This window comes from Geobacter psychrophilus, from assembly GCF_056821595.1.
Window position 1 is genome coordinate 1,100,469 of sequence record NZ_JBXDTU010000004.1, and the last position, 57,671, is coordinate 1,158,139.

A 57,671-nucleotide genomic window follows, 5' to 3' on the forward strand; every position below is an offset into this window, starting at 1 on the left:
TCAAGTGCAGCATCATTCTGTTTTTGCAGATTCAGATCAAGTTCATCAATTATTTTTGTGATAAGTTTTCTGCTCTTGATGGTAGTATTCAACCCCTTTAAGGATTCTTCAACACCAGGGGTAGAGCCTCCCCCCCTGACAAGCTCGTTGAGAACGTTTTTTGACACGAATATGGTGCTTTTTGCAGCATATTTTTTCGGGAGTAGGAAACTCAATATTACAGCGATTGTCATGATAGCCAGAGCGGTGACAGCAAAGAGACGCTTGTTCGTTATGATAAGAAAAAGATATTTTCTATAATCAAATTCGTTCTGCATTAAAACATCCCTTCCTTGACAATTACATAATCACCCGGCTTAAGTTTTATGTTCTGGCTCAGGTCGGCGTCATTCACCAGGTCTTTCGCCTTTACCTCTATGGAGGTATCTTTACCGTTTTCCTTCCTGTATATCACCGTGCTGTTTTGTTTGGCAAATCGAGTAAAACCACCACACTCCAGAATAGCCTCCATAACGGTCATTCCGTCACGATATTCGATCGAACGCGGCGCTGTAACCGCTCCCAATACATATATATTGCTGTCAGGAAGCTGGGGGATGAATACGGCATCATTGGACTCGATGAGAATGTCCTCGCCGACCTCGCCATTGATAAAAAGCTTGGTAAAGTCTTCTTTAACCTTCTTTCCATTTCGCAGGACGTATGCTTTTTTAAAATCCGGAATCCGGCTGGATGCGCCGGCCGCCCCCCCGCCAGCTCCGGCTCCGCGGGAAGTGGCGGCAGCTGAGGAGCCACCAGCTCCCACGGCAGGGGAAGGCGTTGTACCGATTGTGCAGAGCAGTTGAAGCAGGGTTGTGCGCCGGTTGAGATCAACTACACCCGGCTGTACGCCACTGCCGAAAATATAGACCCGGCTGTTTGTAATTTCACGAACCGTAACGGTGACTATCGGATTTTTAACAAGTTCCTTGAGTCGTTCGGCAAGATCCAACTGCAGCGCCTTGGGCGTAAATCCACTTGCAACGACTTCACCCAGCCCCGGAATTGTTATTTTCCCATCCGGGCGCACCCTGACAGTGCTGTTCAAATCTCTCACACCCCAGACAGCGATATCAAGTCCATCGCCTTCACCGATGACATAATCACCGGCAGTCGAAGTTAGAGGCATCAGCAAAAGCAGAGCTAGAACCAAAAATATTTGTTTCATATGCATCGATCTCTCCAAACCTCGAATGTGATACTAATTTGCCAGTATCAAGTTGTGTAACCGATATCAGTTATCGCCCGCCAAATCCAAAGAGGACGACTTTGATGGTTTCAAGAAATATAAGTGTATCCAGAAATGGCCCAATGTTTTTTATGTAGTAAAGATCGTAACGTAATTTCTCTACAGCGTCCTCAACTGAAGATCCATAGGGATAGCGGACTTGGGCCCAGCCAGTCAAGCCTGGTTTGATAAAATGTCGTTTCGAATAATAAGGAATGACCAATTTCAGTTTTTCCACAAATTCAGGACGTTCCGGACGCGGACCAACAAAACTCATTTCTCCCTTTAACACATTGATCAGCTGAGGAATTTCATCGATCCGTGACCCCCTGAAAAACTTGCCTAGTGCTGTTATGCGCGGATCATTCTTTTCAGCCCAGACTGCTCCGGTTCCCTTTTCTGCATCCTGCCCCATGGTCCTGAATTTATAGAGGTTGAACAGTTTTTCTCTGTTGCCAACTCGCTCCTGCCTGAAAAATACCGGCCCGGGAGAATCAAATTTGATCGCCAGAGCAATCAGCGGAAAAAAAGGAAGCATAATCAGCAAACCTGAACAAGATAAGACAATATCGACAGTTCGTTTGCAAATACTGAGAATGGTTGTCTTATTAAAACCATTGGAAAAGATGAACCAACTGGGCGTAATCGATTCCAGCATGAGTTTGCCCAGGGCAAGCTCATAAAAAGAAGGGGCATCCATGATTTGAAAACCGTTCAATTTGCAGCGGAGAACATCCCTGAGAGGGAAAACACCTCTTCTTTCGGAGAGCGCCACTACAATGACATCCGCCTGAGCTCGAATTGCAATATCCCGCAGGTTATCACAATTCCCGAGAATAGCTTCTTGAGGGACCTCTGCTTGAGCAGTTTCCGTAGCATTGTCTCGTGAGTCGATGTTACATGAGGCATACCCCGCCAATGTGAAGTTGCGCTTGCTGGAACAGATTATCCCGCCGATCTGGGAAGCCAGAGAACCGGTTCCGAGCACAAGTATTCGCTGAGTGAATCGAGGTATATTTTTTCCAACCAGATAGAGAACGTGCCAGCAGAATTGGAAAAGCACCATAACACAGAGAGATAACAATAATATACCGCGTCCCAGCATGACATCCGGATCGAGGTAATATACCACCGAAAGCAGGAAAAACGATGTTACTGCACCGAATATGATATTGACGGCAATTTCACGCTTTTTTACATTTTTACCTGGATCGTAGACTTCCATCAAGTGTGACGAGAACAGTACAACAACAACAAATATCGCCATCGTGTAAATCGTGGTAGCATCAAGAACCAGCCGGTGCCCTTCAGAGGGGCTGAATCTCAACACAGCTGCTGCCAATAATGCCGCAATTGCAAGAAAGGCATCCAGCACTATGAGAATGGTTGCATTAAACTTCATATTTCCACTCGATTATCTTGACAGTTCAACGACAAGTGACTCTGCTGTTTTCTTTTCTGGGAAATCACCCAACGTCACAGCTTTTTTCAGAAATTTAAGTGCATTAATTTTATCACCAGACTCTTTGTAGGCAAGTGCAAGATGAAAAGCTACTGCAGGGTTGTTCGGCAGAAGATTGAAGGCTTTTTCCAATACTTTTCGGGCTTCTTCCCCTCGATTATTTTTCAGCAAAGCAAAACCAAGTGTGTCCAGCACTCCGGCATTGCCCGGATCTTTCTTGAATGCTGAAATGGCCAGTCGAAGGGCCTCTTCTTTGGTTCCGTGCCCGGAAGCGCACAGATATGCCAGATTGTTCAGAGCAGGTACGTAAGCATCGTATTTTTCCAACACAGTTCTATATTTGCTGATCGCTTCTTTCGTTTTCCCGGTCTGCTCAAGAAGTGCCCCTTGGGCAAAGAGCGCTGGCACATAATCCGGTTTCTTTCGACAGGCATCGTCATAAGCAGTCATTGCACGAGTATAGTCCTTGGTTGCCTCGTATAAATTGCCCACATAGACTAATGCCGGAGCATTATTTATGTCTGTCCTGATGCCTTTTTTCACCTCGTTAATGGCCCGGGAATAATCCTTTTGGCTTTCGTAAATTGACCCAAGCACCATATAGCCACGAGCCGAACTCGGGTACTTTTCTATGGTTTTCTGGGCCAGTTCAACGGCTTTGGCAGTATTTTTCATAGCAATATAGGTGCTGATTTTTAACGCCACTCCGGCCTCGGGATTTAATGCTTCCAACTCATCGTAGACCCTTAGCGCCTCCTTGTATTTCTTTGCATCAACGAGCAAACGACCCTTCTTCTCGAGGACTGCAACATTTCGCGAATCGATTTTCAACCCATCATCCAATATCTTGAGCGCATTGGCTGTTTCGTTTTTTTTAATGTAATAATCAGCTTTAGCAATAAATGCAGCAGTCTGTTTCGTTTCTACGGCCTTCTGATAGTACACGAGCGCTTCGCTCTCATTGGCCACTATTTCATTCAAACCGGCAATACCCAGCATGGCACCTAAGTTCTGTGGATCATTGCGTAGCAATGCTGCGTACTCCCCGATCGCTTTTTCGTATTTCCCGTTTGCGGCAAAATATGTAGCTAAATTCTGGTAGGAGGCTGGAAAGACCGGGTCCATCTCTTTGGCTTTTTGAATACTCTTAAGACCTTCTTCCTGTTTATTCTGGGTGAAATATACCGCAGCGATGCCATTAAGAAGGAACGCATCACTTTTTTTACCGGTCAAACCTGATTTAAGAATTGACAGCGCCTTATCGCCCTTTCCTGATCTGAGATGGTACGAAGCCAGCATAAATCTGCTACTTACAGCATCGGGAGCGTATTTTACCGCAGTTGCAAGCTCAGACTCACCTTCGACATTCTTTCCTTTACTAAAGTAATACATTCCTTTTTTCATGTAGGAGTCTACAATTTTAGGATCGATATTTGTTGCTCGGTTGAACTCGCGTATGCCTTCTTCAAACAAGCCCTTAGACATGTATGCGTTTCCCAGTAAATTATGAGCAACAGCATCCTGATCGTCAGATTGCAGCACTTTTTTGATTTCAGCTATCGCATCATCTACTCGCTTCTGTGCGAGCAGAATCATACCTGTCATCAAACTCGCCTGACGAGACCCAGGGGCATTATCAAGAATACTGCGAAACTGGCTCAGGGCGCTTTCTAGTTCTCCGCGATTAAAAAAACACAGGCCAAGGAAATGGTAAGCCTCTAGAGATGGTGCTATTTTAATAGAGTTCTGCAAATAATTCATTGCTGCAGCGTAGTTTTTCCTCTGATAGCTCACTAATCCTTTTAATCGCTGTCCGTCTGCACGTTTCGGAAAGCGCTTTATCAAATCATCGGCTAAATTGTCAGCTTTATCCAATTCGTCCAACTCAAGATAAATGATACCTGCTTTGTAGGCAGCAAGTGTTTCAGAAGCATTATTTGCTAAAATTGTCTTATAAATTTCAATGGCCTTATTACGATTACCAGCCTTTGTTTCCATTGCGGCCAGCATATAAAAAGGTCGTGGATTTTTGGGATCAGTCTTAATTAGCTCATCCAAGAGAATAACTGCTTTCTGCTGTTTTCCGGCAGATATATACACTGAGGCAAGTTCTAGTTTTAATTTAGGTCGAAAGGGATCTGTCTCAATAGCTTGCAGCAGATAACTTTCTGCTATATCGTGTTGATTATTAATTGCACTGGCAACACCAAGAATTTCAAGACCATCTGCACTGCCAGGATGCTTGGCAAGATATTCCTCGCCAAGCTTGAACGCAGCATCTGCTTTTTTGGTAGTATTATAGACGGCTGCCAGCTCTAACAATACTTCGTCGCGCGAAGGATTCTGCTTAAGTACCTTGTTAAACTCCTTTTCTGCCTGTTCCAGTTTTCCCATTTTCGCGTAGGATTTTGCCAACTGAAAGCGGGCATCCTGATAGTTTTCATCCTTCTCCAGAGCACTCTTAAACAGCACTACCGCTCCGCCCGGGTTTGCAGCCTGTAACTGTTTGAGTCCTTCCGTATACAACTCTTCTTTAGTCTTGCCTCCGCAAGCAGAAACAGTAATCAGAATTATCAATGCAATAAATATATTATACATAGCGACTTCACTCCGAAGCAAAGCAAAAGCTTTTATTATATGGTAAACTATATTAAAAAAAGTTACCCGTTTCTACAATGATTTACAATATTTGTAAAGAACTAACTTCTGGTTAAATACTTAAAATTGTAACTAGTTATGCCTCTTCAGCTTATCCATGAGCAACTTCTTCAGCTGGACTGTCGGCTTTAGACAGTCAACAACTAAGCGATTAATATTGTTGATAATTGTTTTTTTACAACACATCATGTACTCGCTATTCGATCCAAATGTTTTTTTCATTAGTCACAGCCATTTTTTTCATATTTGCAATCTTCAGATAAGATCCGAGACAGTTATAATTTTACCGGACCTTGAGACATTTACAAGATTTCAAACAGCAAAAGGCGATCTCAACGAGATCGCCTTTTGCTGTTGTGAATGAGGATTGAACCAATTAATATTTAAATAAGTTTTATCGCCTGTTGAGCAAATTGGAGTATCACTGAAGGCACAATACCAGGAATCAGTGAACCGAATACAGAGATAGCAACACACAGTGCCATTGGGGCTGTGACCTGCATCCAGTCAAACTCTTCTGTAGAATCTTTCATATACATAAACACCATGACGCGCAGATAATAATAAACCGATGCCGCACTATTAAGAACACCGATAATAGCAAGCCAAACATAGCCCTTCTGAATTGCCCCGGAGAACAGGTAGAATTTACCTATAAAACCAGCCGTGGGGGGCATACCGGCCAGTGAGAATAGAAAAATTGTCATGGCAGCTGCCAATACAGGGTGCTTAACTCCGAAACCGGCGAAATCCTGAACATTGCCGTTGGTCTCACCCTTTTTGCCAATCAGAATGATAATTGCAAACGCACCAATATTCATAAAGGCATAGGACAACATGTAGAACAGAACACCTGCCGAACCGGTTCCGTTTCCGGCGGCAAAACCAACCAAAGCATAACCGGCATGAGCAATAGAAGAATAAGCGAGCATGCGTTTGATATTGTCCTGACGCAATGCAGTGATATTACCAACCGTCATGGTTACAACGGCAAGAACCCAGAGCACTTGACTCCACTCAACCTGAAGTGTCGGCAACGCGACAAGAAAGATTCTCATTGCGGCTGCAAATCCAGCGGCCTTGGGACCGGCCGACATGAAAGCCGTCATGGGGGTTGGAGCACCCTCGTACACATCAGGTGTCCACATATGGAATGGCGCGGCAGCAACCTTGAATGCGAATCCGGTCAGCATGAGCAGCATACCGGCTACAAGCATGATATTGGACGAAGGCAGGGTCATTTGACCTACAGCCACGGCAATCTTTGCAATGCGGGTTGTACCGGTAGCACCGTACGTCAACGCCATACCATAGAGCAGGAAACCAGTGGAGAAAGCCCCCAGCAGAAAGTATTTGAGTCCGGCTTCGTTCGATTTGATATTGGCCCTGTTGAATCCGGCAAGGACATACAGGGATACTGACATGACTTCAAGACCCAGAAAAATCGTCATGAGGTCGGTGCCAGATGCCATCAGCATCATGCCAACCACGGTAAAAAGGATCATTGGATACAACTCACCGTGATTGCAACCTTCCCTTTCCATATACTGATCTGATATCAGAATAGCCAGTCCAGCAGCGATCAGAAATATCATCTTGAAGAATGTAGCGAAATTATCGAGTACAACCGAGCCACTGAAACTCTCGATATACCCTCCCCAACCTGCTCCCACAAGCACCCCAGCCGCTACGACCCCGATGAAGCTGATGTAGCCCAGGTAGGACTTCTGACCATTAGGTGCAAACACATTGATCAGCAGCAGTGCCATTGCCAATACTGAGAGAAATATCTCCGGCAGGATCGGCGTGATGTTGAAGGCTGGTAAAGTAATCATGTCCATCTAATATATCCTCCGGTCGGATTGACTCGTTTCTTACTTAGCGTCGTGCGGGTTTACAGCCGGTGCAGCTTGAGGGTCAGTAGCCTGCTGAGAGGCAGGATTTCCGGCTGGAGCCGACATTTCGTTCCCTGTGGGACCAGCAGGCATGCCTTGAGCGGCTGCCGGTTTTTTCGGCACATTCATCGATGCAGGTCGAACCTGAGAGACAAGCTTTTTGACAGCCGGTTCCATTTTATCGATGAACGGCTTAGGGTAAATACCCATAACAAATATCATGATAACAAGCGGCACCATGATGCCGATCTCACGTGCATTCAGATCCAGCAGTTTCTGGTTTTTAGGATTATCCAGCTCACCGAACATAACCCGCTGAAACATCCAGAGCATATAAACAGCCGACAGAATAACACCGCTGGATGCTATGATTGTCCACCAGCGCAGCTCGCTTTCAAAAGCGCCAATCAGAACCAAAAACTCACCGACAAATCCGTTGGTACCCGGAAGGCCGATAGACGAGAACGTTACAATCATAAAGATCGTCGCGAAAACCGGCATCTGCTTGGAAAGCCCGCCAAAGTCTGTAATCAGACGGGTATGGCGACGTTCGTAGATAAATCCCACGATAAGGAACAGTGCGCCGGTGGAAACTCCATGGTTGATCATCTGCAACATGCCGCCGGTAATGCCTTCAACATTGAATGCAAAAACACCGAGCATGACGAAACCGAGATGAGCAACCGACGAATATGCGACCAGTTTTTTTACATCTTCCTGAACCATTGCAACTAGCGCGGCATAGATAATGCCGATAACTGCAAGGGTTGCGATGTGTGGTGCAAACTTATGGGCAGCTTCAGGGAAGAGCGGTATAGCAAAACGGACATAACCGTAGGTACCCATTTTCAGCAGGATTGCGGCCAGGATGACAGAACCGGCTGTAGGAGCTTCTGTATGAGCATCCGGCAACCAGGTGTGCAGGGGAAACATCGGAACCTTGATAGCAAAAGCAAGTGCGAAAGCCAGGAACAGCCAAACCTGAGTTCCTAAAGGCAACTGAAGATTAAAGAACTGAAGTAGGCCAAAGTTTGTGAAGCCGGCTTCCAAGCCTTTGAAATAGAGGAAGATCAGAGCTACCAGCATCAGCAACGAACCGACCATGGTATAAATGAAGAACTTGACTGCTGCATAAATCCTGTTCTTCCCACCCCAGATACCGATCATGAAATACATCGGGATCAGCATTACTTCCCAGAAAATATAAAACAGGAACATATCCAGAGATATGAATGCCCCGAGCATGCCGGTTTCAAGCAGGAGCAGCAAGATCATGTACTCTTTGACTTTTTCTTCCACTGCAGTATAGGTCGACAGAACGGCAATCGGCATGATGAAGGTTGTCAGCATGACCAGCCACAAACTGATTCCGTCGATACCGATGTTGTAGCGCATTACAAATGGACCGGCAGCAATCCAGGGGATATTCTCCGTAAACTGAAACTCCGCATTGCTCTGAAAGCCTAACATGATCGGCAGCGATACGAGGAAGGTTGCCACAGTGACAGCAACAGTCACCCCGCGCAGCATACTCTTGCTGTCTTTGGGAATGAACAGCAACAGTAGGACACCCAATATCGGCAGGAATGTCGTCAGGCTCAGTAGGTGGTTACTCATGAATTCGTGCTCCTTTATACAAAGTGCGAATAATTGGTTACTTGAATACGTAGTAGCCCAGCATCACAACAACGCCAAACGCCATTGACCAGGCATAATTGTGAACCATTCCGGACTGCATGTAGCGGAATATACCGCTGAATCCCATGACAACACTGGCTACTCCGTTAACAACACCATCAATAACCAGTACGTCAAAACCCTTCCAGAGGAATTGGCCAAACGACTTGCATGGATTTACAAATACGTAGTCGTACAGTTCATCAACATACCATTTGTTGTAGACAACACGATGCAGTGCCGGAAAGGTCGCAACGAATTTGCCGGGCAGCTCGGTATTTTTAACGTACATGGTGAAAGCAATGCCAATTCCGATAATAGCGATCAATACTGAAAGCCCCATCAAACCCCATTCAACAGCATGGCTTGGGTGTGCACCTTGATGAGCATATTTAGCACCATACTCTGTAGCCAATTCGAAAACAGGCTCCAGCCAGTGTTCGAAGTAGTTTGGCAACATTCCAAGGATTTTGGGCATACCGATGTATCCGCCTACAGCAGCCAGGAAGCCAAGAACCATGAGAGGAATGGTGATAACCAGAGGCGACTCATGTAGATATTCCTTGACCTTGCTATTGATGCGGCATTCGCCGTAAAATGTCATGAATACCAACCTGAACATGTAAAAAGCGGTAAAACATGCTGCTATTGCGCCAATACACCACAACACAATATTCAAGTCACCGTGTAATGGATTGGCAAAAGCCATCCAGAGGATCTCGTCTTTGGAGAAGAAACCTGATAAGCCGGGAATACCTGCGATTGCAATTGTTGAAATTAAAAAGGTCCAGAAGGTGATCGGCATAGCCTTCCTGAGGCCACCCATGTTGCGCATATCCTGGGCATCATCGTGAAGATGACCTTTATGCAGTGCATAATGCATGGCATGAATAACTGAACCGGACCCGAGGAACAGGCAGGCTTTAAAGAACGCATGGGTCATCAGATGGAAGATACCAGCTGTAAAAGCTCCTACGCCCATCGCCAGGAACATGAAGCCAAGCTGGGAAACTGTAGAATATGCCAGTACACGTTTGATATCGTTCTGAGCGGTACCGATAGTAGCCGCAAAGATAGCTGTAGCGGCACCGACAACGGCAATCACCATCATAGTTTCAGGCGATTTGATGAAAACGAAACTCATCCTGCCGATCATATAGACACCGGCGGTAACCATGGTGGCTGCGTGAATCAGAGCAGAAACGGGTGTCGGACCTTCCATGGCATCCGGCAGCCAGGTGAACAGCGGTAGCTGTGCGGACTTACCAGTTGCACCAACAAAGAAGCACAGGCCAACTACAGTAACCACGCCACCATACGGAAGGAGGTGCGATGCAGCTTTAATCTCAACAAAATTTATGGTCCAGATATTGTGGTTACTGCCGAACCACCAGTAAAGGGTAAAAAGTCCAAGTAAGAAACCGAAATCGCCGACGCGGTTCATGACAAATGCCTTCTTGGCTGCGTCTCCGGCAGATTTTTTGTGGAAATAGTAACCAATCAACAGGTACGAACACAGGCCAACACCTTCCCAACCGATAAACATGACCAGCATGTTGCTGCCAAGCACCAGCAGCAACATGGACATGCAAAACAGATTCAAATACGCAAAGAAGCGGTAAAAACCTTCTTCACCATGCATGTAACCGATTGAATAGAGGTGAATCAACGAACCGACTCCGGTAACAACCATGATCATAATGCAGGAGAGCGGATCAAGAAGGAAGGCCATATCAGCCTTGAAACTGCCGCAGTGAATCCAAGGGAAAACTACTTTCTCAAAGACACGTTGCTCTGGTGAAAGGCCGATCATCTCAAGGAGAATCATGCAAGACACAATGAATGACGAAAATATCGCCAAGGTGCCGATTGCACCGATGACCGCTTCATTCTTGATCTTTTTCCCGAAAAACCCGTTGATCAGGAAACCGACGAGCGGGAAAAATGGGATCAACCAAACGTAGTCAAACATGTAGGACTCCTTTATAAATCATTAAACGTTGTTTGCCTTGATTACTGGTGGTTACCATTTCATCAGATTCATATCATCAACATCGATAGACTCTTTGTTATTGTAGAATGCAATCATCAGAGCCAGTCCAACAGCAGCTTCTGCAGCAGCCACGGTCATGACAAATACGACGAACACTTGTCCATCCAGGTTGCCTAGATGCCGAGACAGCGCAACAAATGTGAGATTAACCGCATTGAGCATCAACTCAATACACATGAAAATTACAATGGCATTCTTGCGGGTGAGTACGCCAATCGTTCCGATGGAGAAGAGGATTGCACTAACGATAAGATAACCGTTCAGATTTTCCATGAATATGTCCCTCAGTCTAGATTTTTTTCTTGGCTAGCATAACTGCACCGACAATAGCAACAAGCAACAGGATGGATGTAACTTCAAATGGAAGCAGGAAGTTTGTGAATATTTCCCGGCCGATCAACTCGGTATGTCCCAGTTGTTTGAAGATATCACCTGTTAGCGGGCCGTTAGGAAGTGCGACTCTACTCTTGAACAAGATCAGTGCAGTATTGAGAAGCATGAAAAAACCCATAATGCAGCCCAGTATCACACTGTGCGCAGTGTTTTTTGAAGCGTTGACCCTGATATTAAGCAGCATGATAGTGAACACAATCAAAACCATGATGGCACCTGCATATACCATCACCTGTACGGCCGCTAAAAAAGGTGCATCTAACATGACATAATAGGTAGCCAGACAGAAAAATGTCAGTATCAAAGACAAGGCACTGTTAATCGGATTCTTACAGCTGATTACCAGTATCGCCGACACAATGGCCACCAGCGAGATAATTAAGAAAAAGAGGGTTTCCATGCACTGCTCCTTTATTTCTTTTCTAAGAGACGTTCCTTGGAGTAGACAAAGTCCTCTCGTCGGTAATTGGCCAACTCAAACTCACTCGACATCCTGATGGCATCCACAGGACAAGCCTCAACACAGTAGCCGCAGAAAATGCAGCGCAACATGTCAATCTCATAAACAGCCGCAAACTTGTCGTGATTGGCATCCTCACCAGCTTCAACAGTGATGCACTTGGCCGGGCAAACCGTAGGGCACAGATAACATGCCACGCATTTTGCCTTGTTGTGGGACACATTGAGAGCGTGCAGACCTCTGAAGCGGGCTGCGACCTTGGGCCGTTCATCCGGATATTGCAGGGTGATCGGCTTTTTGAACATATGTCCCAGCGTGATTTTAAGGCCGTTGATGATCGGCACAAACGTCTTGATCGGATTCATGTTTCCGTCCTTGTTCTTGGAGTGCTTGGTCAATACCCTACTTAATAATATAATTCCAGATGCCTGTAGCAACTATGTTTAAAAGTGCCAGCGGGATAAAGACTTTCCAGCCGAGATGCATCAGTTGATCATATCGATATCTGGGTACAGTTGCACGGAGCCACATGCAGAAGAATATCAGGAAGTAGACCTTGGCCACGAAATAGACCGGTCCTAACAGCGGGATGGCTGTTGCCAATGGGCCATTCCAGCCACCCAGGAACAGGGTGGTGGTCAGGGCGCACACTGTGACCATATTGGCATATTCAGCCATGAAAAACATGGCATATTTCATACTTGAATACTCGGTACAGAATCCTGAGACCAGTTCTGTTTCAGCTTCAGGGAGGTCGAAGGGTGTACGATTTATTTCAGCAATAGAACAGATGAAAAACATGATAAATGCAATCGGCTGTTTGAATGCGTACCAATCGAAACCACCGAAACCAGACTGCAGTTTCACAATTTCATTCATGGAAAGAGTGCCGGAAAGCATAAACACTGCAACAATGGAAAGTCCGGCTGCCAGTTCATATGAAATCATCTGGGCGGAGGCACGCAGCCCCCCCATAAGTGAATACTTGCTGTTTGATGCCCATCCAGCCAGGACAATTCCGTATACACCCAGAGAAGACATCGCCAGGATATAGAGAACACCGACATTGACGTCATAGACCCTACCGGCTGCTGTATCAAAATAAGCCGCGATTTGAAGAGGAATTTTGTATCCGGCAACCTCGATCACTCCACCGAATGGAATGACCGCAAAAGTTATGAATGCCGGAACAAGGGCTATCAACGGTGCAATCAGGAAGGCAAAGGTGCTTGCCTGCGAAGGAATAATCTCTTCTTTAAAAAAGAGTTTCACACCGTCAGCAATTGGCTGAAGCAGACCATGCCATCCGGTTCGCATCGGTCCCAGACGTACCTGCATATGACCAATGATCTTACGTTCTGCGTACGTTGCGTATGCCACAGTCAGTAGCACAAAGACAAACGCTACCAGGACCTTGGCAACCATGGCGATGTAGTACATCATCGGCAGTCCTAAAATCACGATATCCATCTGACCCTCTTTCCTTAGTTTATAAATTATCCGAAAAAGTTACGTACGACTTAACTACTTGGACAAGGACACCCAGGTAACCGGAGCTCCGCTCCAGACCTGATTGACCGGATTTTCCCCAAAATGATAGGGGGCAAAAACAACACCTTGCGGCATGCGCATAGTAATCCGAGCCTTAAGTTTCATAGAGCCACTGGCCGACGAAACGGTCAGCAGATCGTTTTCCGCAAACTTCAATGCTGCTGCATCACTACGAGATATCTCAACATAACCTTCCGGGCATACATGCATCGGACCTTCACCAAACTGTGACAACGTACCGTTGTGATACAGGGCGCTGCCAGTTACAAAGGCCAGTTTGCCAGGTTCAGCCTTGATTGTAGATGGTTGTGGCACGACAAAAGCATGCTTGAGACTGACTGGGGCAAACATGCCTTCCTCAGCCAGAGAGGCATAACTCATACTTGCGTAACCTGGAGCAGAATCAGCTATTTCAGCAAAAACCGCTGACGGAGCAGCCGGAGCGGAACCGCCAAGTTTTGCTAATAAAGCTCCAAATATTTCAAAATCAGTCCGGCATTGACCGATTTTTCTGATCGCAGGTTTGAAATATTGAACACGGCGGTCGGTTGCGGTAAACGTACCTTCCTTCTCCGCAAAAGAACAAGCCGGCAGGACCACATCTGCCATTGCTGCGGTCTCAGTCATGAACAACTCTGTAACAATCAGGAACTCAGCCTTGTCCAGTGCTGTTTTGATTTTTGCGTGATCTGGATAGGATACAAGCGGATTTTCGCCGGCAATGAATAATGTTTTAATTGATCCGCTTACACAGCCATCAATAATTTGTGTCGCATCCAGACCACCATCGATAGCGTAGAAACCCATGTCAACGGCACCCTGACTATTGTTCTTCTCCGACAAGCAGAGGACACCGCTGCCCTCTTTACCCATTTTCCCGGCCACTATTGCCAGATTGGCGACAGCATTGGCCAAAGAAGCATCATGACCTGGATATGACTGGCCGATGGGGAACAGAATAAGTGCCTTCTCTGCTCTGGCATAGGAACTGGCTAACAACTTGATATCAACGGCACTCAATCCACACTGATCTGCTATTGCTTCAGGTGTAAAACCTGCTAATGATTTTTCAAAAGCAGCATAACCGGGAACATCCAATGCGGAACCATCGGCAAGCTTATTATCGAGAATAACTTTAGCCATAGCATTGAGAATGGCGACTTCACTTCCAGGTGTATGCACGAGAGTCCGGGCATTAGGAAGTTTGGAGAGTTTGCCCTGTTTATCCGACAGGATCTTCAGCGTGACCTCTTTATTCTTGACCGCCATGTTGATTTCAAAACCAACTACGGGGTGGGTCTCGTAGGCATCTGTTTTTATTACCAGCAACAAATCGCTTTTCTGGATGTCAAGAATTGTGGCTGGAGATGCTGTAGCTCCAAAGCTACCCGCAAAACCATCTGTAAGAGCAGCGTGAGCATATCCGGCGGAGTGGTCATAATTGTTTGATCCAGCCGACACCATCATTTTTTTGAACAATACAAGTTCTTCATTTGTCAGACGAGGTGTTGCTATGGCAGCAGCAGAGGAACCTGCAGCTTTCAAGCGGCTTGATACGACCTCCAGTGCCTCATCCCAGCTGACTTCCTCAAACCTTCCGTTTTTCCGAACAAGGGGCTTTGTAAGACGTTTGTCGCTGTTGATGAACTGGTAACCAAAACGACCCCGTACGCAGAGCTGACCATTGTGAAAACCCTGATTTTCATCATAAATCGTGGTTAACACTTTATTATCCTTAACTCCCAGGGTTAGATTACAACCGGTGCCACAGTAACCGCAGATAGACTTCTGCTTGGTCAGCGACCAGAAACGTGCTTTGAACTTGAATGGTCGTGCCAGCAATGACCCAACCGGACAGACCGATACGCAGGAACCGCAGAACTCGCAATTGAGAGCTTCATCAAATTCACACCCGATCTTTGTCTCTATACCGCGGCTGATGAATGTTAATGCTCCAAAACCGACAATTTCATCACATATACGGGCACACTTGCCACACAATACACAACGGTTCATGTCCCGTTCGATCAAGGGATTATTGTAATCAATTTCATGGTGAAATTTTTCGTCGGTAAAACGGTTGCCATCCACTTTGTACTCATAGGTCAAGTTCTGAAGATCACAGTCACCCGCCTTGTCGCAAACCGGACAATCTATCGGATGATTGAGCAGTAGCAGCTCGAGAACCATCTTGCGTGCCTTGACAATATCCGGGGTTGCGGTCCGAATGATCATCCCCTCGGTCACCGGTGTAGTGCAGGCTGGAATCTGGCGACCCTTCATCTGCTCGACCTCAACCAAGCACATACGGCAGGCGCCAAATGGCTTTAACTTCTTGTCGTGGCACAGAATCGGTATCTTGATTCCATTTATCCGGGCAGCATCATAAATCGTAGAATCTTTAGGAGCCGTTACCTGTTTGTCGTCTATTGTCAGATTAAGCATCTCAACCTCTGTCAGTGTGTTTGACCTTGCGTTCGCGGAGTGATGAAAATTGGTTTATTCCAGGGCCATGAAGCGGCAGGCATCGTAACAGGATTTGCACTTGGTGCACTTTTCCTTGTCCAAGACGGCTAGCTGACCTTTTTCCCAGATGATCGCGTCAACCGGGCATGCCTTCTTACAGGCTCCGCACTTAACACACTTGTCCTCAACCACTTGCCACAGGAGCAATTCCTTGCAACAGTTGGACGGGCAACGCTTGTCGTTGATGTGCGCCTCATATTCATCTCGGAAATAGTTGATGGTGGAGAGAATCGGGTTGGGTGCTGTCTGTCCAAGACCGCACAGCGATGCTTTTTTAATGGCGAGCCCCAAATCCTGAAGAGTTGCAATGTCAGTAATCTCGCCACGGCCTTCAGTTATGCGCTCGAGTATATCGAGCATAACCTTGAGGCCTATTCGACAAGGAACACATTTGCCACACGACTCCATTCTCGTGAAGTTAAGAAAGAATCGAGACACGTCGACCATACAGGTGGTCTCATCCATGACAACGAGTCCACCGGAGCCCATCATGGCACCGGCTTTAATCAGGGAGTCATAATCAACCGGGGTATCAAGGATTTCGGCAGGAATACACCCACCAGATGGCCCACCAGCCTGAACTGCTTTGAATTTTCGATTATTGGCAATTCCGCCACAGACATCGTAAATAACCTCACGAATCTTCATTCCGGCCGGAACCTCTACCAGGCCTGTATGTTTAACCTTGCCGGTAACCGCAAAGATCTTGGTACCTTTGGTAGTCTCAGTACCAAGAGATGCATACCACTCGCCCCCCTTATTGATGATGTGGCGAACGTTACCAAAGGTTTCAACGTTATTGATATTGGTCGGATGTCCCCATAGTCCGCGCACGGCAGGGAATGGTGGACGGGGCCTACTCATTCCGCGATGACCCTCAATGGAAGCCATCAATGCGGTCTCTTCACCGCACACAAAGGCACCGGCGCCCATCTTGATGCGCATGTCGAAATTGATACCCCAGCCCTGTATGTTCTGGCCGAGATAGCCTTTTTCGTAGCACACATCGATGGCATGCTGCAGACGTTGAACGGCAAGCGGATATTCGGCACGTACATACACATAGCCAAAATCGCAGCCGATGGCATACGCAGCAATCATCATCCCTTCGATAATACAGTAGGGATCACCCTCAAGTAGCGAGCGGTCCATGAATGCACCCGGATCGCCTTCGTCCGCGTTGCAAATCAGATACTTGTGATCACCGGGCGAAGCCTTGCAGAAGGACCATTTCATGCCGGTAGGGAAACCACCGCCCCCACGACCACGCAGACCGGACTTCTTCACCTCATCAATGACATCTTCAGGCTTCATGGTCTGAACACATTTCTCAATTGCTTTGAAACCGTCTTCTTCTTTATAGGCATCAATACTATCCGGATCTATCTGACCACAGCCTGTCATAACAACACGCATCTGGGCATCGACAAACTGGTTATAGTACGGCTTGGCCTTACGTTTTTCCATTACCGTCTTGTTGACGATATGTTCTTCAATGATTTTCTCGACTTCTTCCGGCTTAACGAAGTCATAGGTGACACGTCCCAGATCCGGCATTATTATGTCAACCAGAACGTCGTTGGCACAAAGTCCGCGGCAACCGGTCTTGATCACATCACAGCGCTTGCCGACGACGGCGTTCAGGCCCTTTTCCGCAAGATGCTTGACAAAAGCCGCCTCGACCTCTTTGGCGCCCATCGAAACACCGCCAGTTCCCTGGCAGATCAGAATTTTTATTGCTTCGTTTTCGCTCATGACTGAGTTGTCCCCTACTGGAAAGTTTCGAGCTACGGGCTATTTCATTGGTCTCTGGTTGTAGTCGTTAACAATTTCATCAACCTTCTGCACCGTCATGGCACCGTAGGTCGAATCATTAACCATTGCCAGCGGCGCCATTCCACACGCACCCAAACAGGCGACCTTCTCAAAGGTATAGCGCAGATCAGCTGTGGTTTCAGCGTGACCAATATGGAGCTTGTCAAAAAATGTTTCAACAATACGGGGAGCACCCTGCACATGACAAGCGGTTCCGACACAGACCCTGATGATAAACCGGCCACGCGGCTTGAGATGAAACTGAGCGTAGAAGGTAAGTACGCCATAAATCTGGCTGGGATATACATTCAAACGTTCCGCGATCAGATCAGCCACGACACGGGGAATATACCCGTACTCGTCCTGAGCGCCCTGAAGGACCGGCATCAGGTTCCCGGGCATATCTATGTACTTGTCGATGATTTTATTGGCAAGCGAGAGGTCGATTTCCGGTTCCTGCTCTGCAGCCTGTTGAGCAACTGCTTCACTCATTCGCGCCTTCTCCTTTTACGTTGTCCTGATAAGCAGGATAAGTAAGTTAGCATAGCTTTTTTCAGTAAAAAAAGCGGAATGCAATTTATAACTTACTATGATTCGGGAGTTACCTGTCAATCTCACCCAGAACGATATCCAGTGTTCCGATTACGGCCACCAAGTCGGCAATCATGGTCCCAACTGACATCTGGTCCATGGCCTGAAGGTTGACAAAAGAAGGCGGACGGATTCTCATCCGGTATGGCTTGCTGCTGCCATCACTGACGATATAATAGCCTAACTCACCCTTTGGGGCTTCGACACCCTGGTATACCTCGCCCTCTGGCACGGGGTATCCTTCCGAAGCGATCTTGAAGTGGTGGATCAGTCCCTCGATGGAGTTATAGACATTCTCTTTGGGCGGGTAACAGACCTGCGGACAGTCTGCCAACACAGGACCCGGCTTAAGACGGTCAAGTGCCTGATTGATAATCTTGCAGGCTTCACGCATCTCAACCAGTCGCACCTTGTAGCGGTCAAAGGTATCGCAGTTTTCTCCAACCGGCACTTTGAACTGATAGTTCTCATAGCCGCTGTAGGAATTATCACGACGCATATCCCAATCAACACCGGAACCACGCAGTGCCGGCCCGGTAAGTCCGATATCAATTGCATTCTCAGCAGAGATCACACCATTGCCGATGGTACGCTTGAGCCAGATCGGGTTGGTCGTCAGGAGCCCTTCGTAGGTATCCAGATAAGCAGGCATGGATTGAGCAAAATCGCGCACCTTCTTCTCAAACTCGGGCGGTACGTCCATGGAAAGACCACCGGCACGGAAGAAGTTGGAGGTCATGCGGGCACCGGAGATCAACTCATAGGTTTCCATGACAACTTCGCGCTCGCGGAATGCATACAGAAAGACTGTCATCGCGCCAATATCCAATGCATGACAGGCCAGCCAGACAAGATGGGATTCGAGGCGAGTCATTTCAGCCATGATCACCCGGATCGTCTGTGCCCGTTCGGGAACCTCAATATCCAGAAGTTTTTCGACAGCCAGAATATACCCGAGGTTATTGCTCATGGGTGCCAGATAATCGAGACGATCGGTCAGCGGCAGTACCTGATGATAGGTGCGGTACTCAGAGAGCTTTTCAACCCCGCGGTGCAGGTAGCCGATGTCGGGAGTGATCTTGGTAATCACCTCGCCGTCCAACTCGAGAACAAGCCTGAGAACCCCATGGGTACTGGGATGCTGCGGCCCCATGTTCAATGTCATTTTTTCCGTAGTAGCCATGTATCGCCTCTTCTATGATCGAAATACGGTTTTATAATCAACTGAATCTACGACAAACGCCCTTTATATGGCTCACGGTCCGGTCCCTGAAGCGGGTAGTCCTTGCGAAGCGGGTGCCCTACCCAGTCATCTGTCATGAGGATCCGACGCAGATCAGGATGGTTGTCAAAGACAATACCAAAAAGGTCAAACACCTCGCGCTCAAGCCAGTTGGCGGTTGCCCAGACCTGAGTGGCACTCTGGATATGCCCGTCTGCCTCGGCCAGCGGCGCCTTGATGCGCAATCGATCTTTGTTGTCAATGGAGAACAACTGATACACCATCATGAAGCGGTCATCATTTTTGCCCAGATAGTCAACCGCGGTCACATCGGTTAGCAGGTTGAACTGAAGCGACTGCTTAAGGAATAACAGGATATTCAGGATATCTTCCTTCCTGACCGTTACCGTCACCTCACCGCGAAACTCAACTATGTCGATAATTGAGGAGGCGAATTTTTCCTTCAGCTTGATTACTGCTCGATTGTTTTCTGCCATGGCATCCAACCCTTTTTTGGGATTTGATTATGTTAGCTTGATTTCAGTATCTAATATTATGCGGCAGCCGAATCGTACCTGTCGCCCAGGCCGATGGCAGAACCGAACGTATTCTTTTCCTTCATGATCTTGTCCTGCAGCTTCATAAGACCAAACAGCAAGGCCTCTGGACGCGGCGGACAGCCTGGAATATATACATCCACCGGCAGAGCCTCATCAATTCCCTGAACAACGCTGTAGGTATCAAAAACACCACCCGAACAGGCACAGGCTCCCATGGCAATAACCCATTTCGGCTCCGGCATCTGCTCATATACCGTCTTAATAACCGGCAGCATCTTTTTTGTAACTGTTCCAGCAATAATGATGCAATCAGACTGGCGTGGAGAGGCGCGAAAGATAATGCCAAAGCGGTCCAGATCGTGATGAGAAGCGCCCGTTGCCATCATCTCAATAGCGCAGCAGGCCAAGCCGAAGGTCATCGGCCATATGGACGACTTCCTGGACCAATTGACAAGTGCGTCCAGTGACGTGGTTATGATGTTTTCGCCGAGCGGATTGTTTACTCCCATTCCAGTGCTCCTTTTTTCCAGACATAAATATAACCGACAAAGAGGATCACGATAAACAGCCCCATCTCAACCAAACCGAATACCCCGAGTTTTTTATAGAGGATCGCCCAAGGATAGAGAAACACTGCCTCGATATCGAACAGAATAAACAGCATGGCAATCAGATAAAATTTGATGGAGAAACGCTCGCGCGCTGTTCCCACCGGCTCGCACCCGCATTCGTACGGAGACATTTTCAGCTTTGAAAACTTTTTCGGACCGATGAGCGATGACATCACCAGCGACACGAGGCCAAAACCGATCGCCACGATCCCCAGAAGTAGTATTGGTAGGTAAGCACCGAGCATTGAAAGCCCTCCTCGCACTGACTTTAAAAGTATACTGTATACAAAATCGAAGCAAAAATAGGTTATTTGCCACCCTTTGTCAAGCAGATTTTTCCCTTTATTTTGATATAACTAAAAATGATCTCAGAGAGCACAACCTGCTAAATTATAAATAAAATTAACTCATTACACTTGACACGACTGCATACAGTATGCTACCCAAAACACAAAATATATTACAGCTCACCTACCAAATTCCAGAGGGTACCTTCATGAACCACGATCGTTCCAGCAGCCTTTTCCAGCAAGCCAAACAATCCATCCCAGGCGGGGTTAACAGCCCGGTCAGGGCCTTCAAATCTGTAGGCGCTGACCCGTTATTCATAAAAAAGGCGGCTGGCGACCGGATTATTGACGAAGACGGCAATAGCTTCGTTGATTACGTCGGATCATGGGGACCAATGATTGTCGGGCATTGCCATCCGAATGTCATTGCAGCGGTTCAGAGCACCATGGAAAGCGGCGCCAGCTTTGGAGCGCCGACCGAGCGCGAGACGATCCTGGCCAACATGGTAATAGATGCGGTTCCTTCCATCGAAATGGTTCGCATGGTCAGTTCCGGCACGGAAGCCACCATGAGCGCGATCCGTCTGGCGCGCGGCTATACCGGCCGGGATAAAATCCTGAAATTCTCCGGCTGCTACCACGGTCACGCCGACTCCCTGCTGGTCAAGGCCGGCTCCGGGGCCGCCACTTTCGGGGTGCCTGACTCCCCCGGCGTCCCTGCCGAAGTTGCAAAGCTTACACTGACAGCTGAATACAACTCGCTTGAATCCGTCAAAAAACTCATTGCAGACAATAAGGACTCCATCGCCTGTATCATTGTGGAACCGGTCGCCGGCAACATGGGAACCGTACCTCCGCGTGAAGGTTTCCTGGAGGGACTGCGTGACATCTGCTCTAACGAAGGCATCATATTGATCTTCGACGAGGTCATGTCCGGCTTCCGGGTTGCCTACGGCGGTGCTCAAGCGCTTTTCGGCGTTACACCCGACATGACCACTCTGGGCAAAATAATCGGCGGCGGCCTGCCGGTCGGCGCATTCGGCGGAAAACGCGAAATTATGGAGAAACTTTCACCAGCCGGCGGTGTCTATCAAGCCGGCACACTCTCCGGCAACCCCCTGGCCATGTCGGCCGGCATCGCCACCCTGAACATCCTCAAGCAGCCCGGCTTCTATCAGAGGTTGGAGGAAAAGAGCAAGTTGATAGCGGATGGGATCGCAACAGCAGCCAAAGAGGCCGGTTACCCCATCTATTCCACCCGGGTCGGCAGCATGTTCTGTGCCTTCTTCAGTAAAAACGCTGTGTATGACTGGCCGAGCGCTTCTCAATGTGACACGAAGGCATTTGCAAAATACTTCCTGGCCATGCTGGACGAGGGTATCTACCTGGCGCCCAGTCAGTTCGAAACCGCTTTTGTCTCGGCAGCCCACACTGATGAAGACATCAATAAAACGATAGCAGCTGCGGCAAAATGTTTCAGATTGATCGCGTGATAAATCTTATTTCATTTGACACTATATTGTCTGCCGTGTTATGGAATACCGGTTTTGTGCAACATGTATACGTGAACCGTCATGAGTAATGACAAAAAAGAGCTGTTCCGAAATCTGGCCATGGTGTCCAGCATGGGCATTTCGGTTGTCCTGGCCATAGGTATCGGTGTCTGGTTCGGACTGACGTTGGATCGCTGGTTTGGCACCAAGCCATGGTTCTTTTATATTTTTTTATTGATTGGCATCGCGGCCGGATTCAAGAATGTCTATGTCATTACCGGCAGGGAGATCCGCAGGGATGATAGCAGCGATCAACGAAGATAATCTCTTCGCTGTCATCATCAAGGGCAGCCTTGGGCTGCTGGCGGTTCTTGCCATCGCGGCCTTTGCCCTGTTTTCCGGCAAAGCTGCACTGGGCATTCTTGCAGGCGGCAGCATCGCGATTATAAACTTCATCTGGCTGAGAAACGCACTGCAGCGCGTACTGGGGTTGCTGCCGGCAAATGCCACCCGCTATGCACTGATGCGTTACCTGGCGCGCATGACCATAACCGGATGCGCGCTGTATTTCGTCATCACTTCAGACCTGTTTTCTCTTGCGGGTGTCCTGGTTGGTTTATCGATTATCGTAGCAAACATATTCGCACTTTCATTTTATCGTGTCCTAGGCACAGGAGGTTAGCTCCATGGTTCACCCGTTACTGTTTCTCGAATTTTTCCGCAAACTGCTGGCACCGCTGCATATCACGGGCGCCAGCGCTGACGCCATTGCGTACACCTGGCTGGTTATTCTGCTGCTGCTGGTTGTTTCCGTTCTGGCAACGTCGGCCCTTAAGTCGATCCCCAGCGGACTGCAGAATTTTATGGAGGTGGTTGTCGGCGGCATCGAAAACATGATCGTCGAAACCATGGGTGAGCATGGCCGCCCCTTCTTTCCTCTGATTGCAACCCTGGCAATATTCGTGCTGGTGTCCAACCTGATCGGCCTGATCCCCGGGTTCTTTCCGCCGACCGCCAATATCAACACCACGGCAGCCTGCGCCGTCATCGTATTCCTCTCCACTCATGTGGTTGGAATCAAGCACCACGGGCTAGGCTATATCAAACACTTCCTCGGACCGATCGCCTGGCTGGCTCCGATCATGTTCTTTATTGAAGTCATCGGTCACGTTTCCCGCCCGGTATCTCTGACACTGCGTCTGTTCGGCAACATGAACGGCCACGAACTTGTTTTGATGATCTTCTTCGGCCTGGCGCCGTTCCTGGTACCGCTGCCGATGATGCTGATGGGGGTACTGGTTTCCTTTATCCAGGCCTTCGTTTTCATGCTTCTGGCAATGATCTACATCCAGGGTTCGCTAGAGCACGCACACTAGAAAGTGAGATATAATTCCCTGTATCCTTTGGCAGAGAATTATTTCGTTAATGCACGTATCCCGCTCGCGGAGATAACTAAAGATTTTTAAATCCTATACTGTTTAGGATATCAACCAAAGTAAGAGAGGAGAAGTAAAGATGAGCTTTTTCACGATGTGCGTTCTGGCAGCAGGTATTGGTATGGCATTGGGTACACTGGGTACCGGCATTGGCCAGGGTCTGGCAGTTAAAAGCGCTGTTGAAGGCGTTTCCCGTAACCCAGGCGCTTCCGGCAAGATCCTGACCACCATGATGATCGGTCTGGCCATGATCGAGTCACTGGCAATCTACGCCCTGGTTGTCTGCCTGATTATCCTGTTCGCCAACCCCTACAAGGATATCGCCCTTAAACTGGCAGAAACCGTTGCCAAGTAATTTCTGAGTAAACGCAGGTTATGAAAAAAGGGCATCCTTTGCGGGATGCCCTTTTTTGTTGCCGATCATGCATTAAGAAGGAAACTCACTACTCATCGTCTTTCAATTTTCCTTCCACCACATTGGACATACCACTCTCGACAAAGGAACCAGTCGAAAGGCGTATAAGAGTCCTGACTGCATAGACATAGGCCGTACCACGCTCCAGCCCCATATCCGAATACTGATTGACTGTCAATGGTTCTCTATTCAGCGGCCAAAAGGGAAAGCCCTCTCCCTTCAACGCTCTATACAGGTTGTAGCCGGCAAAGGTACCCTCAGGATGCGGCAGCCCGACAAATTCCAGGTTGATTTGTGTCGGATGACTGCTGGCCTGCAAAACGGGCGGCAGGGGTGGTGGCAACACACCCGCAGTAACCGGGGCAGACGCAGCGCCTGCAATATCTTCTCTGGTAAAGGCGGTCACAATATAGGAGTACTCTCTGCCGAGGCGCACATCACCATCCAGCAGCATTATCAGACTGCCGTTGCGCTGAGTGCCTGTCGGGAGGAGGTCGAGATTCAGCTTTCGGAACAGAGTAAAATCATCCGTGCAGGCACTGCAACCGGGCAGCTGACCTGCAACGGCATCCCGCTTCAGAATCGTGACCCCGGCCAGACCTGACAGGGTACGGCCCGCCCGGTCCTTGGACGGAGGTGCAAACGAAAGCTTCAGGGAGTTACCACTCTGCTGCACAGCAATAGCTGAGGGAGCAGCCGGTACCAGCATTTCGGGATAAACCAGGGGCCCTTTTTTGCCGCAGGCTGTAACAACAAGGGCCACGAGCATCAAAGCGACAATTGTGCGCATATAATAAACCTTTCCAGAAGTTGTCGGTGTTATTTACCAGGGGCAGGGACACCGGAAGCGGCCAACGAGAGTTCAAAACGCCCCCCCGCCAAAGAGAACCGCACGCGGTCTTGAAGAATGTCTGTTATCACGGCCCCTGAGACGACCCCGCCTTCCTGCATAAGGAAGCCGTTTACCACGGCCCTGCGGGCGCGCCGCTCGTCCTGATAGGCAATGCCGGACAGCTTGATATCGGCTGGGGGGGCAATCGTCGGGACCGCAGGTGCAGCCTGTCTTTTCCGGTCATTCAGGCGCTTGCTCAATTCCTGTTGCGTCAGTATGGCGGCAGCATCGGCGGCGGACGTAACAGCCTGCTCTGGTACCTGTCGAATTTGGGGTTGAACCGGGCGCGGGGTTGCTGGTCGCACCAATGCCTGAGCTTTCGGGGGTTTGTTCTGTTCTGAAACGGCCTGGGTATCAGGCACGGGCACAGGAACCGGTTGCACCGGAGCAACCTCAACCCTGGCGAGTGGCGCAGGAGGTATCGGCGCCACAATCTGTTGAGAAGGGTTTAGCCGCAGCTTGCCGGACTGAATATATTGCCAAGTTCCGGCAAACGTAACCAATACGGCAACCGTCACTGCCAGCGCGATTTTCCAGCCAACAGAAACGGGTGGTTTTGAACGTTCATTTTCAAAAAGCGCCCCGGATATATTGACAACCCTGTCTCCACGTTTTTTTATGGTTTTCTCATGTTCCAGCTTTTTCAGCGCATCAAGAATATAGCTCATGAATCAATCACCTTCCGGACCACAGCCAACCATGTATGCGTTGCCACACGCCCCGACGGGTCGGGCCTGGCTGTGCCTCCATGATAATCCGTGATGCAATTGCTTGTGTTACGGTGTTGCTCTCCTGTGTCCAGGCCATGACCAGGGCCTGTTCACAGACGATGTTAATCAAGCGCGGCACACCCCTCGAAAAGCGGTAAATGCGCTTCACCGCACCGGAGGTGAACAGACCGGGAATCCGGCAGCCAGACACCTTCAGGCGATGCCTGATATAATCACCCGTATCGAGTTTACTCATCGGAGTCAAGCGACAACGGACGGCAATACGCTGGCTGAGTTGCCGCAGATCGTGACGGTTCAGAACGTCGTTGAGCTCCGGTTGACCAGCCAGAATGATCTGAATGAGTTTATCACGCTCTGTTTCCAGATTAGAGATCAAACGCACCTGTTCCAGCACGTCCGGCGTCAGATTCTGGGCCTCATCGATTACCAGAACAACCGTTTTTCCGGCAACGTGCTGCTCCAGAAGAAACTGGTTGAGTATATCCAGCCAGCCGATGCGGTTCTGTCCGTCTGATTCGAGACCAAACTCCCGGCAGATGCTGGCCAACAACTGCTCCCCAGAAAGGCAGGGGTTAAAGATGAGAGCACTGCGGTATTTTTCAGGGTCAAGCTGGGTCAGCAGCGTTCTGAGGACCGTGGTTTTGCCGGTCCCCACCTCGCCGGTCATGGCAATAAATCCGGCATGAGTGTCGATCCCATAGACAAGATGGGCAAATGCTTCGCGATGATTCCCGCTCAGATAGATAAATTGAGGATTCGGTGTGATGGTGAATGGTTTTTCGCTGAACCCGAAAAAGTCACAGTACATCAGAGACTACTTACCCTCTCGCACTCGCTGTATTTCACATTCAACGGCAGCCCTGGCCGTGCCGCCAATCACATTGCGGGCATTGACACTGGCTTCGACCGTTATGCAGCCGAAAATATCGTCATCGATCTTCCCCGAGAACAGCTGCCACTCCGCCAGGGAAAGTTCGGTGATGTCCATCTCGTTTTCAACACAGTAAGCCACGGCCTTGCCGACCGCCTCATGGGCATCGCGGAAGGGAAGCCCCTTGCGCACCAGGTAATCGGCAACATCTGTGGCGGTCGAGAAGCCGAACCCGGCAGCACGGCGCATGGAGACACTGTTCACCCGCATCTCGCGGATCATGTCGGCAAAAATCTTCAGACTCCCTTTGACCGTATCGATGGTGTCAAAGAGCGGTTCCTTGTCCTCCTGCATGTCCTTGTTATAGGCCAACGGCAGGGACTTCATGGTAGTCAGGAGCGCCATCAGGTTGCCGTAGACCCGCCCGGTCTTGCCCCGCACCAGTTCCGGCACATCCGGGTTCTTCTTCTGCGGCATGATCGACGAACCGGTGCAGAAACCATCCGACAGCTCGATGAACTTGAATGAACTGGTGGACCAGAGGATCAGCTCCTCCGAAAAACGTGACAGGTGCATCATCAGGATCGAGGCATTCGCCAGGAACTCCAGGGCGAAGTCCCGGTCCGAGACCGAATCCAGGGAATTGCGGGTAACGGTCGGGAAGTCCAGTTGCTCGGCCACGTATTCCCGGTCAATGGGGAAGGTGGTGCCGGCCAGGGCGCCGGCGCCCAGCGGCATGACATTGACCCGCTTATGACAATCTTCGAGGCGCCCCTTGTCACGCTTGAACATTTCCACATAGGCCATCATATGGTGGCTGAACAGGATCGGCTGGGCCGTCTGCAGGTGGGTGAAACCGGGCATGATCACTTCTATGTTGTTCTCGGCCTGTTCCAGCAGGGCATCGATCAGCAGATCCAGATAGGTGCTGATCTCCACGATTTCATCCCGCAGGTAGAGACGGATATCCAGCGCCACCTGGTCGTTGCGCGAACGGCCGGTATGCAGACGCTTGCCCGCCTCGCCGATGGCGGCCGACAGGCGCGCCTCGATGTTCATGTGGATGTCTTCCAGGCTGATGGAAAAATCGAACTGGCCGGCCTCGATCTGTTCCAGGATCTTCTGTAGACCGTGGACGATCTGCCCCACATCCTCCTGCGGGATAATGCCCTGCTTGCCCAGCATGTGGGCGTGGGCGATGGAGCCGCGGATATCCTGGTGATACAGGCGCTTGTCAAATTGTATGGAGGCGGTGAACTCCTCCACGAATTTATCGGTCGGCTGGGTGAAGCGACCACCCCACAGCTTGTCTTTGGACATGGTATCTAGATTCCTTGTTTCTGGCGTTGAATTGTCAATGGTTTGATACTATACGTGAAAAGCGGATAAAATCAAAGGGGCATAACAGCGTCATGCCCCTTCTTGTCCAGCAGTCAATGTATACTGAAGCGGCTATTTCTTCCGGTTGGCCTGCATCAGTGAGCGGATGCGCAGCCGCAGGGAATTGATCTTGATGAAACCCTCGGCATCGGCCTGATTGAAGACCTGGTCCTTCTCAAAGGTGGCAAAATCCAGGTTGAAGAGCGAGTCGCTCTCGGACTTGCGGCCGACGGTACGGCACAAGCCCTTGTAGAGCTTGAGGCGGGCGACACCGTTGACGCATTTCTGGGAGTCGTCGATCAGGGTCTGCAGCATCAGACGCTCGGGGGAAAACCAGTAGCCGGCGTAAATCTGCTTTGCGTACTCGGGGATCAGGCTGTCACGGATGCGCATGACCTCGCGGTCCATGGTGATCTGCTCGACAGCCGAATGGGCCTCGCGCAGGATCGTGCCGCCCGGGGTCTCGTAGACGCCGCGCGACTTCATGCCGACCGAGCGGTTCTCCAGCAGGTCAACCCGGCCGATGCCGTGCACGCCGCCAATCTCGTTCAAATGGGCCAGCAGCTGGGCCGGGGTCATCTTCTTGCCGTCCACTGAGACTGCATTGCCGTTGACAAACTCGATTTCCACATATTGGGCCTTGTTGGGCGCTTTCTCCGGCGGTCGGGTCAGCACGTACATCTCTTCCGGTGCCTCGGCCCAGGTATCCTCCAGGATGCCCCCTTCAAAGGAGATGTGCAGCAGGTTGCGGTCAGACGACCAGGGGCGCTTCTTGATGGTCGGAATGGGGATGCCGTTCTTCTTGGCGTACTCGATCAGGGCCTGACGGCTGTTCAGATCCCACATCCTCCAGGGTGCAATCACCTTGATCGCCGGGTTGAAGTGGTAGTAGGCCAGCTCGAAGCGGACCTGGTCATTACCCTTGCCGGTGGCACCGTGGGAAACCGCGTCGCATTTTTCCTTGGCTGCAATCTCCATCTGGCGCTTGGCGATCAGTGGACGGGCAATGGAGGTCCCCAGCAGATAGTGACCTTCGTAGATGGCATTGGCACGGAACATGGGGAACACGAAGTCCTTGACGAACTCCTCACGCAGGTCGTCGATATAAACCTTGTCGGCACCGGTTGCCAGGGCTTTTTCACGAACCGGATCAAGCTCATCCCCCTGCCCCAGGTCTGCCGAAAAGGCCACAACCTTGCAACCGTACTCGTTCTTGAGCCACTTGAGGATGATCGAGGTGTCCAGGCCGCCTGAATAGGCCAGAACGATCTTTTTGATTTCCTGCTTCTTGATTGGTGCCATGCGCATACTCTCCTTTGGTTACTGATATTATTTGATCAATGTGGCCATGATAGCTTTTTGTATATGCAGCCGGTTCTCCGCCTCGTCCCAGACCACCGAATGCTTCCCTTCTATGACCGAGTCCGAGATCTCCTCGCCGCGATGGGCAGGCAGGCAGTGCAGCACGATGCAGTCCGGTTGCGCCAGGGCCAGCAGCGCGTCATCCAGGCAAAAGCCGACAAAGGCCTTTTCCCGCTCCTTCTGCTCGTTCTCCTGCCCCATGCTGGCCCAGACATCGGTATTAACGACATCGGCGCCGGCCACTGCCAGCTTCGGGTCTGTTGTCAGCGTGATCCTGCCGGGGGCCTTGGCCTGGGCCCATGCCAGGACCTTGGCATCCGGCTCGTAGCCATGCGGACAGGCCAGCCTCAGGTCGAAACCGAGAATGGCGGCCGCCTCGATCCAGGTATTGGCCATGTTATTGCCATCCCCCACCCAGGCAAAGGTCAACCCTTCGTAGGTACGCTTGTGCTCGATAACCGTCAGCAGGTCAGCCATGATCTGGCAGGGGTGAAACAGGTCGGTCAGGCCGTTGATTACCGGCACATCCGAGTATTTCGCGAACTCCTCCACGATCTCCTGACCGAAGGTGCGGATCATGACTCCGTCACAATAGCGGGACATGACACGGGCACTGTCCTTGATCGGCTCACCGCGCCCCATCTGGGAGGTACCGGATGACATGAACAGACCATGACCCCCCAGCTGAAAGACGCCCACCTCGAAGGATACCCGGGTACGGGTGGAGGCCTTTTCAAAGATCAGTGCCACGGTTTTGCCGTCCAGCAATCTGTGCGCTATGCCCTTTTTCTGCTTTGACTTCAGCTCGCGGGCCAGGGTCAGCATACCGTACAGTTCGATCTCGTTGTAATCGTGCAGCGCCAGAAAATGTCGCGCCATAGCCGCCTCCCCTTATGCCTCGGTTTCGGCAAAAATGCCGTCAAGGATTGCAATCATCTGGTCCACTTCCTGCTTTGCAACGGTCAGGGGCGGGACAAACCGGAGGACCGTGTCGTGTGTTACGTTCAGCAGCACACCCCGCTCGTGCCCCTTCCTGACGATGTCTCCGGCGGGAATATCCAGGGCCATGCCGATCATCAGGCCGATGCCGCGCACCTCTTTTACAAATGGATACTTGTGCTGGAGCGACTGGAGTTCACCTTCCAGGTACTCGCCGATCTCTTCACAGCGGTTGAGGATGCCGTCCTCCAGGATGGTTCGAACCGTTGCGATCGCTGCGGCACAGACCAGCGGATTGCCGCCGAAGGTGGAACCGTGCGTGCCGGGTACGAAGGCAGCGGCATAGCGGTCAGTCGCCAGCATGGTCCCGATCGGCGCCCCGCCGGCCAGTGCCTTGGCCAGGGTCATGATATCAGGAACGATGTCGAAATGTTCATAGGCGAAGAGCTTGCCGGTACGCCCCATCCCGACCTGCACCTCGTCAAAGATCAGGATCAGGTCATGTTTGTCACAGATGCGGCGGACCTCCTGGAAATAGCCGGGGGACGGGACATTCACCCCCCCCTCGCCCTGGATCGGTTCCAGCATGATGGCGCAGGTCGTAGGAGTGACCGCACCCTCAAGGGCATCCAGATCATCAAAGGGAACGTGCTTGAAGCCGTGCAGCAGCGGATCGAAAAAGCGCTGGACCTTTTCCTGTCCGGTGGCCGAAACCGTGGCCATGGTGCGGCCATGGAAGGAATCGGCGGCGGTGATGATTTCGTAACGCTCCGGTCCATAGGTGTCGCGACTGTACTTGCGGGCCAGCTTGATGGCCGCCTCGTTGGCTTCGGCGCCGCTGTTGCAGAAGAAGGCCTTGTCCGCAAACGAGTGGTTGCAGAGCAGCTCCGCCAGTTCGATCTGCTGCGGGATCTGGTAATAGTTGGAACAGTGGATCAGCTCTGCGGCCTGCTTCTGCAGTGCGGCGACGATCTTGGGATGACAGTGCCCCAGATTGTTGACCGCCACGCCCCCCAAAAAATCCAGGTATTCCTTGCCATCCGCATCCCACAGGCGGCACCCTGCACCCCTGACCGGCACAATCGGGTAGCGACCATAGGTCCGCATGATGTATTTGTCTGACTTTTCGATCCATTGCTGACTGTTCATAAGGTATCCTGTCTTGAAGCGCGATTCAACATAACGCGTTTCACTTGATTATTTCCGTTCCAATGCCGATGTCGGTAAAAATCTCCAGCAGCACGGCATGCTCCATGCGGCCATCAATGATATGGGCCTTCTTGACCCCATCCTTGAGTGCATCGGCACAGCAGACAACCTTTGGTATCATGCCGCCGGTAATGGCCTCCTCCTCGATCAGGCGATGCATATCCGCCACTGCGATACTGGCCAGCAGCCTCTTCTGGCTGTCCAGAACACCGGGGGTATCGGTCAGCAGGATCAGCTTCTCGGCATTCAGGGCCGCTGCCACCCGACCGGCAACCAGGTCGGCGTTGATATTGTAGCTTTCACCCTGAGGCCCGACTCCCACCGGCGCGATTACCGGTATATAGTTTCCGTTCTCCAGGGTCTTGATCAGATCGGTATTGACCTTGACCACATCACCGACAAAGCCGATATCAACGGACTCGGTTCTGCCATCTTCTCCCTTGACTTCCTGCAGCAGTTTTTTCGACAGCAGCAAGGTGCCATCCTTGCCCGAAAGTCCGACAGCCCGGCCACCATGCAGGTTGAGGTAGCCGACCACCTCGGTATTGACCTGCCCGACCAGCACCATCTCCACCACCGACATGGTGTCGGCATCAGTCACCCGCATACCGCGGACAAATTCGGATACAATGCCGTAGCGCTTGAGGGTTTCATTGATCTGCGGTCCGCCGCCATGGACAATGACCGTGTTGATTCCCAACGACTTAAGCATGATGATGTCGAGGGCGAAGGACTCCTTCAAGCGCGCATCCGACATGGCGTGGCCGCCGTATTTGATGACAAAGGTCTTGCCCGAAAAGCGCCGGATATAGGGCAGCGCCTCCATGAGTGTATTCGCTTTACCGATCAGATGTTCCATGATGTCTGCCTGTCCCTTAAATCTGATACTAATGTTAAAAATAAAACTGCCAACCGTAAAGTTGGCAGTCTAGCGTACAATCCGCAAAATTTCAAAAGGTTATTGCATCGGTAGCGTTATCGTTACCGTTGTTCCCAATCCCGGTGTACTGTCCATGCTGATGTTGCCGCCATGCTGATGAATAAAATCACGGGCGTAGAACAGACCCAGTCCAAAACCGCGCACCTGCCCGGTATTATGGGGATCTATCTGATAAAATTTTTCAAACACCTTGCCTATCTCATCACGGGGAATCCCGACGCCACTATCAGAAACCAGCACACAGACGTTGTCGCCACCATTGAACAAGGAGATGGAAACGGTTCCGAGATCACCGGAAAATTTGTAGGCATTGTCAACAATCTGCTGTAATGCAAAGGTGATTTTTGCGCGGTCGAGATTCAGTTCCGGCAACAGCACTTCCTGAAAATCTGTTTCTATGCCGGGTTTGCTCTGGGCTTCCTGCGATCCATAGATCACCGAGGCGGTGATCAGATTAAGATCGCACGGTTCACGCTTCAGCCCTTTATTGCCCTCCATAACCTGGCTGAAGGTCAGCAGATCCGTCACCATCCGGCTCAGATAGAGTGCTTCGTCATTGATAAGCTTTACATTCGTTAAAAAGGAGGGGTCGTTTGTCTCATAGACACCCCGCTGAATATTCTGCAAAAACAATGAAATCGCGGTGATTGGCGTCCGAAGCTTGTGAGAGATGAGCGAAAGAAAGATGCTTTTGAGGTGATCCAGATTCTTCAGGCTGGCAAGTTCCTCTTTAAGCGCTTTCCTGAGCAGGGACTTCTCGATGGCTGTCTTCAGTTGCAGCATATTGAGCGGCTTGCTGATAAAATCGTCAGCACCGTCTTTAAGAGCCCCCAGAATAACATCCTTTTCGGCAAATCCGGTCATGATGATGACAGTTGCGTTCGGATCAACCTCCTTGATCTGGCGCAGGAGGTCAAGCCCGCTTCCACCGGGCATCATCACATCGGTCAGGACCAGATCAACAGATTCCTTTTCATAGATCCGCAGAGCGTCATGGCAGTTACCGGCCTGAAACAGCTTGTACCCCTTGAGCGCTTTCAGACACAGCTCCCTGATGACGCTTTCATCATCCACAACCAGAATGGTTGCCTGCTGTTTCTGCGGGGTGTCCGCCTCGCTATGCACCACCTGCGTCATCATTCTATCCCTGGCTCCATATGTGTTTCATCTTATGCTCATTCTAAGTATGGCTGATGCCGAGGCAAGTGCCTCGCCAAGTTTTTCAGGCTGACTGCCTCCGGCCTGGGCAAGTTCCGGCTTGCCTCCGCCACTGCCGCCCACGAGCGGTGCCAGCTGCTTGATAATATCACCGGCTTTAACCTTTGCACTCAATCCCTTGCTGACGGCAACCAGCAGATTGGCTTTTCCGCCGATATCGGCGCCCAGAATAATCACCCCTTCACCCATTCGATCCTTGATGGTATCGGAAAGATCACGCAGCCCTTTGATATCCTCGACCTGAACCTGCACTGCCAGCATCTTTACGCCGTTAACCTCAACCGCCTGTGAAAGCAGGTCGCCGGAGGCGGTTGCATTGAGCCGGCCCTGAAGCGATTCGATCTCGCGCTGCAACTCCCGTTGCCGCAGCAGCAGTTTTTCCAGTTTGTCGAGCGGGTTGCCCCCCTCGGCCTTGAGCAACGCTGCCATTGCCCGCTGCTCATCTTCCATCTGCCGGATGGAACTGAGTGCACCAGTCCCGGTCAGTGCCTCGATACGGCGTACTCCGGCGGCAATCCCGGCTTCAGAGATTATCTTGAACAAACCGATATCGCCGGCCGCCCGTACATGGGTGCCGCCACACAGTTCCATGCTGACGTCCCCCACGCGCACCACCCGCACCGTATCTCCGTACTTTTCATCGAACAGCGCTGTGGCACCGGCCTCGACAGCCTCAGCGATGGGCATCTGGTTTGTGACCACCGGGGCATTTTCCATGACATAGCCATTAACAAGCGTTTCTACCTGCCTGATCTCGTCGGCTGTCATGGCGGAAAAATGGGTAAAATCGAAGCGCAGACGATCAACGGACACCAGTGAACCGGCCTGCTTGACATGTTCCCCCAGCACCTTGCGCAGTGCTGTCTGGAGCAGATGGGTAGCGGTGTGATTGCGGGCCGTTGCAGCCCGAATTGCTCCGCTAACGGTCAGATTGACCGCATCACCAACCCGCACCGACCCTTCCTTGACATGGCAGTGATGGACGATCAGGTCGCTGAATGGCCGACTGGTTTCCACAACTTCCAGATGAGCAGTGCCGGAGGAGGCACTGCCGCTGTCGCCGGCCTGCCCGCCCGATTCACCATAGAAAGGGGTTGCTTCCACGATCAGATCCACCTGGTCACCGGCAGTCGCCGAGTCGGCCTCGACGCCGTCACGTACAAGCGCCAGTATCGGTGAATAGTTCATCAGAGCGTCATAGCCGATAAACTGGGAATGGATACCGCGGTTGTGTATCGCTTTGTAAATATCTGCAATGCCTGCCGCTCCGGACCCTTTCCAGTTTTCGCGCCCCAATTCACGCTGCTTTTCCATGCAGGCTTCAAAACCGGCTTCGTCTACCGTGAATCCTTCCGACTCCACGATGTCAGCCGTCAGATCAACCGGGAATCCAAAGGTATCGTACAATTTAAAGAGCACTTCGCCCGGAATGACCGTACTTCCAGCAGCGCGCAATGCAGCGACTTCCTCATTGAGAATCCCGAGGCCACGGTCAAGGGTCTCGGTGAAACGTTCCTCTTCCGCCAACACCACTTTCTTGATATAGGCCTCGCGTTCGGCCAATTCCGGATAAGCATCCCCCATCATCTCGCGGACCGCCTCCACCATCTTGTAGAGCAGCGGTTCGCCCACCCCCAGCATCTTGGCATGTCGCGCTGCCCGGCGCATGATGCGGCGCAGCACGTAGCCGCGCCCTTCATTGCTGGGCAGGGCCCCGTCGCAGATCAGGAAGGTGACTGCGCGGCAATGATCGGCAATCACACGCATGGAAACGCTGTCTCGTTCATTGTCTCCATATTTTTTACCGCTGTGACGTTCAATGTGACGGATGATCCCCTGCAGCAGATCCGTGTCGTAGTTGGAGTGCACCCCCTGCATAACGGTCGTAATCCGCTCCAGTCCCATGCCGGTATCAACGGACGGCTTGGGCAGCGGCGTCATGACCCCGTCGGCAGTGCGGTTGAACTGCATGAAGACGTTGTTCCAGATCTCCATGTAGCGGTCACAGTCGCACCCCACGGCACACTCCGGGGAGCCACAGCCGGTCTCGGGACCGTTGTCCCAGAATATCTCCGTGCAGGGGCCGCAGGGACCGGTATCGCCCATGGACCAGAAATTGTCCTTTTCGCCGAAGCGGTAGATGCGCTCACGAGGCACACCTTCCTGCAGGTGCCAGAGGTCGGCGGCTTCGTCGTCATCGGTATAGACGGTTACATACAGGCGGCTCTTGTCCAGTTTCAGATCGACTGTCAGAAATTCCCAGGCAAAGGCGATGGCCTCTTTCTTGAAATAGTCGCCAAAAGAAAAGTTGCCCAGCATCTCGAAGAAGGTGTGGTGCCGGGCGGTGCGCCCCACGTTTTCCAGATCGTTGTGTTTACCGCCGGCCCGTACGCACTTCTGGGAACTGGCTGCCCGGTAATAGCCGCGATCCTCCAGTCCCAGGAAACAATCCTTGAATTGGTTCATGCCGGCATTGGTGAACATCAGGGTCGGATCGTTCTTGGGAAGAATCCCGGAACTGGGGACCACCACATGCCCCCTATCCTCGAAATATTTCAGAAATCGTGCACGTATCTCTCTGCCTGTCATCATTTCCCTCAAAATATGAAATTAAATTATTCCTGATCCTCAGCCCGCAAAATCTTCATTATCGCAGAAAAACCAAAACCACGCCGCTGTAGGTACCCTATCGCCCGCCGCTTTTCCTTGTCGCTGGAGGTGGCATAAGAAAAACCGCTGAAGCGGCGTTCAAAGATCGCTCGCATGTCCTGACACTCGTCGTGGTCCTCCATGATGCGTCCGAGCACGTCGGACACCATCTCCGGCGGGAGACCGCGCCGCCGCATTTCCTGCCGCAAACGGGAACCGTAATACCGTCCGGAGGCCAACGCCGATTCTGCGAATCGTTCCGCAAAGCGCAGGTCATTTAGCCAGCCTTCCGCAGTCATGCGCCCAAGGGCAGCTTCGATATCTGATTCGCCGAACTCCCTGGCGCGGAGCTTTTCCTGCAAGCGCGCCTTTGTATAATCCCGTGCCGTCAACAGCCGCAGAGCGTATTGATAGGCCCGCTCCGGCGAGGAGTTCTCAGAATTTTTCAATGGCAAGCGGTTCCGGCTCCGCAGCCGGATCTTCCTTACTTTCAAAACCGTCCCAGGATGCATCGGACGTGCCGGATATACCGGAAACCTTGAGGGCGAAATCGTCCGGATTGGAACTCTGGCGTACCGCTTCGTCATAGGAAATCAGCTTGGACGTGTACAGCTTCATGAGCGACTGGTCAAAGGTCTGCATGCCGTAGCTGACATACCCCTGGGCAATGCAGTCATGCAGCTGCTTGGTCTTGTCCTTGTCGTCGATGCATTCACGCACGCGCAGGGTTCCGAGCATGACCTCCACCGCCGGGACGCGCCCTTTGCCGTCCGCACGGGGCACCAGACGCTGGGAGATGACCCCTTTGATGACCCCGGCCAACTGGATGCGCACCTGGCGCTGATGGTAGGGGGGAAACACACCGATGATGCGGTTGACTGTCTCGGCGGCGTCCATGGTGTGCAGGGTCGACATGACCAGATGACCGGTTTCGGCGGCGGTCATGGCCGTTTCAATAGTTTCGTAATCGCGCATCTCGCCCACCAGGATAACATCCGGATCCTGGCGCAGCGCCCCTTTGAGAGCCCCGGAGAAGGAGGGTGTATCCGAGCCGACCTCGCGCTGGCTGATGATGCTCTTGTTGTCGCGGTGCAGGAATTCCACCGGGTCTTCGATTGTGATGACATTGCAGGTGCGGTTCTGGTTGATATAGTCGATCATGGCGGCCAGGGTCGATGACTTGCCGGAACCGGTGGTGCCGGTCACCAGCACCAGACCGCGCTCCTCCTGGCAGATCTTCTGCAGGATCGGCGGCAGGTTGAGCCCTGCCAGGGACGGGATGGCAAAGGTGATGGAACGGAACACCATGGCCGTTGTGCCGCGCTGACGGTAGACGCTGACCCTGAAACGGCCCAGACCGGGAACCGCATAGGCCAGATCGACCTCCGAGTTTTCCTCGAAGATCCGCTTCTGGCGATCATTCATCATATTTTGCGCCATCGTGCCAACAAAATCGGGAGATAGACGCGGGGCGTTCGGAATCGGGTGCAACCGGCCGTCGATTCGAACAATGGGAGGCAGACCGGTCTTGATATGAATATCGGAGCCCTTGGCCTTGACGGCGATCGTCAGGATTTCATTCAGATCCATTGTTACCTCCTTGAACTCGCTTCAGGTTACTTTTTGGCGACCGCCGGGGCCTTGAGCAGATCCATCAGCTTGGCTTCGAGCTCGGCCAGTGCTTCGGGGTGCTCCGTCAGCCAGGTGCGGGAGTTTTCGCGACCCTGACCGATACGATCTTTGCCGTAGGAATACCAGGCGCCACTCTTCTCGACGAGTCCCTTGTCCACCGACAGGTCGAGCACATCGCCGGTACGGGAGATGCCTTCGCCATAAAGGATGTCGAATTCCACCTCGCGGAAGGGGGGCGCCACCTTGTTCTTGACGACCTTGACCTTGGTGCGGGAACCGATCACCTGATCGCCCTGCTTGAGGGTAGCTATCTTGCGGATGTCCATGCGGACCGATGCGTAGAACTTGAGGGCATTACCACCGGTTGTGGTCTCCGGGTTGCCGAACATCACCCCGATCTTCATGCGGATCTGGTTGATAAAGATCACGCAGCAGTTCGATTTGGAGATGATGCCGGTCAGCTTGCGCAGCGCCTGGGACATCAGGCGGGCCTGCAGTCCCATGTGGGAATCGCCCATATCGCCCTCGATCTCGGCCTTGGGCACCAGTGCCGCTACCGAGTCGACCACCAGCACGTCGATGGCGCCGCTGCGCACCAGGGTTTCGGCAATTTCCAGGGCCTGTTCGCCCGTATCCGGCTGCGACACCAGCAGATCGTCGGTCTTGACACCCAGTTTGCGGGCATAGCCGATATCCAGGGCATGCTCGGCATCCACGAAGGCCGCGATCCCGCCGGTTTTCATGGCCTCGGCTACAATATGCAGGGCCAGGGTCGTCTTGCCGGAGGATTCCGGACCGTAGATTTCCACAATCCTGCCGCGCGGCACGCCGCCCACTCCCAGGGCCATATCGAGAGAAATCGAACCGGTGGAGATAGCCTCCACACCCGGCAAGGCCTCGTCGGTACCCAGACGCATAATGGCGCCCTTGCCGAACTGTTTCTCTATCTGGCTGAGCGCCAGCTCTATCGCCTTGTTTTTTTCCGGCGTGGTATCTTTTTCAGCCATGGTTATGTATCTCCTGAAAGGTGGGATATGTAAATGAAAGGGCTTATAAATAGCATAGCTGGCTAGTGCCCCGCAAGGCTTTAAATGGTTCGGGAGGTGCCTCGCTGAAGCAGGTAGCGCCGCAGCCAGTCCAGTGCCGTCCAGGCCGTGATGACGCGAATCTGCTCGCGGCTGCCGCTGAACTGGAAACGCTTGGTCCAGCAGCCGTCCGGAGCGGCCAGTGAGATGAAGACCGTGCCGACCGGTTTGTCCTCGACTCCGCCATCCGGCCCGGCGATGCCGGTCACCGCCAGGCCCAGGTCACTGCCGGAAACCCGGCGAATACCCTTGGCCATGGCCGCAGCCACGTCGTTGCTGACGGCACCCTTTTCCAGCAGGAGACCGGGAGCCACCCCGAGTTGCCGGGTTTTGGCCGCATTGCTGTAGGTTACGGCACCCTCCAGAAAATAGCGGGAGCTGCCGGAAGTCGCTGTGATCCTCTGGGCAATCATCCCGCCGGTGCACGATTCCGCCAGCGCCAGTGTGCAGCCACTCTTCATGAGCAGTCCGGCCACAACATCATCAAGACCGTCCTCACCGACCGCAAAGACATACTCCTTGAGCCGCTCCTGAACCAATCGGGCGGCAGGCGCAAGCAGTTCCGCAACGGCTTCCTCATTATCCGCTTCGGCCCGCAAGGTGATACGCATCCAGGGGAATGTGACACAGAGGCCCAGATGCAGACCGAGGTCCGGACGGGCAATCCCCGTCAGCAATTCATCCACCTCGGCCTCACAGGGACCAAAGACATTAAGCAACGCCGTCCGGATCACCCGTTTAGGTGTTATCCGTTCGACCAGAAATGTCACCACGGAATCCTGCAGCATCAAACGCATCTCAGACGGTACACCCGGCAGAAAAAACATGAAACAGCCGTTATTCATCAGGTGAAAACCGCAGGCCGTCCCGGTCGGGTTGTGTATCAGCGTGGTTTTGGTGGGAATCATGGCCTGTTTGTCATTCAACGGGCAGACAATCAGCGAAGCAAGCCGACCGGACATATCGCGCACGTGAGTCTTGGCATGCGAGTTCAGCACCAGTCGCCGGCCGGTCGCCCGCGCTGCGGCGCGGGCGGTCAGATCATCCGCCGTCGGCCCCAGGCCGCCGGTAACAATCACCGCATCACTGTTTCTGCCGAGCTCCAGCAGGGCTTCGATGATGTCCGGCTCATTGTCTCCGACACACATATGCCGCTGTACCCGCAAACCCTGATCAAGAAGTGCGGCCGCAATAGTGCCGGCATTGGTGTCCGTCGTCTGGCCGCAGATCAGTTCATCACCGACGCTCAAGGTTGAAATTCTCATGGCATATCCTTGTGCAACAGCTGTTGCATGATGTGTCGGCAGGGTACGCCCCGTTCACGGGCGATCCGGCGGCAGTCCTCGTACTCCGGTTTTTCTCCGTACTCAGAGACCTTGAACCGTATCGTGCCGAACTGCGTGTCACGCTCTTCAATCCGCCTGGACTGGATAATTCGTTGCAGGGAAGCATACCTGACCCCCAGGGAGCCGGTTTCGGCCATCACCAGTGCAGCCAGACGCTGCAAATCAGCCGGTGAGCAGAGAAACGACAGCACTGTGCCGGGGCGCCCTTTTTTCATCTGCACCGGCACCAGCCACACATCCAGGGCTCCGCTCTCCAGCAGCAGTTCCTGGACATAGCCGACAATCTCAGGAGTAACGTCGTCGAGATTACAGGAAACCTCCCGAACCTCCTCGCTACTCCCGGTTGCGCCCGTTCCGAGGAAGGCCCGCAGTATATTGGGGCAGTCGCTGAAATCCTTGCCACCGGCACCACTGCCGATCCGTGAGATCGTCATGGGCGATTGTGCAGCTGAAGGAATCACCAGAGCAGCCAGGATGGCTGCGCCGGTCGGCGTGACCCGCTCCCCCTCGCCGCATCCGTTGTGCACCGCCATGCCGCGCAGCAGTTCAGCTGTGGCCGGTGCCGGCACCGGCAACCTGCCATGAGCTGTTTCGACAAAGCCACTCCCCAGCGGCAGCGCCGCAGCAAAGACCTGCACCACCTCCAGATACTCCAGACAGATCGCTGCAGCAACAATATCCACAATCGAGTCAACCGCTCCAACCTCGTGGAAATGCACATCCTCAACAGCAACACCATGCACCAAGGCCTCGGCCTCGGCCAGACGCCGGAAAATCCTCCGGGATTGGTCCTTTACAACCGCGGACAATCCGCTGGCAGCGATCATGGTGTCGATCCCGGCATAATGGCGGTGGGTATGGTGGTCATGGACCGCAACTTCAAATTTCAAGGCCGGAATATGCCGGCGCTCGGTCTGCTGGATGGACAGGGAATAGGAATCAGCCGGCAGGGCCAGCTTGGCCAGTTCAGCCCGCAGATGCTCCAACGGCACACCAAGGTCCAGCAGCGCTGCCACGGTCATATCGCCGGAGATGCCGGCATAACAGTCGAAATAGAGGATATTCATTTCACACCCGATTGATCAGCGACGCCGCACAGGCGGCCCCGAATCCATTGTCGATATTGACGACCGTCACCCCGGCGGCACAGGAGTTGAGCATCCCCAGCAGTGCCGCAATACCGCCGAAAGAAGCGCCATAGCCGATCGAGGTCGGCACGGCGATGACCGGTTTGTCCACCAGACCGCCCACTACCGAAGGGAGCGCCCCCTCCATGCCGGCCACAACGATGATTACACTGGCGGCCTCCAGCAGCTCCCGCCGCGCCAGCAAACGATGGATGCCGGCCACACCCACATCATAGACATGGCTGGTCTCGTTGCCGAGAAAACGGGCGGTCACCAGCGCCTCGGCGGCCACTGGGATATCCGAGGTGCCGGCCGATACCACCAGAATCGTACCTTTGCCGCGGGGTTCAGGCGGATGCTGCTGCAGCGTCAGGCAGCGGCCCTCGTCATGGCAGTTCGCCGCAGGGAAGGCCTGCAGGATCTCCCGGGCCTTGTCAATCGAGAGCCGCGTCACCAGGATATTGCTCCCCTTGTCGGCCATGGCGGACATGATCCGCTCTATTTGCGGCACGCTCTTGCCTTCGCCGAAGATCACCTCCGGCATACCCTGACGCAGTTCGCGATGGTGGTCCACCTGGGCGCAGCCAATGTCCTGGTAGGGGAGCTGTCGCAGACATTCCACCGCTTCATCGACCGAAGTCGCCCCGTCCTTGACGGCATCCAGCAGTATTTTCAGCTGTTTTGGGTTCATAGGTTATATTCCTTACTGCTTGACCACGCTTACGTGAATAAAAAATGCGCTGAGGAAATCTGGATAGCTGTTTTTATACACCACGACCACCAGGCATGCCACACCAATTTTGCCGGGAAATGTTTGTGACGAAATCAAACTTTAGTTCACCGGTTTACATCACCGGCAGATTCTGTTACAAACTCACTAATACTGACATGGAAAGAGGTATCAACATGGGTAAAACAACTGCTGAAAAGATTTTTGAGACGCATCTGGTTAATGAACCCTTCCCCGGCACGAAAGTGCTCAGACTCGACGTTGTGCTGTGCCACGAAATCACCACCCCCATCGCCATCGACGACCTGATCCGGCGCAACAAGGACCGGGTATTTGATCCTTCTAAAATCAAAGCGGTCATTGATCACGTCACTCCCAGCAAGGACAGCAAGACCGCGACCCAGGCCAAGATCCTGCGCGACTGGGCCCGCCGCCACGCCATCAGGGACTTCTTCGATATCGGCGCCAACGGCGTCTGCCATGCCCTCTTCCCGGAAAAGGGCTTCATCCGCCCCGGCTACACGGTCATCATGGGCGATTCCCACACCTGCACCCATGGCGCCTTCGGCGCCTTTGCCGCCGGCATCGGCACGACTGACCTGGAAGTCGGCATCCTCAAAGGGGTTTGTGCCTTCCGCCAGCCGAAAACGATCAAGTTCAATGTCACCGGGCAACTCCCCAAAGGTGTCTACGCCAAGGACGTCATTCTGCACATCATTGGCAGGATCGGCGTGAACGGCGCCACCGACCGGGTGATGGAATTCCACGGTGCCACCATCGACGCCATGACCATGGAATCGCGCATGACCCTCTGCAACATGGCAATTGAAGCGGGCGGCACCTCCGGCATCTGCATGCCGGACGCCACCACAGTCGAATTCCTCTGGCCCTTCATCAAGGACGAATTCGCCTGCAAAGAGGCTGCCCTGGCCGATTACTCCAAATGGCGGGCCGATGTTGACGCCGAATACGACCAGGTCATTGATATCGATGTTTCCACCCTGCAGCCGGTCGTGACCTTCGGCTACAAACCGGATCAGACCAAATTCGTGGTCGACATGCCGGATTCACCGGTGGACCAGGTCTATCTGGGTTCCTGCACCAACGGTCGCCTGGAAGACCTGCGCATCGCCGCCGGAATACTGAAAGGGAGAAAAATCGCCCCGAACGTACGCGGCATCCTCTCCCCCGCCACCCCCAAGATTCAGCAGGAGGCCATGCACGAGGGTCTGATCGACATCTTCATGGAGGCAGGGTTCTGTGTTACCAACCCGACCTGCGGCGCCTGCCTGGGGATGAGCAACGGCGTACTGGCCGAGGGCGAGGTCTGTGCCTCCACCACCAACCGCAACTTCATGGGCAGAATGGGCAAGGGGGGCATGGTGCACCTGATGTCACCGGCCACCGCGGCAGCCAGCGCCATCGAAGGCAAGATCGCCGACCCGAGGAAGTATCTGTAAAGCTTTGCCACAGAGGACACAGAGAAAAACAACAAACGTAGGCTTGTTTTTACCGTATGTTCCCTGTTTTGAACTTCTCTGAGTCCTCTGTGATCTCTGTGGCTACAATGATTTTATCTTTCTCAGTAAGGAGTGCACATATGAAAACATTCGGAGGCCCGGTCCTCTTTCTCGACCGCAGCGACATCAACACCGACGAGATCATCCCGGCCAAGTACCTGACCGAGATCACCAAGGAAGACCTCAAGCCCTATATCCTGGAAGACCTCAAACTGCCAGGTTTCGACCCCAAAGGTCCGAAAACCAGGAATGCCCGGGTGGTTCTATCCCGCGCCAACTTCGGTTGTGGCTCATCCCGCGAGCATGCCCCCTGGGTATTCGAGGTCAACGGCATCACCGCCGTGATCGCCGAATCCTTCGCCCGCATCTTCCGCCAGAACATGTTCAACTGTGGCATGGCCGCCATAGAGCTGCCCAAGGCCGATCTCGACCTGATCTTCTCCCATGCCGGTGATGAGGATGCCAGCATGAGCATCGATATACAGGCCGGGACGCTGACTATGAACGGCGGCGGAAAACAGAAGACCTTCAGTTTCGACATTTCGCCCTTCGACAAGGCCCTGGTAACCGCCGGCGGCTGGGTCGATTACGCTGATTTGAATTATTAGTGCGATAGAAATTATTTCCGCTTTTGGGAAATAATTTCGTTATCGCACTTATCCCGCTTGCGGGGCGTTGCAATAGACGGTTAACAGAACTGACTTTGTAATCCGTTTTCCGGACAGCTCCCAAAGTAAACTCAACACCCATACAAGAGGCGGAACGCACCAGTTTCCGCCTCTTTTTTTGTGTCCAGTCAATAAAGGACCATTTAAGTCTTTTTCATATTGACGCAGATTGCAGACGAAGCGTAAGGTTAAATCAAGGATACGGATTAACACACAGGGAGGGTACGACAATGAGAACAATCAAGATAGTGGCAATGCTGATTATGACTGTTGTTGCAGGGGCAATGCTGAGTGCCAGCCTTGCATCGGCGGCAGCACTGAACGTGAAGACAAAAGACGGTATCGGCAGCTATCTGGTCGATGAAAAGGGCATGACACTGTATCTGTTCAAAAAAGATCTGCCGAACAAGAGCGCCTGTGCTGCCGGTGGTTGTCTTGAAAAATGGCCGGTCTTTTTCGCCGAAAAAATTGAACCAGCTGATGGCATAGATGCTGCCGCCATCGGCGTTATAACCCGCGATGACGGGATCAAGCAAACCACCTACAAAGGACAGCCGATTTATTACTTCTTTAAGGATAAAGACGATGAAGATGTCTACGGCCAGGGAGTCAATAACGTCTGGTTCGTAGTAGCTCCCTAACTCCACGAATTGCTCGTACTACAAAACAAGCCCCGGATCGGGGCTTGTTTTGTAGTGTTCAGAACCGTTTGCTCAATCCGAGATGAAAGGCAACATCCGGCGCAGTTGACACGGCAACGTCTTCGGAGACGCCGATATCCAGCAGGTAGCCATCCGGCAGTTTCAATGCCCCGCCTCCAACCAGCAGCAGTGAGTTCTCCGAGAGTTCCGTCAAAGAGCTGTTACGATAGAAAGCGGTGTGTCCATTGAGCTGCAGCTTGAATGAGATCCATTCCGCCGGTCCCCAGCCGAGGCCAAAGGTGCCGAAAGCGACCAGGCTGTTCTGCTGGTCCGCCAGCACATCCCCACCCGTCATGACCATTGCGCCGGCCGAGCCAAACAGACCCAGACTGCCCCATTCGGTGAAATTGTTCATACTGCCGCACAGCTGCAGGGAGAAATCCGTGCTGCCGCTGCCACGCAGTGCGCTGCTCTCGCCGGTCGGCAGCTTGAGTGCCGTACGAAGCGCCAGGCGGTCGCGGGTCCCGTTGTCACCTTCATCGTACAGCTTCATGCCGCCGTTCAGTACGATATCACCGATTCCGGAGCCCGCATGGTTCATAGCGAGCTTTTGCACGCCATCCTTGAAATAGCTGTAGTTCAGGCGATTTCTGGGGGCTGAATCACGACCACCCTGGGGCAGACTGAAGGTATTGTGCCAGTCAACAATGAATCCGTCCAGAAATCCGCCGCCGTACAGCACGTAGGGGACATCAATACCGGCCTCGAAACGGCCATCGATGCCATAGCGGAGTGCCAGGGTCCAGCGGTATGATTCCCCATCAAGGGTGATCTGTTCGTTATGGCTGTGACTGACACTGTAGGCACTGGCAACATCCTGTGTAAGTGTGAATGCGCTCTGTCCAGCCGGCGTGACAGCGGCGGATGATTCAGCTGGAAGGCCGAATATCTGCACGAGCGGACTCTGGTTGACCGTGCGAAAGGGGGTGATTTCCATATCAACTGCCCGACAGGGCGCTGCCCAGCATGAAAGCACAATCAGCAGCAGGCAGACTCTATACATGCTCACTCCCGTCAACAGCGGCATCCCGGACTGTCCCCGTACGGTAATGGTCAATAAGCTTTGTCAGTTCCTTTACGCCCTCCATGATTTTCATGCTGTCAGCCGCATTGGAGGCGATCAGTTCATTCACCTTCTCAACCGCTTCGACGGCCTGTGCGACCACCGCAATATGACTCGCGGCATCCTCCTTGAGCTCTCTGGTGCGCTCATTGTCCTCCATGACACTTCTCAGATAAAGGCGGTTCCCCTTGGCCTGTTCCTGGGCGGAGGAATTGATTCGATGTGCCAGTTCGCGCAGATTTCCCAGGTTCTTGAGTACCAGGTTGGCGCCCACCTGTTGATGCTCGGTGGCAAGCGTGATTTGCCGCACGCGTTCCAGATTGTGCTCTGCCTCGTCAGCAATGCGCTGTATACCGACCGACTGTTCAGTGGTTTCTTCGGCAATGCGGGCAACCACCTGAGATGCTTCTTCGGCACTTTTATCTATGGTGACAAGTGCCGCATTGGCCAGGGATGAGATTTTGGCCCCCTCCTTGGCCTTGTCCTTGCCCTGAGTGACTGAGCGCTGCACCGTAGCGGTTTCCTTCTGGATGTTGCGGACCAGTTCCTCGATCTCTTTTGTGGAAGCGGAGGTGCGATGGGCCAGGGAGCGCACTTCCTCCGCAACGACCGCAAAGGCCTTGCCCCGTTCTCCCGCCTGCGCGGCAATGATGGAGGCATTCAGCGACAACAGGTTGGTCTGATCAACCACCTCCTGGATAACGCTCAGAAACTCACCGACCCGTGCCGAATGGCGCGACAACCGGTTGATGGACTCAAAGGACTCGTCGTTGCTCTTGACGATTTCCTGCATAGCCCGCATCGTAGCGGCCATACTGTGGAGCCCCTGCTGGGCTTGAATCCGTACATTGCCAGATGCGGTCGCTCCCCGCTCCGAGTTTTCGCGCACATTGAACTGGGACACGCTGATCTGGGTAATAGCGGAAACCGTCTGTTCCGTGGAGTTCGACAGACCGCGGATATTATCGGCAGTCTCCTTGATGGCGCGTGTCATCTCCTCGATGGAACTGGAGGTTTCAAGCACAAAAGAGGAATACTGGTTGATATTATCTGCAATGGCATCTGTCGTGGCGCTCATTTCTGCCGAGATGGCGGCACGTTCTTCGGTACGGCCCGAAAGTTCATCAATTTCGTGAATGACGGTAGAAAAGGCGGTTTTCATGCTTTCCATGGCAATCACCGCATCCCGCACCTGGGCAACCTCCTGGTCGTCGCCGGATACCAGATTATGAATGATCACCTTTAATTGCTCTTCCGCCGCAATTATCTGTTTGAGCAGATTTTGACGCTCCTTGCGGCGGTTTTCCACGGTATCAATGATTACATGGTCAAAAGAAAAGATCGCCTTGATGTCATCCTGTTCGGACTGGAGCGATGCAATATCCTCCGTCAGCTGGAGACTCGCCACAACGCGAGCCTGGTGAGTACGGATCTCTGCCACTGTCTGTGTAAGGGCGCGTGCGCACAACACTGAACTCACGAGGGCTACACTGATGACGGAGACGATTGCCGAGGCTCCGCCTCCCGCTGCAAAAAGCAGGGCTCCGATCACTATGGCAACCAACAGAGATATAATCACCATCCGGTTTCTGCGGGCGGATATGCTGGCATGCTGCAGTTCTGACATACGACAACCTTTCATTATTAGAACGAAATCTGCTTGTATCACGGTGACTGGACCGGTGTCAACGAATCCTGGCAGGCAAAATTGTCGATTCATTCAGGCGTTAGCTCTGTTTGACTGATTGTGCCAACATACCACTCGCAATCAATGACCAACCAACACAATTCAATGTTGCGATGCTTGATTTTTTTACCCTTCAATGCGATACTGCCTGCCTGATACACAGAGACAGTGCGTTAGCCAAATCAAAGTGATTCACAGGAGGATATAATGTTTGGATTTGGAATGCCGGAGCTGATCATCATACTGGTTATTGTTCTGGTCGTCTTTGGTGCCGGCAGGCTGCCAGAAATCGGCGGAGCACTCGGCAAAAGTATCCGCAACTTCAAAAAGGCTTCGGACGGCAAGGATGAAATCGAGATCAAGCCCAAAAGCGAGGATGACGACAAAAAGGCCTGATGTAGGTCGTTTTTTACACTTAAAAAGGGGAAAGCCGCATGCGGTTTTCCCCTTTTTAATTTATATGTGCGGGAGTGATTACGAGTTCAGATACTCCCCGATCTTCTCGGCCAGCGTACTATAGATCCGGCGGCACTCGTTCTCGTCCTTCTCCAGCAGGGTCACGCGGAAGCCCTGTAGCGGCGTTGAAAAGGAAGAAAGCGGCACGACACAGATGCCGGTAGCGGCCAGGATGTGATAGACGAAACGCTTGTCCGGTGACACGCCCGGCTGGTTGACCAGACCGTTGACCAACTCCTTTACCTCGGCATTGGCAATCGGAATCGACTGGCGGTTGGAGAGCAGCCCTTCCTTGAAAGCGACCGCCATGTAAAAGGCGCCATTGGTGCGGTTGACCTGCAGAGCCGGCACCTTGGCCAGAAAATCGTAGGTAATATTGCTCATCTTTTCATAACTGGCAATCCGCTCCGCAAGATACACAGAGTATTCGGGATGCCGTGTGATGGCCGGGATGACGGTCTGGGGCAGTGTGGTCGAGCAGACCTCGTTCATCTTGCCGGTCAGGATCAGGTTGATATACTTGCGGAACTGCTCGTCCTTGTGGACGTTATAGACCTCGATCCAGCCGCAGCGCGAACCGGGCCAGGGGAATTCCTTGGAAATCCCCTTCAGGGAGATGGCCGGCACATCACCGATCACGTCGCTGATGTGCACCGTTTTCTGGCCGTTGTAGACGATGTTGATATAGACCTCGTCGGCAATAATGAACAGGTCGTTCTCGCGGGCGATCTGCACGATCTCCCGCAGGGTCTGCTCCGTGTAGACCATGCCGGTCGGGTTGTCCGGATTGATGATCATGATGGCGCAGATGTTGGGGTTATACTTGATGTGGTTGCGCAGATCATCCAGGTCCGGGTACCAGTTATCCTCGGACTTGAGCCGGAACAGGGCCGGCGCGGCGTGGGCATGGCCGATCTCACCCAGGGTATGGGTGGTATAGGAGGGTGACGGCATCAGGACGCGCGCCTCGGCCCGCAGTGAACCGTAGATCTTGGCAATGGCATCGCCCAGGCCATTAAAGAAGATGATATCGTCAGGGGTGATCTGGGCCCCGCCCCGGGCATTGGTGGTGTCGCAGATAAACTCGCGGGTCTCCAGCACACCACGGGTATGACAATACCCCCAACTCTGGTTGTCCATGACCGCCTTGGCCACGATCTCCTTCATCCACTCCGGGATGACCTCGCCCTTGACAATCGGGTCGCCGATATTTTCCCAATTGATCTTGACACCATGCATTTGAAGTTTTTCAGCAACATTAACAATGTTCCTGATCTCGTACGTCAGTTCTCCGGCTCCGGGCCGCACCAGTTCAACACGCATACTCGCCAACCTCCCCTATGTAATTTTACAATCTATCGATGAAAAATAAAAAAGCCGTGGACTGGAGCCCACGGCTTGTACGATACGTTTAGAATAAACGACGATCAGCGGGCGGCAGATACACCTGCGGCGTAACGCGCCGCTGCGCTGATAGCTCGTGCTGCTATGTCAATAAGCTCTATCTTCATGGTTGATTTCAATAACATACTGGAATAAGCCCGTCAACGATTTTATCCTCACCGGCCACCTGACGCAGCGGCCCCTTTCAATATCAATCTCCGGTACAGCAACTCAACGCGATCCGTCATGGCCTCGATGGTAAATTCCCGTTCAGCCCGTTCTCTGGCAGCATCTCCCATTCTTCGGCGCTGCTCTCGATCCGCGAGCAGCACGTCGATCCGGTCGGCCAGTGCTGCAGCATCTCCGGGTGGAAAGAGCAGGCCGGTAACACCGTCAAGGACGACCTCGTTATTGCCGGGTATGTTGCTGCAGATGGCCGGCTTGCCGAGCAGGGCAGCCTCCAGCAGCACCAGCGGCAGACCTTCCTTGCCCAGCGACGGTAGCAGGACGCAATCAACAGCGTTCATGATCGCCACGGCATCGCTGCGATATCCCAGCAGCACAGCCCGCTGCCCGACACCCGACTCCTCGGCCTGACGGCGCAGGCTGTCCATATTTTCACCGGTACCAACAAAGAAGCAGTGCAGATCCGGCCATTTCGCACGAAGCAGTGCTACCGCCCTGATCAGGTCGGCCTGCCCTTTTTTGTCTGCCAGGTGGGCGATACAGGCAATCGCCGGAGCATCGGCAGTGATGCCGAGAGCGGAGCGCACCTGGGCAGCATCACCGGAGAAATCAAGCCGCTTCGCTTCGATGCCGTTGTAAATGGTACTGATACGGTCCGCTGAAACGCCCTGCCCTATAATATGTTGTCGGACCCCCTCCGAACAGGCGACCATGGCATCTGCCAGCATGAAGAAATAGCGGGAATTCATGGCGTGGACATGCGACACCACCGGTATGCCTCCCAGTCGGCCGGCAACACCGCCCCATTGGGAAGCGGTTGACAGGTGCGTATGGATCACATCTGCGCCAACCTCCCGGGCAATCCGCAGGACGCCGAGAGCCACCAGGGGATTGAACTTGCCGGACAACCCGGGCGTGCGGGTCTCAAGACCACGCTGGTCCGCCTCGGCTAGCATGGCCTCATCCCGCTTGCACAGCAGGATGACCCGGTGGCCACGTTGCTGCAGCGATCCGGAAAGCATCAGGCAGACCCGCTCCGCGCCGGACAGATGCCGCTGGGAGATTACCTGCAGTATGGTCATGGGATGTTTCATCTGAAACCTCTGGTGTACCGAACGTATCAAGCCGGAATGAAACGCCGCTCCTGCAGAATTTTTTCAACTCCGGCACATAGCGCCTGCGGGGTGATGCTGCCGATGCACTCCTCATTCCGCTCACAGCTCTTTCTGAGGCACTTCGTGCAGGCCAGCGGCGATTGCACGATCACGTGACGCTCCCCCTTCGGCCCGTTAAGCGAACCGTCGGTACAGCGGTAAAAGGATACAGTGGCCGTACCGACCACGGCCGCCAGATGCACAGGACCGGTATCGCCGCCAACTGCGCAATCGACCCGTTTGAGAAGCGCGGCAAAACGTTTGAGTGACATCCTTTCAAGGACCCGGGCCCGGGGCCCGATCTGCTGCGCTATCCGCAGCACCGTTTCATGTTCGGATGCGTTTCCCCACGACAGCAGGATCGTGGCAGCGGGGTAACGTGTCAGCAGGTAGCAAGCCAGTGCAATCCAGCCGCTTTCATGCCAGAGCTTGGTCTGCCAGGTGGTTCCGGTATGAAACAGCAGAACAGGTCTGCTGTTGCTCTGCGACAGCACCTGTCCAACCGCTTCATCATCAAGGGCGGTATGGATATCGGTTGTCAGGGTCAAGGCGGCCGGGTCCACACCGAACGGCGCACTGATGATCCGCAGATAGCGGGTCGTGGCATGCCGGTCTTCGGGCAGCAGAGCTATTTTTTGGTCCGTGAAGAGCGCATTCAGCCGTTCCTGCATAGCATCGCGGCTAAAGCCGATCTTGCGCGGCGAGTTGGCCAGCCAGCAGACCAGGCCGCTCTTGGTATTGCCCTGTATGTCGAAAACAAGGTCGTACTCGCGCTCCCGGAGAAGCCTCCTGAAGGCCCCGACCTCACGCAAGGTCTGCAAAGCAATGGGCGATTTCCTCCAGCGCTTGAACGCAACCGTCATCAGACGATCAATCAGCGGATTGCCGGAAAGTAGTTCGAGAAAAGCCTCCTCAACGACCCAGTCGATGCGGACACCGGGGGAAACCTGGTGCAGATAATCGAGCAGCGGCAGCGCATGGATGATGTCGCCCAGTGCGGATGTTTTTATTATCAGGATGCGCATTCGGTCGTGGATGGCGTCGGTATGCCGGCAATAAAGCCCAGGACTATGCCGGTTGCCGCAGAGAGCACCTGGGTGTCCGTCAGGCTGCCGATCAAAATAACAAAGAGAAAGGCCAGAACCGTGTGACCTGAGAGCTGGCCACGGGCCCGCCAGGCACGCTTGAGCGTAACGACGAAAAGCCAGCCGTAAATCCCGATTCCCAGTAATCCGTAATTAGCAACGATGTACAGGTAGCTGTTGTGGGGATGGGGGGACATGTCCTCCGGGTTGATTTTTTTTGCTTCCAGCTGATAGGCCCCTGTGCCGGCGCCCAGCAGCGGGTGACGCTGGAATATTTTCAGCGCATCGCTCCACATCATCATGCGCAAGCCGATGGATGAGGGGGTCTGTGTGCCGTCACTTTTTGTGTAGGAGGTACTCACTCCAGCTTGATACAGCTTGATTTCCTGCGGAATAAGGGCCGTGCGTTCCCGGACCCTCTGGGATGTAAACAGCAGTGCCAGGGTGAACAGTACCGCAACCAGAACCGGGATGAGTCGACGGCGTCCGAACATGGTAATAAACAGCCAGGGTGACAGCAGTGCCAGCGACAGGTAGGCGCTTCTCCCTTTCAGCTGCGTAACCGTTATCGCCAGAAACAGCATCAGGACGGCTGCCGCTAATTTCGTGTAGAGCGACTCCGATGCGTTGTAACAAAATGCCAGAGATAATATCGAGACAACAATGAGCAGCGAATAGGTAATATACGAGCGAACGGTAAAATTCTGCAGGTAGGCGGTTTCCGGAATAATTCCAGCGAAATACAGGCAGAGTATGACAGCGACGATGGTCGTGCCCGAGATGAAACAGACCATAACATTCCGCACGCTGCATTCCGATTTCATGGCGCTGGCTGCCAGAAATGCAAAGAGCCAGTAATGGCTTCTTTCGGCGAATTTGACCGCCTGGTCAAGGGGGGCCGTTGACCAGAGAATGGCAACCCACGGGAGGGCACAGAGTGCGGCCACGGGCAGCAGCCACTCCTGATCCAGCCAGTCCGCTCGATCCCGGTAGCAGCGACCCGACACCAGCCAGATTGTGAGTGCCAGCAGGCTGCTCAGGGTAAGCGGAGCCGTACCAACCGACAGGAAGAAAAAACTGAGACAGATCAGCACGCCAATGACGGTATATGTCAGGTCATGTACCTGTTGTCCGCTGGAGGAGGTCACGAGAGGCCATCCCGGTCAGCGGCACAGCGCATGGCGGTATAGTGCGCCTTTTTGTGTGCAATGCCTTGTGATGAGGACACCAGCGAGAGGACACTGTATTTTATGAATTTCATACGCAATCGAATCCTGTCAAGTGCCATGATCATCCGGGCAAACGACCGGCCGTAATGCTTTTTGAGATACAGGTTTTTGCTCCGGTAAAACACCCTGGCCCCCTCAACAGAGGTGGATGAGCCACCCAGGTGAATCAGGTGCTGCCTTGGCAGTGCGTAGCAGTGAACCCCGGCATCAAGGAGACGATGGGAGAGATCGTTGTCTTCAAAGTAGAAAAAGAACGCTTCATCAAAGAGCTTACCTTCGGGAAAACATGAGCGCCGAATCAGGAAGAAGGCCCCCATGACCCCCGGCACCCGCAGGGGAGCAGTTGCTTTCGCAAGTTTCCGTTTCAGCCGACTGGAGCGAAGCTTGTTCATGGAATTGAACACAATGGACATTCGCGAGCGGTGAAAGATGAACCCCTGGGTCGAGCCGTCCCGATTGGCGATCCTTGGGGCCGCAACACCGGCATCGGGGGTCTGCTCCATGAATTCCCAGAGCGCCACCAGTGTTGCTTCGTCCAGAATAACATCGGTATTCATGGCACAGACATAGCGGCTGTCAACCGCTGCAATGCCCCGGTTGATGGCGCGGCCATACCCCAGGTTTTCTCCCGCCGGAATATACACGACATCTCTGCGTCCATTCAGAAATTCATGGGAACCATCGCTGGAATTGTTATCGACAACCACCAGCGTATAGCTGAAGGGCAACGCAGCGGCCTGAAAGAAGGCGAGCATGTCCCGGACAAGCCCGCAGGTATTGTAGTTGACTGTAACAAAGGCGATGTCGCAGCTGGCTTTACTCATGAATGGCATCTGTACCGTTTTTTGAAAGTAGCGTGCTGATTTCCCGAAACACATCACTAGCGGACAAGGCCATCATGCAGGGATTCTCCTGCCCGTCCCTGTAGCAGTGCGGCCGAATGCAGGGATAATGCTCGCAGGCGGCCTGCATGGCAACGATACTGCCGCTACGAAAGGTACCGCGGGATGTACCGGCAGTCTCAGGTCCTGTGACGGATGATTCGTTGTCCCAGGGATGCCAGCGCCACATCTCGGTCGGTCCGTACAGGGCCACCATGGGAACCCCGGTGGAGGCGGCTATATGGCTGATGGCCGTATCAAGACCGATGTAGAGCCCCGCCTGTTCTATCAGACAGGTCATCTGGTTAAGTGAGAGTGTCCCCGGGATGACAACCGGCGGGATAGCACAGCGCGCGGCGGCCGCCACCAGCAGCCCGATCTCCTGCGGGTCCGGTGATGAAGTCCAGACCGGAGTAAGGTGATATTTCCCGGCGACCAGATCACTGAGTGCGATAAAGCGCTCGATGTCCCAGTACTTGTAGTGCCAACGGGCAAAGGGGTGAATAACAAAGTACGTACCCCGTTCGTCATGGGGCTTGAGGACTGCGTTGACAATATCGTTGTCAAACCTATCCCAGTACAGCTTGACCCGCAAACGGTCGACCGGCAAACAAAGCGTTTCGGCAATTTCCTGACAGTGCCGAACAACGTGCAACTCCTCACAGTAAGGCATCACCCTGCTCATCAGCAGCTTCCGCCACCAAACCCCGAGCGCTTTGTCGGGGTCACAATAGCCGATCCGGGTCTGCCGACCGGCCGCAACCAGGGCAAGAGAGGCACGGTCGGACTTGTTGAGACACACCGCCATATCATATTTTCTGAAAAGAGACCACAGGTAGTTATTTGAACCGGAGTGTGCTCCCTTTTGCCATTTCTCGGAATAATACACGCGCCGTACGCGGGGATCCTTTTCGAGAAACTCGCCGGTACCGCGGTTCACCAGGTAATCGATCTTCGCATCCGGGTACGCAGATTTGAAGAGATCGAGAAGCGGCGTGCTCAGCACCACATCACCGATCAGCTTGATATTTATAATAAGAATCGATTGTGGATGATCAGTCTGCATGCTTGGTTCGGCGCTCGTATGTTATTCCGTTGGAGTAGGGAGCTGGTTGTTTCAACGCTGCTTGAGAGCTGCCTCCACTCTCATCTGTTCCGCCCGTTTCGCATATTTGTAAAAGGTATACTCACCGTTCGCCAGAGCGATGACAAACCCCGGCCAACCATCCAGAATCCCCTTCTTGACGAAATAGATCCTCGCAAAAGAAGACAGGCCATGCAGAAGGGCTCCACCCATGGTGGCAGACTTTCCCTTCTGCTTCATCTTTTCCGCACCCAGGGTGGCGTAGCGCTCAAGCTTGGTGCACATCTGTGTCAAATCACGATACGGTTCCTGACGGATAAAATTGACCATATAGCCAACGGTCCCCTGTATGGTAAAACCTTCGTGCACCATGTCATCGCCAAACAACAGGGCCGTTCGCCGAAAGAGCTGCGGCTGGCGATAGTCGGGATACCAGCCGCAGTGCTTGATCTCCTGCCCCATGAAGCTGTTTCTGCGCGGGGTGTAATAGGCGTCCTTGGCATCCGGCAGCTCCACCAGCCGCCGCATTTCATCACGGGCCTTATCAGTACAGCGCTCATCGGTATCAAGGCTGAAGACCCACTCAAAGCGGGTGGCTGCGATCGCCGAATTCCGCAGTTTTCCAAATCCTTCAAAGGCAACCTGCACTACCCGGGCCCCAAGCCCGGTGGCGATTTCAACCGTCCGATCGGTGCTGAAGGAGTCAACTACCACCACCTCATCGGCCCAGAGAACACTCTTGACCGCATCGCCAATGTTGCGTTCTTCGTTAAATGCAATGATGTACGCAGATATTTTAGCCATTATCTCACTCCGGAGTTATTCTACTGATTCAACTGCATTTACTCATTGGCGAGCGCCTGAAAAAGACACGGAACGCTTCTTCACGGCTTCAAGTGTGCCCGTCAAATTACGATATCTTTCTATCTGAAACGTAAACTTGCTGCTGGGAGCAATCTTGTAGAGAGCCCTGTACGTAAACTCCTTGAATCGTGCCCTGAGGATGTCGCGCCGCAGGGTCATGCGTGCATGCAGCTGTCCGTAGAATTTCTTTACATAGGCGTACTTCATGGAATAATACAGTTCCGGATCCCTGATAAAACTGGTCTGGCCGCCCAGGCGCACAAGCGAACAATCAGTAATCACCTCGCACACAACACCCTGTCGCATCAGGCGGTGAGCCAGTTCCATATCACAGAAATAATGCCGGAAGTCTTCATCGTAGAGCCTGTTGTCAACAACCAGTTCACGCGAACAGAACAGGAACGGCCCGATGATTCCGACAACCCGCCGGGACTGTCGGGCTGCACGCAATTTTCGTCCGATTGACTTCGAGAATTTCTTGTCAACGGTGCCTGAATACATGGTCAGCAGGCTGGGATTGAATACAAATTTCTGGGGCTGCCCCCAGGGGAAAGTGATGATCGGCACACAGACCTGTACGTCCCGATGTGCGTCACAATGCTGCACCAGAGATTCAAGCGCCGCAACAGTTAGGTTTACATCCGTATGCAGCAGACAGACATACCTGCTCTTCGGAGCAACCACCAGGCCGCGGTTGAAGGCACAGCCAACGCCCAGGCAATGATCCAGGAAAACGCTACCCACACCCTGATACGCCTGGACAAGTTCTCGCGAGCCATCCAGCGAGGCATCATCGACAACGGTCAGCGAATAGGAAAAAGAGAGCACCGACGTCCTGAAGAAATCCAGCTGCTTCTTGAGCAGCAGCTTCGAAGTATAGTTATAGACAATGAATGCCACATCCAGGACAGGCAGGGAAATGGAGTTGTCAGACGTCATATCTGCCTGCCAGTCGTGCAATTGTCCTGATCAAACGGTTCGAGGGATAATTCCGGTGGAGATAATTTCCCTTTTTGTAGGTTGCCCGCAGAAAATCATGGTTGTGCATCCATGAATCGACCTTCCTCTCAAAAAGCTCTCCACCATACAGCGGGTAGCGTTCCGAGGCCGGATGGGTTTCATTGAAGATCCGCTGTTTATAGTCCGCTGTTCGTATCAGGTAGCACTGGTCCGAAAAACCGTATCCCAGCCAGAAATCATCATCCTCTTCATAGGCCTGCGCTG

At 52.7% G+C, this 57,671-nt stretch carries 54 protein-coding genes (2 of these 54 cut by a window edge); 9 read left to right on the plus strand and 45 right to left on the minus strand.

Features of this window, described 5'->3' with window-relative positions; all coding sequences use genetic code 11:
- The 18 genes from ACOCF6_RS07430 to ACOCF6_RS07515 all read right to left on the minus strand — a co-directional run.
- A protein-coding gene (locus tag ACOCF6_RS07430) for an XrtA system polysaccharide chain length determinant (protein ID WP_482459753.1) crosses the window boundary here: on the minus strand, positions 1-317 show its beginning. The gene continues 1,150 nt to the left of window position 1, outside the view; 317 of the gene's 1,467 nt are visible here — the first part of the coding sequence; the start codon lies at positions 315-317; its stop codon lies beyond the left edge, outside the window.
- The gene (locus ACOCF6_RS07435) at positions 317-1,207 is read right to left on the minus strand and encodes a polysaccharide biosynthesis/export family protein (RefSeq protein WP_482459754.1); all 891 of its coding nucleotides are present in this window, start codon (positions 1,205-1,207) and stop codon (positions 317-319) included. Before ACOCF6_RS07435 ends, ACOCF6_RS07430 begins: the two co-directional genes overlap by 1 nt.
- Before the next feature lie 70 nt (positions 1,208-1,277).
- Positions 1,278-2,669, minus strand: a complete 1,392-nt coding sequence (locus ACOCF6_RS07440) for a TIGR03013 family XrtA/PEP-CTERM system glycosyltransferase (RefSeq protein WP_482459755.1) — start codon at positions 2,667-2,669, stop codon at positions 1,278-1,280.
- Positions 2,670-2,681: 12 nt separating this feature from the next.
- Entirely contained in the window at positions 2,682-5,327 is a 2,646-nt protein-coding gene (prsT, locus tag ACOCF6_RS07445; protein ID WP_482459756.1) for an XrtA/PEP-CTERM system TPR-repeat protein PrsT, read from the minus strand.
- A gap of 443 nt (positions 5,328-5,770) precedes the next feature.
- Positions 5,771-7,228, minus strand: coding sequence for an NADH-quinone oxidoreductase subunit N (locus ACOCF6_RS07450; RefSeq protein WP_482459757.1), 1,458 nt, complete (start codon positions 7,226-7,228; stop codon positions 5,771-5,773).
- A 33-nt stretch (positions 7,229-7,261) separates the two neighbouring features.
- Complete coding sequence (locus ACOCF6_RS07455) at positions 7,262-8,899, minus strand: NADH-quinone oxidoreductase subunit M (RefSeq protein WP_482459758.1); 1,638 nt, start codon at positions 8,897-8,899, stop codon at positions 7,262-7,264.
- A 37-nt stretch (positions 8,900-8,936) separates the two neighbouring features.
- On the minus strand, positions 8,937-10,931 hold the full coding sequence (gene nuoL / locus ACOCF6_RS07460; RefSeq protein ID WP_482459759.1) for an NADH-quinone oxidoreductase subunit L: 1,995 nt from the start codon (positions 10,929-10,931) through the stop codon (positions 8,937-8,939).
- Between the two features lie 51 nt (positions 10,932-10,982).
- Positions 10,983-11,285 carry an NADH-quinone oxidoreductase subunit NuoK gene (gene nuoK / locus ACOCF6_RS07465; protein WP_482459760.1) on the minus strand — a complete coding sequence of 101 codons (303 nt, stop codon included), beginning with the start codon at positions 11,283-11,285 and terminating at the stop codon, positions 10,983-10,985.
- Between the two features lie 16 nt (positions 11,286-11,301).
- Positions 11,302-11,805, minus strand: a complete 504-nt coding sequence (locus ACOCF6_RS07470; protein WP_482459761.1) for an NADH-quinone oxidoreductase subunit J — start codon at positions 11,803-11,805, stop codon at positions 11,302-11,304.
- Positions 11,806-11,816: 11 nt separating this feature from the next.
- On the minus strand, positions 11,817-12,230 hold the full coding sequence (nuoI, locus tag ACOCF6_RS07475; protein ID WP_482459762.1) for an NADH-quinone oxidoreductase subunit NuoI: 414 nt from the start codon (positions 12,228-12,230) through the stop codon (positions 11,817-11,819).
- A gap of 37 nt (positions 12,231-12,267) precedes the next feature.
- Positions 12,268-13,335 (minus strand): NADH-quinone oxidoreductase subunit NuoH, encoded by a 1,068-nt coding sequence (gene nuoH / locus ACOCF6_RS07480; RefSeq protein WP_482459763.1) that lies wholly within the window; start codon positions 13,333-13,335, stop codon positions 12,268-12,270.
- Positions 13,336-13,389: 54 nt separating this feature from the next.
- Positions 13,390-15,861, minus strand: coding sequence for a molybdopterin-dependent oxidoreductase (locus ACOCF6_RS07485; RefSeq protein ID WP_482459764.1), 2,472 nt, complete (start codon positions 15,859-15,861; stop codon positions 13,390-13,392).
- Between the two features lie 54 nt (positions 15,862-15,915).
- On the minus strand, positions 15,916-17,697 hold the full coding sequence (locus ACOCF6_RS07490; protein WP_482459765.1) for an NADH-ubiquinone oxidoreductase-F iron-sulfur binding region domain-containing protein: 1,782 nt from the start codon (positions 17,695-17,697) through the stop codon (positions 15,916-15,918).
- Positions 17,698-17,736: 39 nt separating this feature from the next.
- Positions 17,737-18,249 carry an NADH-quinone oxidoreductase subunit NuoE family protein gene (locus ACOCF6_RS07495; protein WP_482459766.1) on the minus strand — a complete coding sequence of 171 codons (513 nt, stop codon included), beginning with the start codon at positions 18,247-18,249 and terminating at the stop codon, positions 17,737-17,739.
- A gap of 109 nt (positions 18,250-18,358) precedes the next feature.
- Positions 18,359-19,531, minus strand: coding sequence for an NADH dehydrogenase (quinone) subunit D (nuoD, locus tag ACOCF6_RS07500; protein WP_482459767.1), 1,173 nt, complete (start codon positions 19,529-19,531; stop codon positions 18,359-18,361).
- Positions 19,532-19,578: 47 nt separating this feature from the next.
- Positions 19,579-20,067 carry an NADH-quinone oxidoreductase subunit C gene (locus ACOCF6_RS07505; protein WP_482459768.1) on the minus strand — a complete coding sequence of 163 codons (489 nt, stop codon included), beginning with the start codon at positions 20,065-20,067 and terminating at the stop codon, positions 19,579-19,581.
- A 56-nt stretch (positions 20,068-20,123) separates the two neighbouring features.
- A complete protein-coding gene (locus ACOCF6_RS07510) occupies positions 20,124-20,639 on the minus strand; it encodes an NADH-quinone oxidoreductase subunit B (protein WP_482459769.1) in 516 nt (171 codons plus the stop codon).
- A complete protein-coding gene (locus ACOCF6_RS07515; RefSeq protein WP_482459770.1) occupies positions 20,630-20,986 on the minus strand; it encodes an NADH-quinone oxidoreductase subunit A in 357 nt (118 codons plus the stop codon). Before ACOCF6_RS07515 ends, ACOCF6_RS07510 begins: the two co-directional genes overlap by 10 nt.
- Before the next feature lie 251 nt (positions 20,987-21,237).
- Between ACOCF6_RS07515 and hemL the strand changes: the two genes are divergently transcribed.
- The 5 genes from hemL to atpE all read left to right on the plus strand — a co-directional run bounded on the left by hemL (position 21,238) and on the right by atpE (position 24,315).
- Positions 21,238-22,524: a glutamate-1-semialdehyde 2,1-aminomutase gene (gene hemL, locus ACOCF6_RS07520; RefSeq protein ID WP_482459771.1), complete on the plus strand. Its 1,287-nt coding sequence runs from the start codon at positions 21,238-21,240 to the stop codon at positions 22,522-22,524.
- Positions 22,525-22,605: 81 nt separating this feature from the next.
- Positions 22,606-22,848: an AtpZ/AtpI family protein gene (locus ACOCF6_RS07525; protein ID WP_482459772.1), complete on the plus strand. Its 243-nt coding sequence runs from the start codon at positions 22,606-22,608 to the stop codon at positions 22,846-22,848.
- Entirely contained in the window at positions 22,823-23,206 is a 384-nt protein-coding gene (locus tag ACOCF6_RS07530; protein ID WP_482459773.1) for an ATP synthase subunit I, read from the plus strand. Before ACOCF6_RS07525 ends, ACOCF6_RS07530 begins: the two co-directional genes overlap by 26 nt.
- Before the next feature lie 4 nt (positions 23,207-23,210).
- Entirely contained in the window at positions 23,211-23,900 is a 690-nt protein-coding gene (gene atpB / locus ACOCF6_RS07535) for a F0F1 ATP synthase subunit A (protein ID WP_482459774.1), read from the plus strand.
- A gap of 139 nt (positions 23,901-24,039) precedes the next feature.
- A complete protein-coding gene (gene atpE / locus ACOCF6_RS07540) occupies positions 24,040-24,315 on the plus strand; it encodes an ATP synthase F0 subunit C (protein ID WP_214173850.1) in 276 nt (91 codons plus the stop codon).
- A gap of 88 nt (positions 24,316-24,403) precedes the next feature.
- On the opposite strand, the gene lptM is transcribed toward atpE, so the two are convergent.
- From lptM to larB, 16 genes are all read right to left on the minus strand, one after another.
- Complete coding sequence (lptM, locus tag ACOCF6_RS07545; RefSeq protein WP_482459775.1) at positions 24,404-25,165, minus strand: LPS translocon maturation chaperone LptM; 762 nt, start codon at positions 25,163-25,165, stop codon at positions 24,404-24,406.
- Positions 25,166-25,194: 29 nt separating this feature from the next.
- Positions 25,195-25,935 carry a hypothetical protein gene (locus ACOCF6_RS07550; RefSeq protein WP_482459776.1) on the minus strand — a complete coding sequence of 247 codons (741 nt, stop codon included), beginning with the start codon at positions 25,933-25,935 and terminating at the stop codon, positions 25,195-25,197.
- 7 nt (positions 25,936-25,942) lie between these two features.
- Positions 25,943-26,806, minus strand: coding sequence for an ExeA family protein (locus ACOCF6_RS07555; RefSeq protein WP_482459777.1), 864 nt, complete (start codon positions 26,804-26,806; stop codon positions 25,943-25,945).
- Positions 26,807-26,812: 6 nt separating this feature from the next.
- Positions 26,813-28,189, minus strand: coding sequence for an argininosuccinate lyase (gene argH, locus ACOCF6_RS07560; protein ID WP_482459778.1), 1,377 nt, complete (start codon positions 28,187-28,189; stop codon positions 26,813-26,815).
- Positions 28,190-28,321: 132 nt separating this feature from the next.
- Positions 28,322-29,542: an argininosuccinate synthase gene (locus tag ACOCF6_RS07565; RefSeq protein WP_482463290.1), complete on the minus strand. Its 1,221-nt coding sequence runs from the start codon at positions 29,540-29,542 to the stop codon at positions 28,322-28,324.
- 36 nt (positions 29,543-29,578) lie between these two features.
- Positions 29,579-30,490 carry an ornithine carbamoyltransferase gene (gene argF / locus ACOCF6_RS07570; RefSeq protein WP_482459779.1) on the minus strand — a complete coding sequence of 304 codons (912 nt, stop codon included), beginning with the start codon at positions 30,488-30,490 and terminating at the stop codon, positions 29,579-29,581.
- A 12-nt stretch (positions 30,491-30,502) separates the two neighbouring features.
- Positions 30,503-31,699 (minus strand): acetylornithine transaminase, encoded by a 1,197-nt coding sequence (locus ACOCF6_RS07575; RefSeq protein ID WP_482459780.1) that lies wholly within the window; start codon positions 31,697-31,699, stop codon positions 30,503-30,505.
- A gap of 40 nt (positions 31,700-31,739) precedes the next feature.
- Entirely contained in the window at positions 31,740-32,618 is an 879-nt protein-coding gene (gene argB, locus ACOCF6_RS07580; protein WP_482459781.1) for an acetylglutamate kinase, read from the minus strand.
- A gap of 99 nt (positions 32,619-32,717) precedes the next feature.
- Positions 32,718-33,839 carry a sensor histidine kinase gene (locus ACOCF6_RS07585; RefSeq protein WP_482459782.1) on the minus strand — a complete coding sequence of 374 codons (1,122 nt, stop codon included), beginning with the start codon at positions 33,837-33,839 and terminating at the stop codon, positions 32,718-32,720.
- A gap of 24 nt (positions 33,840-33,863) precedes the next feature.
- Positions 33,864-36,506 (minus strand): alanine--tRNA ligase, encoded by a 2,643-nt coding sequence (gene alaS, locus ACOCF6_RS07590; protein ID WP_482463292.1) that lies wholly within the window; start codon positions 36,504-36,506, stop codon positions 33,864-33,866.
- Between the two features lie 26 nt (positions 36,507-36,532).
- The gene (locus ACOCF6_RS07595) at positions 36,533-37,015 is read right to left on the minus strand and encodes a regulatory protein RecX (protein WP_482459783.1); all 483 of its coding nucleotides are present in this window, start codon (positions 37,013-37,015) and stop codon (positions 36,533-36,535) included.
- Positions 37,002-38,156: a type IV pilus twitching motility protein PilT gene (locus tag ACOCF6_RS07600; RefSeq protein WP_482459784.1), complete on the minus strand. Its 1,155-nt coding sequence runs from the start codon at positions 38,154-38,156 to the stop codon at positions 37,002-37,004. Before ACOCF6_RS07600 ends, ACOCF6_RS07595 begins: the two co-directional genes overlap by 14 nt.
- Positions 38,157-38,182: 26 nt before the next feature.
- On the minus strand, positions 38,183-39,205 hold the full coding sequence (gene recA / locus ACOCF6_RS07605; RefSeq protein WP_482459785.1) for a recombinase RecA: 1,023 nt from the start codon (positions 39,203-39,205) through the stop codon (positions 38,183-38,185).
- A gap of 80 nt (positions 39,206-39,285) precedes the next feature.
- Complete coding sequence (locus ACOCF6_RS07610) at positions 39,286-40,548, minus strand: CinA family nicotinamide mononucleotide deamidase-related protein (RefSeq protein WP_482459786.1); 1,263 nt, start codon at positions 40,546-40,548, stop codon at positions 39,286-39,288.
- Positions 40,545-41,696: a nickel pincer cofactor biosynthesis protein LarC gene (gene larC, locus ACOCF6_RS07615; RefSeq protein ID WP_482459787.1), complete on the minus strand. Its 1,152-nt coding sequence runs from the start codon at positions 41,694-41,696 to the stop codon at positions 40,545-40,547. The genes ACOCF6_RS07610 and larC overlap by 4 nt, the downstream gene beginning before the upstream one ends.
- 1 nt (position 41,697) lies before the next feature.
- The gene (gene larB / locus ACOCF6_RS07620) at positions 41,698-42,447 is read right to left on the minus strand and encodes a nickel pincer cofactor biosynthesis protein LarB (protein ID WP_482459788.1); all 750 of its coding nucleotides are present in this window, start codon (positions 42,445-42,447) and stop codon (positions 41,698-41,700) included.
- A gap of 215 nt (positions 42,448-42,662) precedes the next feature.
- Here larB and ACOCF6_RS07625 point away from each other — a divergent pair, with 215 nt between their 5' ends.
- From ACOCF6_RS07625 to ACOCF6_RS07635, 3 genes are all read left to right on the plus strand, one after another.
- The gene (locus tag ACOCF6_RS07625; protein WP_482459789.1) at positions 42,663-43,946 is read left to right on the plus strand and encodes a 3-isopropylmalate dehydratase large subunit; all 1,284 of its coding nucleotides are present in this window, start codon (positions 42,663-42,665) and stop codon (positions 43,944-43,946) included.
- 140 nt (positions 43,947-44,086) lie between these two features.
- The gene (locus ACOCF6_RS07630) at positions 44,087-44,614 is read left to right on the plus strand and encodes a 3-isopropylmalate dehydratase small subunit (RefSeq protein WP_482459790.1); all 528 of its coding nucleotides are present in this window, start codon (positions 44,087-44,089) and stop codon (positions 44,612-44,614) included.
- A gap of 290 nt (positions 44,615-44,904) precedes the next feature.
- Positions 44,905-45,315, plus strand: a complete 411-nt coding sequence (locus tag ACOCF6_RS07635; protein ID WP_482459791.1) for a COG4315 family predicted lipoprotein — start codon at positions 44,905-44,907, stop codon at positions 45,313-45,315.
- Between the two features lie 58 nt (positions 45,316-45,373).
- Here ACOCF6_RS07635 and ACOCF6_RS07640 read toward each other — a convergent pair whose 3' ends face one another.
- Positions 45,374-46,378, minus strand: a complete 1,005-nt coding sequence (locus ACOCF6_RS07640) for a DUF3187 family protein (RefSeq protein ID WP_482459792.1) — start codon at positions 46,376-46,378, stop codon at positions 45,374-45,376.
- Positions 46,371-48,065: a methyl-accepting chemotaxis protein gene (locus tag ACOCF6_RS07645; protein WP_482459793.1), complete on the minus strand. Its 1,695-nt coding sequence runs from the start codon at positions 48,063-48,065 to the stop codon at positions 46,371-46,373. Before ACOCF6_RS07645 ends, ACOCF6_RS07640 begins: the two co-directional genes overlap by 8 nt.
- A gap of 267 nt (positions 48,066-48,332) precedes the next feature.
- Between ACOCF6_RS07645 and ACOCF6_RS07650 the strand changes: the two genes are divergently transcribed.
- Positions 48,333-48,521 (plus strand): twin-arginine translocase TatA/TatE family subunit, encoded by a 189-nt coding sequence (locus ACOCF6_RS07650; RefSeq protein WP_482459794.1) that lies wholly within the window; start codon positions 48,333-48,335, stop codon positions 48,519-48,521.
- Positions 48,522-48,599: 78 nt separating this feature from the next.
- On the opposite strand, the gene ACOCF6_RS07655 is transcribed toward ACOCF6_RS07650, so the two are convergent.
- The 9 genes from ACOCF6_RS07655 to ACOCF6_RS07695 all read right to left on the minus strand — a co-directional run.
- On the minus strand, positions 48,600-49,904 hold the full coding sequence (locus tag ACOCF6_RS07655; RefSeq protein ID WP_482459795.1) for a pyridoxal phosphate-dependent aminotransferase: 1,305 nt from the start codon (positions 49,902-49,904) through the stop codon (positions 48,600-48,602).
- Positions 49,905-50,140: 236 nt separating this feature from the next.
- Positions 50,141-51,244 carry a glycosyltransferase gene (locus ACOCF6_RS07660; protein ID WP_482459796.1) on the minus strand — a complete coding sequence of 368 codons (1,104 nt, stop codon included), beginning with the start codon at positions 51,242-51,244 and terminating at the stop codon, positions 50,141-50,143.
- 26 nt (positions 51,245-51,270) lie between these two features.
- Positions 51,271-52,329 (minus strand): lipopolysaccharide heptosyltransferase I, encoded by a 1,059-nt coding sequence (waaC, locus tag ACOCF6_RS07665; RefSeq protein WP_482459797.1) that lies wholly within the window; start codon positions 52,327-52,329, stop codon positions 51,271-51,273.
- Positions 52,317-53,537 carry an O-antigen ligase family protein gene (locus ACOCF6_RS07670; RefSeq protein WP_482459798.1) on the minus strand — a complete coding sequence of 407 codons (1,221 nt, stop codon included), beginning with the start codon at positions 53,535-53,537 and terminating at the stop codon, positions 52,317-52,319. The genes waaC and ACOCF6_RS07670 overlap by 13 nt, the downstream gene beginning before the upstream one ends.
- Positions 53,534-54,442 carry a glycosyltransferase family 2 protein gene (locus tag ACOCF6_RS07675; protein WP_482459799.1) on the minus strand — a complete coding sequence of 303 codons (909 nt, stop codon included), beginning with the start codon at positions 54,440-54,442 and terminating at the stop codon, positions 53,534-53,536. The genes ACOCF6_RS07670 and ACOCF6_RS07675 overlap by 4 nt, the downstream gene beginning before the upstream one ends.
- The gene (locus tag ACOCF6_RS07680) at positions 54,435-55,565 is read right to left on the minus strand and encodes a glycosyltransferase family 9 protein (RefSeq protein WP_482459800.1); all 1,131 of its coding nucleotides are present in this window, start codon (positions 55,563-55,565) and stop codon (positions 54,435-54,437) included. Before ACOCF6_RS07680 ends, ACOCF6_RS07675 begins: the two co-directional genes overlap by 8 nt.
- A gap of 51 nt (positions 55,566-55,616) precedes the next feature.
- On the minus strand, positions 55,617-56,387 hold the full coding sequence (locus tag ACOCF6_RS07685; RefSeq protein ID WP_482459801.1) for a glycosyltransferase family 2 protein: 771 nt from the start codon (positions 56,385-56,387) through the stop codon (positions 55,617-55,619).
- A gap of 42 nt (positions 56,388-56,429) precedes the next feature.
- On the minus strand, positions 56,430-57,386 hold the full coding sequence (locus ACOCF6_RS07690; protein ID WP_482459802.1) for a glycosyltransferase family 2 protein: 957 nt from the start codon (positions 57,384-57,386) through the stop codon (positions 56,430-56,432).
- Positions 57,376-57,671, minus strand: partial view of a hypothetical protein gene (locus tag ACOCF6_RS07695; protein ID WP_482459803.1) — the 3' end only. The gene runs 460 nt beyond the window's last position; the window shows 296 of its 756 coding nt (coding positions 461-756); the start codon falls outside the window, past its right edge; its stop codon occupies positions 57,376-57,378. Before ACOCF6_RS07695 ends, ACOCF6_RS07690 begins: the two co-directional genes overlap by 11 nt.

Bases quoted from the DNA above. Each gene is read 5' to 3' on its own strand.
- ACOCF6_RS07435 (WP_482459754.1), bottom strand. From the start codon at position 1,207: ATGAAACAAATATTTTTGGTTCTAGCTCTGCTTTTGCTGATGCCTCTA.
- ACOCF6_RS07440 (WP_482459755.1), bottom strand. From the start codon at position 2,669: ATGAAGTTTAATGCAACCATTCTCATAGTGCTGGATGCCTTTCTTGCA.
- prsT (WP_482459756.1), bottom strand. From the start codon at position 5,327: ATGTATAATATATTTATTGCATTGATAATTCTGATTACTGTTTCTGCT.
- ACOCF6_RS07450 (WP_482459757.1), bottom strand. From the start codon at position 7,228: ATGGACATGATTACTTTACCAGCCTTCAACATCACGCCGATCCTGCCG.
- ACOCF6_RS07455 (WP_482459758.1), bottom strand. From the start codon at position 8,899: ATGAGTAACCACCTACTGAGCCTGACGACATTCCTGCCGATATTGGGT.
- nuoL (WP_482459759.1), bottom strand. From the start codon at position 10,931: ATGTTTGACTACGTTTGGTTGATCCCATTTTTCCCGCTCGTCGGTTTC.
- nuoK (WP_482459760.1), bottom strand. From the start codon at position 11,285: ATGGAAAATCTGAACGGTTATCTTATCGTTAGTGCAATCCTCTTCTCC.
- ACOCF6_RS07470 (WP_482459761.1), bottom strand. From the start codon at position 11,805: ATGGAAACCCTCTTTTTCTTAATTATCTCGCTGGTGGCCATTGTGTCG.
- nuoI (WP_482459762.1), bottom strand. From the start codon at position 12,230: ATGAATCCGATCAAGACGTTTGTGCCGATCATCAACGGCCTTAAAATC.
- nuoH (WP_482459763.1), bottom strand. From the start codon at position 13,335: ATGGATATCGTGATTTTAGGACTGCCGATGATGTACTACATCGCCATG.
- ACOCF6_RS07485 (WP_482459764.1), bottom strand. From the start codon at position 15,861: ATGCTTAATCTGACAATAGACGACAAACAGGTAACGGCTCCTAAAGAT.
- ACOCF6_RS07490 (WP_482459765.1), bottom strand. From the start codon at position 17,697: ATGAGCGAAAACGAAGCAATAAAAATTCTGATCTGCCAGGGAACTGGC.
- ACOCF6_RS07495 (WP_482459766.1), bottom strand. From the start codon at position 18,249: ATGAGTGAAGCAGTTGCTCAACAGGCTGCAGAGCAGGAACCGGAAATC.
- nuoD (WP_482459767.1), bottom strand. From the start codon at position 19,531: ATGGCTACTACGGAAAAAATGACATTGAACATGGGGCCGCAGCATCCC.
- ACOCF6_RS07505 (WP_482459768.1), bottom strand. From the start codon at position 20,067: ATGGCAGAAAACAATCGAGCAGTAATCAAGCTGAAGGAAAAATTCGCC.
- ACOCF6_RS07510 (WP_482459769.1), bottom strand. From the start codon at position 20,639: ATGGGAGTAAACAATCCGCTCGGCGAAAACATCATAACCACGTCACTG.
- ACOCF6_RS07515 (WP_482459770.1), bottom strand. From the start codon at position 20,986: ATGCTCGGTGCTTACCTACCAATACTACTTCTGGGGATCGTGGCGATC.
- hemL (WP_482459771.1), top strand. From the start codon at position 21,238: ATGAACCACGATCGTTCCAGCAGCCTTTTCCAGCAAGCCAAACAATCC.
- ACOCF6_RS07525 (WP_482459772.1), top strand. From the start codon at position 22,606: ATGAGTAATGACAAAAAAGAGCTGTTCCGAAATCTGGCCATGGTGTCC.
- ACOCF6_RS07530 (WP_482459773.1), top strand. From the start codon at position 22,823: ATGATAGCAGCGATCAACGAAGATAATCTCTTCGCTGTCATCATCAAG.
- atpB (WP_482459774.1), top strand. From the start codon at position 23,211: ATGGTTCACCCGTTACTGTTTCTCGAATTTTTCCGCAAACTGCTGGCA.
- atpE (WP_214173850.1), top strand. From the start codon at position 24,040: ATGAGCTTTTTCACGATGTGCGTTCTGGCAGCAGGTATTGGTATGGCA.
- lptM (WP_482459775.1), bottom strand. From the start codon at position 25,165: ATGCGCACAATTGTCGCTTTGATGCTCGTGGCCCTTGTTGTTACAGCC.
- ACOCF6_RS07550 (WP_482459776.1), bottom strand. From the start codon at position 25,935: ATGAGCTATATTCTTGATGCGCTGAAAAAGCTGGAACATGAGAAAACC.
- ACOCF6_RS07555 (WP_482459777.1), bottom strand. From the start codon at position 26,806: ATGTACTGTGACTTTTTCGGGTTCAGCGAAAAACCATTCACCATCACA.
- argH (WP_482459778.1), bottom strand. From the start codon at position 28,189: ATGTCCAAAGACAAGCTGTGGGGTGGTCGCTTCACCCAGCCGACCGAT.
- argF (WP_482459779.1), bottom strand. From the start codon at position 30,490: ATGGCGCGACATTTTCTGGCGCTGCACGATTACAACGAGATCGAACTG.
- ACOCF6_RS07575 (WP_482459780.1), bottom strand. From the start codon at position 31,699: ATGAACAGTCAGCAATGGATCGAAAAGTCAGACAAATACATCATGCGG.
- argB (WP_482459781.1), bottom strand. From the start codon at position 32,618: ATGGAACATCTGATCGGTAAAGCGAATACACTCATGGAGGCGCTGCCC.
- ACOCF6_RS07585 (WP_482459782.1), bottom strand. From the start codon at position 33,839: ATGATGACGCAGGTGGTGCATAGCGAGGCGGACACCCCGCAGAAACAG.
- alaS (WP_482463292.1), bottom strand. From the start codon at position 36,506: ATGACAGGCAGAGAGATACGTGCACGATTTCTGAAATATTTCGAGGAT.
- ACOCF6_RS07600 (WP_482459784.1), bottom strand. From the start codon at position 38,156: ATGGATCTGAATGAAATCCTGACGATCGCCGTCAAGGCCAAGGGCTCC.
- recA (WP_482459785.1), bottom strand. From the start codon at position 39,205: ATGGCTGAAAAAGATACCACGCCGGAAAAAAACAAGGCGATAGAGCTG.
- ACOCF6_RS07610 (WP_482459786.1), bottom strand. From the start codon at position 40,548: ATGAGAATTTCAACCTTGAGCGTCGGTGATGAACTGATCTGCGGCCAG.
- larC (WP_482459787.1), bottom strand. From the start codon at position 41,696: ATGAATATCCTCTATTTCGACTGTTATGCCGGCATCTCCGGCGATATG.
- larB (WP_482459788.1), bottom strand. From the start codon at position 42,447: ATGAACCCAAAACAGCTGAAAATACTGCTGGATGCCGTCAAGGACGGG.
- ACOCF6_RS07625 (WP_482459789.1), top strand. From the start codon at position 42,663: ATGGGTAAAACAACTGCTGAAAAGATTTTTGAGACGCATCTGGTTAAT.
- ACOCF6_RS07630 (WP_482459790.1), top strand. From the start codon at position 44,087: ATGAAAACATTCGGAGGCCCGGTCCTCTTTCTCGACCGCAGCGACATC.
- ACOCF6_RS07635 (WP_482459791.1), top strand. From the start codon at position 44,905: ATGAGAACAATCAAGATAGTGGCAATGCTGATTATGACTGTTGTTGCA.
- ACOCF6_RS07640 (WP_482459792.1), bottom strand. From the start codon at position 46,378: ATGTATAGAGTCTGCCTGCTGCTGATTGTGCTTTCATGCTGGGCAGCG.
- ACOCF6_RS07645 (WP_482459793.1), bottom strand. From the start codon at position 48,065: ATGTCAGAACTGCAGCATGCCAGCATATCCGCCCGCAGAAACCGGATG.
- ACOCF6_RS07650 (WP_482459794.1), top strand. From the start codon at position 48,333: ATGTTTGGATTTGGAATGCCGGAGCTGATCATCATACTGGTTATTGTT.
- ACOCF6_RS07655 (WP_482459795.1), bottom strand. From the start codon at position 49,904: ATGCGTGTTGAACTGGTGCGGCCCGGAGCCGGAGAACTGACGTACGAG.
- ACOCF6_RS07660 (WP_482459796.1), bottom strand. From the start codon at position 51,244: ATGAAACATCCCATGACCATACTGCAGGTAATCTCCCAGCGGCATCTG.
- waaC (WP_482459797.1), bottom strand. From the start codon at position 52,329: ATGCGCATCCTGATAATAAAAACATCCGCACTGGGCGACATCATCCAT.
- ACOCF6_RS07675 (WP_482459799.1), bottom strand. From the start codon at position 54,442: ATGAGTAAAGCCAGCTGCGACATCGCCTTTGTTACAGTCAACTACAAT.
- ACOCF6_RS07680 (WP_482459800.1), bottom strand. From the start codon at position 55,565: ATGCAGACTGATCATCCACAATCGATTCTTATTATAAATATCAAGCTG.
- ACOCF6_RS07685 (WP_482459801.1), bottom strand. From the start codon at position 56,387: ATGGCTAAAATATCTGCGTACATCATTGCATTTAACGAAGAACGCAAC.
- ACOCF6_RS07690 (WP_482459802.1), bottom strand. From the start codon at position 57,386: ATGACGTCTGACAACTCCATTTCCCTGCCTGTCCTGGATGTGGCATTC.